This window comes from Bacillus sp. BC05(2025) (assembly GCF_056725905.1).
Genome location: NZ_JBWYRA010000017.1, coordinates 1 through 55,914, shown reverse-complemented (window position 1 = coordinate 55,914; position 55,914 = coordinate 1). Strand labels below are relative to the sequence as shown.

Below are 55,914 nucleotides of genomic sequence, written 5' to 3'. Positions count from 1 at the left end.
CAGCAAGAAAAAATGGCGAGAGAATTAATTGTACAGAATTCAAGTATTGAGCTTGAAGACAAAGTTTATCGCTCTTATGGCATACTAGCAAACAGTCGGTTAATTCAATCTGCGGAAGCGGCCAATTGCTTATCAGATGTACGACTTGGTATTGATTTAGGATATATAAAAGGTGTGTCGAGAAATATTTTGACTGAACTAATGGTTCTTACACAACCAGGCATTTTACAACAATATGCAGGAGGGCCTTTAGGACCAGAAGAAAGAGATTATCGAAGATCAACCTTAATCCGTGAGCGATTACGTATTGAAAAAAACTAAGCGCAAGTAGGAGGCGATTTCTATGATGTTTGGAAGATTTACAGAAAGAGCACAGAAAGTATTAGCTTTATCTCAAGAGGAAGCAATTCGCATTGGGCATAATAATATTGGAACAGAACATATTTTACTTGGGCTTGTACGCGAAGGCGAAGGAATTGCAGCAAAAGCGTTAATTGCTCTTGGATTAAGCCCAGAGAAAGTTCAAAAAGAGGTAGAAGCGTTAATTGGGCGCGGAACAGAAGCTTCTCAAACTGTACATTATACACCACGTGCTAAAAAGGTTATTGAGTTGTCTATGGATGAAGCTCGCAAATTAGGTCATTCTTACGTTGGAACAGAACATATCTTACTTGGTTTAATCCGCGAGGGTGAAGGTGTAGCAGCACGTGTTTTAAATAATTTAGGTGTTAGTCTAAATAAGGCAAGACAACAAGTATTGCAACTTCTTGGAAGTAATGAAGCAAGTTCAGGTCACCAAGGTGGTTCTTCAACAAATGCAAATACACCAACACTTGATAGCTTAGCACGTGATTTAACAGTTGTTGCACGTGAAAATCGTTTAGACCCTGTTATCGGACGTGGTAAAGAAATTCAACGTGTAATTGAAGTTTTAAGCCGTAGAACAAAAAACAACCCTGTATTAATTGGGGAGCCTGGTGTAGGTAAAACAGCAATTGCAGAAGGGTTAGCGCAACAAATCGTAAATAATGAAGTTCCTGAAACTTTAAGAGATAAGCGTGTTATGACACTAGATATGGGTACAGTGGTAGCTGGAACGAAATATCGTGGTGAATTTGAAGATCGTTTGAAGAAAGTAATGGATGAAATCCGCCAAGCAGGAAATATCATTCTATTTATTGATGAACTTCATACATTAATTGGTGCAGGTGGAGCAGAAGGTGCCATTGACGCATCGAACATTTTAAAACCATCTTTAGCTCGCGGGGAGTTACAATGTATTGGGGCGACAACGTTAGATGAATATCGCAAATATATTGAAAAAGACGCGGCTTTAGAGAGACGTTTCCAACCAATTCACGTTGATGAACCAAGCTTAGATGAATCAACTCAAATCTTGAAAGGTTTACGTGATCGTTATGAGGCACATCACCGCGTATCTATTACAGATGATGCCATTGATGCAGCTGTAAAGCTTTCAGACCGTTATATTACAGATCGTTTCTTACCAGATAAAGCGATTGATTTAATTGATGAAGCTGCTTCAAAGGTTCGCTTACGCTCGTATACAACACCACCAAATTTAAAAGAGCTGGAAGTGAAGCTTGAGGAAATTAGAAAAGAAAAAGATGCAGCTGTACAAAGTCAAGAATTTGAAAAAGCTGCGTCGTTACGTGATATGGAACAACGCTTACGTGAGAAGTTAGAGGATACGAAGCGTCAATGGAAAGAGCAACAAGGAAAAGAAAACTCAGAAGTGACAGTAGAAGATATTGCAAATGTCGTTTCTACGTGGACTCGTATCCCGGTTTCTAAACTTGCACAAACAGAGACTGACAAATTATTAAACTTAGAATCCATTCTTCATGATCGTGTTATTGGTCAAGATGAAGCGGTAGTAGCTGTAGCGAAAGCTGTTCGTCGTGCTAGAGCAGGATTGAAAGATCCGAAACGTCCAATTGGTTCATTTATTTTCTTAGGACCAACAGGTGTAGGTAAAACGGAGTTAGCAAGAGCGTTAGCAGAATCTATGTTCGGTGATGAGGATGCAATGATCCGCATCGATATGTCGGAGTACATGGAGAAGCATTCTACTTCTCGTTTAGTTGGTTCTCCTCCAGGGTATGTTGGATATGAAGAAGGTGGACAGTTAACAGAGAAAGTTCGCCGTAAGCCATATTCAGTAGTCTTATTAGATGAAGTAGAGAAAGCTCATCCTGATGTGTTTAACATTCTACTACAAGTATTAGAAGATGGTCGCTTAACAGATTCTAAAGGGCGTACAGTTGATTTCCGTAATACAATTGTTATTATGACATCTAACGTTGGTGCAGAGGCGTTAAAACGTAATAAACATCTTGGTTTTAACGTCCAAGATGAGAGCCGTGATTATTCAGATATGAAAGGTAAAGTAATGGATGAATTGAAAAAGGCATTTCGTCCAGAATTCTTAAACCGTATTGATGAAATTATCGTGTTCCATATGCTTGAGAAAAAACATATTCAAGAGATTGTAACACTTATGGTAAATCAGTTAGTGAACCGCTTGAAAGAGCAAGAAATTGAATTGCATTTAACAGAAGGAGCGATTTCAGCTATTGCTGATAAAGGATTTGACCGAGAGTACGGTGCTCGCCCACTTCGTAGAGCAATTCAGAAACATGTAGAAGATAGACTATCGGAAGAACTTTTAAAAGGTGCTATTGAGAAAGGACAAAAAGTTATCTTTGATGTTGAAGGAGAATCATTTGTCATTCATAGTGCTGAAAAGGTAAAATAAGTATAGACAAACTAAGAGGGCTACGAGATAGCCCTCTTTCTTGTACGAGAAGGATAAACTGTTTATAGATGAAAGTGAAGTGAAATATAAAACGATATGGCTAAAAAGAAAACAAAATTCACATGTCAAGAGTGTGGGTATCAGTCACCGAAATATATGGGAAAATGTCCTGGATGTGGTCAATGGAATACGCTTGTTGAAGAGATGGAACCGGTTGTATCATCAAGGCGCCTTAATTATGCCAATGCAATTCAATCGGAAGTAACAAAACCAAGACGCCTAACAGAAGTAGAAACAAAGTCTGAGGCGCGTATTGAAACGAAATTTCAAGAATTTAATCGTGTACTTGGTGGCGGGATTGTAGATGGTTCCTTAGTACTTATTGGTGGAGACCCTGGGATTGGAAAATCAACGTTACTATTACAAATATCATCGCAATTAGCAGATTCTTCATATGATGTACTATATATATCGGGTGAAGAATCAGCAAAACAGATTAAACTGCGCGCGGATCGTTTACATGTAAATGGTAGTAATCTATTTGTTGTATCAGAGACGGATTTACAGCGAATTGCAGCACACATTGAAGAAGTGAATCCAGCCTTTGTTGTTATTGATTCCATCCAAACGATACATTTACCTGAGGTAACGTCAGCACCGGGAAGTGTGGCACAAGTACGTGAATGTACAGCGGAATTAATGAAACTTGCAAAAACGAAAGGGATCCCTATTTTTATCGTTGGGCATGTGACAAAAGAGGGCGCAATCGCAGGACCTCGTATGTTAGAACATATGGTCGATGCAGTTCTTTACTTTGAAGGAGACCGTCATCATACATATCGTATTTTGCGAGCTGTGAAGAATCGTTTTGGTTCTACAAATGAAATGGGTATTTTTGAAATGAAGGAACTTGGTCTTGCGGAAGTCTTAAACCCTTCTGAAATTTTCCTTGAGGAAAGACCAGTTGGGGTTGCAGGATCGACAGTGGTTGCCTCAATGGAAGGAACACGACCAGTTTTAGTAGAAATACAAGCATTAATCTCCCCTACTAGTTTTGGAAACCCTCGAAGAATGGCAACGGGAATTGACCATAACCGTGTATCGCTTATTATGGCAGTGTTAGAAAAAAGAACAGGTTTATTATTGCAAAATCAAGACGCATATTTAAAAGTAGCAGGCGGTTTGAAGTTAGATGAACCGGCAATTGATTTAGCTGTGGCTTTAAGTATAGCTTCAAGTTTTAGAGATAAATCTACGGCACCGACCGATGCAGTAATAGGAGAAGTAGGATTAACTGGAGAAATAAGAAGGGTATCAAGAATTGAACAACGTGTACAAGAAGCAGCTAAATTAGGATTTCAACGCGCTATTATTCCTAGGAAAAATTTAGGAGGATGGACAATTCCAGATGGGATTGAGGTAGTAGGTGTATCCAATTTAGGAGAAGCGCTTCGTTTGACATTAGGAGGCTAGGCTATGGAAGAAAACAAGCAACGTGTCAAAAGTATGATTAATATTTTACAACTTGTGGCCCCGGGAACACCACTGCGCGAAGGGATAGATAATGTACTTCGCGCACAAACAGGGGGATTAATTGTTCTTGGATATAATGAACAAATTAAAAGTATTGTTGATGGCGGGTTTCATATTAATTGTGCATTCTCTCCCGCTAGTTTATACGAATTAGCAAAAATGGATGGAGCACTTATTTTAAATGAAACTGGAAGTAAAATTTTGATTGCGAACGCACAGTTAGTTCCAGAGTCATCTATTGACTCTATTGAGACTGGTATGCGCCATCGAACGGCGGAGCGTGTAGCAAAGCAGACAGGTAGCCTCGTAGTGGCTATTTCACAAAGACGTAACGTAATTACGCTATATCAAGGGAATTTACGTTATACACTAAAAGATATAGGTGTTATTTTAACAAAGGCAAACCAAGCTATTCAAACGTTAGAAAAATATAAGGCTGTATGGAATGATGGGATTACGAATTTGGGTATTCTAGAATTTGAAGAGGTCGTTACAATGTCCGAAGTAGTTCATGTTTTACATAGTGTTGAAATGGTACTACGTATTAAAAATGAAATATTGAGCTATATTCATGAACTGGGGACAGAAGGTAGGTTAATTCGTTTACAACTTACGGAACTACTAGCCGATTTAGAAGCAGAGGCAGCACTATTAATTAAAGATTACTATCAAGAAAAAACGCAAGATCATCATCAAATATTGAAAAAGTTACAAGAACTTGCGAATGCACAACTTCTAGAGGATAGCGATTTAGTTAAATTGCTCGGATACCCAGGACAAACAAGTTTAGAAGAAAGTGTGACACCGAGAGGATATCGAATCACTAGCAAAATTTCACGTGTTCCACCACTTATCATTGAAAATTTAATTAATCGATTTAAAACCTTACAAGGTGTTTGTCGGGCGACTATTAATGAATTAGATGATGTAGAAGGAATTGGGGAAGTCAGGGCGAAGAAAATACGAGAAGGCCTAAAAAGAATTCAAGAGCATCTCTATATGAGTAGACACAATTAAGAATATTACATTGATTCCATAATATAACGACACTAGAACATTTTTGGTATATGATATGATATATTGGTAAATAAAACTATTTATAAAAAAACACGTCCGCTTTTGCATTCGGCGTTTTGATTAGCGAAACAATGGTTAATAATGAGTAGGAGGTGGTTGGATGTTAAAACGGATTGTACAGCTCTTCTTTTTAGTAATCGGGGGAGCGTTAGGGATTTACTTAATCCCAAAAGTTATTAATGTATTAGACATCGGTGCCGTTCCTTTATTGGAAGGATCGTATGTTCGTGCAATTATTGGTGCAATTATTTTATTTTTAACAACATTTTGGCTTGTAGATTATATTGTTCAACTTATTAAGCATATTGAAGAGGCTCTTGTAAAAGCGCCTGTAGCAGATGTTTTATTTGGTACATTAGGTTTAATCTCGGGGCTTATTGTTGCGTACTTAATTTTAATACCAATTCGTGAATTTACAATTCCAGTTATTAGTACGGTGTTGCAAGTGTTCTTTACTCTTTTACTAGGATATTTAGGATTCCAAGTAGGGTTTAAAAAGAGGAATGAATTGTTAGGATTATTTACATTACCACAACGTGGGAAGAAGAAAAATAATAATAGTGAGAATGAAGAACCAGAAAATGAGGCAGAAGAATCTTTAGCACATTGGAAAATTCTTGATACGAGTGTAATTATCGATGGACGTATTGCTGATATTTGCCAAACAAAGTTCTTAGAAGGAACAATTGTCATTCCACAATTCGTGTTAGAAGAACTTCAGCACATTGCCGATTCTTCCGATGCTTTAAAGCGTAATCGTGGTCGCAGAGGATTAGACATTTTAAATCGTATTCAAAAAGAGATGCCGATTCCGGTAGAGATTTATGAAGGCGATTTCGAGGATATTCAAGAAGTGGATAGCAAACTTGTAAAGTTGGCAAAAATCACTGGTGGAACGGTAGTGACGAATGATTTCAACTTAAACAAAGTTTCTGAATTACAAGGGGTAACGGTGTTAAACATTAACGATTTAGCTAATGCAATTAAACCTGTTGTACTCCCAGGTGAAGAACTAAGTGTTTATGTTGTAAAAGATGGAAAAGAACAAAATCAAGGTGTTGCATATTTAGATGACGGTACGATGATTGTAGTAGAAGACGGTAGAGAATATGTAGGCTCACAACTCGATGTACTCGTTACGAGTGTGTTACAAACATCGGCGGGTCGTATGATTTTCGCCAAACGTAAGTTATTAGAAAAAGCATTATAAGTAGAGGATTATTAATATGTATACATTAATTATTCCAGCAGCTGGTCAAGGAAAGCGGATGGGCGCTGGCAAAAATAAGTTATTTTTACTTATTAATGAAGTACCGATTATTGTGCATACGTTACGTGCTTTTGAAAAGGATCAGGCGTGTAAAAATATTATTATGGCAATTAATGAAGAAGAGCGCCCGTATTTTGAAGAGTTAATGCAGAAGTATCCGATTGAAAAGCCAGTACAATTTATTCAAGGTGGAGCTGAAAGACAAGATAGTGTGTATAACGCGATTCAGCATACGAGTGGTGTTGAGTATGTTCTTGTACATGATGGGGCACGCCCGTTCATAACGAATAAAGTGATTCAAGATGTATTAACTGCAGCAGAAAAATATGGAGCTTCCATTTGTGCGGTGCCAGTAAAAGATACCGTTAAGAAAGTAGAGCAGGGTGTCGTTGTCGAAACGGTAGAGAGATCTCAGCTTAAAGCTGTACAAACACCGCAAGGGTTCTCTGTTTCTCTTTTATTAGAAGCTCATAGAAGCGCGAAGCAGAGTTGTTTCCTTGGTACAGATGATGCAAGTCTCATAGAACGTATCGGGAAGCAAGTAGGTGTAGTAGAGGGGAGTTACTATAATATTAAAGTAACGACTCCAGAGGATTTACTAATTGCTGAAAGTTTTCTTCACGTTCAAAAGAAATGATAGCAATGATTATAGCAAAGAAAAGCTCGGCAACGGCCGGGCTTTTCTTTATAAGGATAGCGATATAATATAGAATCATAAAGCCCAGTAGTTTAGCTTGAGGAGGATGTAAAAAATGTTTCGAATTGGACAAGGTTTTGATGTGCATGAATTCGCGGAAGGTAGACCGTTAATTATTGGTGGAATTACAATTCCCCATGAGAAAGGATTAATCGGTCATTCGGATGCAGATGTATTGTTACATACAATTGCGGACGCATGCTTAGGTGCAATTGCAGCAGGAGATATCGGAAAACATTTCCCTGATACAGACCCTGCCTTTAAAGATGCTGATTCAGCTGTATTACTGCAAAAGGTTTGGGAATTTGTGCGTGAACAAGGTTATGAGTTAGAGAATTTAGATTGTACAATTATTGCTCAAAAGCCAAAAATGGCACCACATATTGAAAGTATGCGTAAACGCATTAGCGAGTTATTAGAAACGTCTATTGATAATATTAATGTAAAGGCAACAACAACGGAAAAATTAGGATTTACAGGTAGAGAAGAAGGAATTGCTTCTCAAGCAGTTGTTTTATTGCAGAAAAAATAATGGTTTTTAATTCGTAAGATGGATAATCACATTTTTTTGGTGTACAATTATAGAATGTGTTGACATTAAGAATGGAAGGTGTACCAATTATGGAAAAGCAAGTGAGAGTGCGCTATGCGCCAAGTCCAACAGGACACTTACATATCGGAAATGCGCGTACGGCATTATTTAATTATTTATTTGCTCGTCATCAAGATGGTAAGTTTATTATTCGTATTGAAGATACTGATGTAAAACGTAATGTTGCAGGTGGAGAAGAAAGCCAATTAAAATACTTGAAATGGCTCGGTATGGACTGGGATGAAGGTGTTGATGTTGGTGGTGAATTTGGACCATATCGTCAAACAGAGCGTTTAGATATTTATAAAAAGTTATATGAAGATTTATTAGAGCGTGGTCTAGCTTACAAATGTTATATGACAGAAGAAGAGTTAGAGGCAGAACGTGAAGGGCAAATCGCTCGTGGTGAAACACCTCGTTACGCAGGTAACCACCGTGATTTAACTGAAGCACAAGTGAAAGAATTTGAAGCTGAGGGACGTATTCCAAGTATTCGTTTCCGTGTACCAGCTGACCGTGATTACACATTTAAAGATATCGTAAAAGATGAAGTTGCATTCCATTCAAATGATTTCGGTGATTTCGTTATCGTGAAAAAAGATGGAATTCCAACTTATAACTTTGCGGTAGCAGTAGATGATCACTTAATGGAAATTACACACGTACTTCGTGGTGATGACCATATTTCAAACACACCAAAACAAATGATGATTTATGAAGCTTTCGGTTGGGATATCCCACAATTCGGTCACATGACTTTAATTGTAAATGAAAGCCGTAAAAAATTAAGTAAGCGTGATGAATCTATTATTCAATTTATTGAGCAATATAAAGAGCTTGGATATCTTCCAGAAGCAATCTTTAACTTTATTGCATTACTAGGTTGGTCGCCAGTGGGAGAAGAAGAAATCTTCTCTCAAGAAGAGTTTATCAAAATGTTCGATGCAGCTCGTTTATCAAAATCACCTGCATTATTTGATTCTCAAAAACTAAAATGGATGAACAACCAATATATGAAAAAGCAAGATTTAGATACGGTAGTAGAATTAAGCTTACCGCATCTAGTGAAAGCTGGACGTATAGGTGAAACTTTAAGTGAACAAGAACAAGCTTGGATTCGTGATGTAATTGCGTTATATCATGAACAAATGAGCTTTGGAGCTGAAATTGTAGAGCTTTCTGAAATGTTCTTCAAAGATCATGTTGATTATGAAGAAGAAGGACAAGAAGTATTAAAAGGTGAACAAGTACCAGAAGTACTTCGTGCATTTGCTGGTCAAGTAGAAGCACTAGAAGCGATGGAACCAGCAGCAATTAAGGCGGCTATTAAAGCAGTTCAAAAGGAAACAGGTCATAAAGGTAAAAACTTATTTATGCCAATCCGTGTTGCAACTACTGGTCAAACACATGGCCCAGAACTTCCGAATGCTATTGCACTTCTTGGAAAAGAAAAAGTTTTAAATCGTCTACAAAAAGTAATTGGTTAACATTTTCTAGGTTTAGAAATATAATAAGTATACTTAAAACCTAATAAGGAAAAGCGACGAGAAGGAGAAGTAGAAAATCAGGCTTTTTACAGAGAGAACCACCTTTAGGCTGGAAGTGGTTTATAAGCGGATTTTTGAAATGCCCCTTCGAGTCTTCTGCTGAACAGCAAATTGTTTTGTAAAGTAAGCAGAAGCGGTTTACACCGTTATCAAAGATGAGTTTGAGGCTTATTTAGCCTAAACAGAGTGGAACCGCGCTTATAAGGCGTCTCTGTCAATATGACAGAGGCGTCTTTTTTTATACCGTAAAACTGGGTGTGAGTATAAGTTTTATTCGCGTGTATAAAGATTTAGGGAGATAAGTAGGGAGTTAGTTCACTCGAAAAAGCAGCCCATAAAGGGGAGGGAACGTCGATGTTTAAGAGGCTTCGGGAAGATATTGAAGTCGTTTTTGAACAGGATCCAGCGGCAAGAAGTTACTTCGAAGTCATTTTGACTTACTCTGGATTACATGCAGTTTGGGCCCATCGAATTGCACATGCTTTTTATAAAAAGAATTTCTTCTTTATGGCACGTTGGATCTCACAAGTTAGTCGTTTCTTTACTGGCATTGAGATTCATCCAGGAGCAACAATTGGTCGTCGTTTTTTCATAGACCATGGAATGGGGGTTGTAATTGGAGAAACGTGTGAAATTGGTGATAATGTAACAATCTATCAAGGGGTTACATTAGGTGGTACGGGTAAAGAAAAGGGAAAGAGGCACCCTACAATTCAGGATAATGTATTAATTGCAACGGGTGCTAAAGTACTAGGATCCATTACAGTTGGAGAGAATTCTAAAATTGGAGCAGGTTCTGTCGTATTAAAAGAAGTCCCTGCACATTCTACAGTTGTAGGTATACCTGGCCGAGTCGTTATTCAAAATGGAGTAAAGATTGGTCAAGAATTAAATCATTCTGACCTTCCGGATCCAATTTTTGATAAATTAAAGGTTATGGAAGTAGAACTTGATAAATTAAAAAAACAACTTGAAGTAAAGGTAGAAAGGGAGGATAAAAATGACTATTCACATTTATAATACGTTAACACGTCAAAAGGAAGAGTTTACTCCATTAGAAGAAAATAAGGTAAAGATGTATGTATGCGGACCTACAGTTTATAACTACATTCATATTGGGAATGCAAGACCACCTATGGTATTTGATACGGTACGCCGTTATTTAGAATATAAAGGGTATGATGTGCAGTACGTATCTAACTTTACTGACGTAGATGATAAATTAATTAAAGCGGCAAATGAATTAGGTGAAGATGTGCCAACAATTGCTGACCGTTTCGTTGAAGCGTATTTTGAAGATGTAACGGCGCTAGGTTGCAAGCATGCAACAGTGCATCCACGTGTAACGGAAAATATGGATATCATTATTGAATTTATTCAAGAACTTGTGAATAAAGGATATGCATATGAATCAGAAGGAGATGTGTACTTTAGAACGAAGGAATTCGAAGGATATGGTAAATTATCTCATCAACCAATCGCAGACTTACGTCACGGTGCGCGCATTGAAGTAGGAGAGAAGAAACAAGATCCACTTGATTTCGCTTTATGGAAAGCCGCGAAAGAAGGAGAAATCTTCTGGGAGAGCCCTTGGGGGCAAGGTCGTCCAGGTTGGCATATCGAATGCTCGGCAATGGCGCGTAAATACTTAGGGGACACAATTGATATTCATGCTGGCGGTCAGGACTTGGCATTTCCTCATCATGAGAATGAAATCGCGCAATCTGAGGCGTTAACAGGAAAAACATTTGCACGTTATTGGATGCACAATGGATATATTAATATTAATAATGAGAAGATGTCTAAGTCACTTGGGAACTTCATTTTAGTTCACGATATCATTAAGCAATATGATCCACAGTTAATTAGATTCTTTATGCTATCAGTACATTACCGTCACCCAATTAATTTCAGTGAAGAGTTATTACAAAGCACAAATAACGGACTGGAAAGAATTAAAACGGCATACGGTAACTTAAAACACCGTATGGAAAGTAGTACAGATTTAACAGATCATAATGAGAAATGGTTAGCTGAACTGGAGAAATTCCAGGCTGCATTTGAAGAAGCGATGGATGATGACTTCAATACTGCTAATGCAATCACTGAATTATATAATGTAGCCAATCATGCAAATCAATATTTACTGGAAGAACATACGTCTACAGTGGTAATTGAAGCATACGTAAAACAACTTGAAATATTATTTGATATTTTAGGATTGGAATTAGCACAAGAAGAGTTACTTGATGAAGAAATTGAGGCACTTATTCAAAAACGTATTGAAGCTCGTAAAAATCGTGATTTTGCATTGTCAGATCAAATTCGCGATGATTTAAAAGAACGTAACATTATTTTAGAAGATACCGCTCAAGGTACAAGATGGAAAAGAGGATAAGAATGATTGATGCAAAGCAATTAAACAGCTTAGCGTTAGCATATATGGGTGATGCGGTATATGAACAATATATCCGCTATCACCTACTTCAAAAAGGGAAAGTTCGTCCTAATCAATTACATCGATTAGGGACAAGCTTTGTTTCGGCAAAGGCACAGGCGAAAGTTGTTTATCATTTATTAGAGACAGCATTTTTAACTGAGGAAGAAGAAGCGGTATTAAGAAGAGGACGCAATGCCAATTCGGGTACTGTTCCGAAAAATACGGATGTACAAACATATCGACATAGTACAGCCTTTGAAGCGCTTATTGGCTATCATCACTTATTAAATAATCGTGAAAGATTAGACGAAATTGTATATAAGGCAATTGCTGTTTTAGAAGAAAAGGAAGGGGGCACATCATCATGAGTAGTGAATATATTATCGGACGTAACCCTGTAATTGAAGCGTTACGCTCAGGAAGAGATATTAATAAAATTTGGATCGCAGAAGGTGCTGCCAAAGGACAAGTACAAATTGTACTAGCACTAGCGAAAGAAAATAAGATTATTTTACAACATGCACCAAAAAAGAAATTAGATCAATTAGTTGAGGGGAACCATCAAGGTGTAATTGCTCAAGTGGCTGCATATCAATATGCTGAGCTAGAAGACCTATTCAAAGTAGCAGAGAAGCGTAATGAAGATCCGTTCTTCTTAATTTTAGATGAAATTGAAGACCCACATAACCTAGGTTCTATTATGCGTACTGCGGATGCGACAGGAGCTCATGGCATTATTATTCCAAAAAGAAGAGCTGTAGGACTTACAGCATCAGTCGCGAAGGCATCTACTGGGGCAATTGAATATATTCCAGTTGCGCGCGTAACGAATTTATCTCGTACAATCGATGAATTAAAAGAACGTGGACTTTGGATTGCTGGTACAGATGCAAAAGGGAAAACGGATTACCGTAATTTAGATGGTAAAATGCCAATTGGATTAGTAATTGGAAGTGAAGGAAAAGGTATGAGTCGTATTATTGGTGAAAAATGTGATTTCTTAATTACTTTACCGATGGTTGGTAAAGTTACATCCTTAAATGCTTCAGTAGCCGCGAGTCTGTTAATGTATGAGGTATATCGTAAACGTAACGAAATTGGTAAATAAAAAATGAACGATATTTTAATCGTTGACGGTTACAACATTATTGGAGCTTGGGGAGACTTGAAGAAACTACGGGATGTAGATTTGCAATCATCAAGAGATGCGCTGATTGATAAGATGGCGGATTATCAAGGTTACACAGGTACAAGGGTAATGATAGTCTTTGATGCTTATACAGTCCACGGTATTGAAAAAAAGATGAAACAATCGCGTGTGGAAGTTATATTCACAAGGAAGAATCAAACTGCAGATGAAAAGATAGAGCAACTTGCGATTGAGCTTAGAAATATAAATACGCAAATATATGTTGCGACTTCTGATTATACGGAACAATGGGTTATATTTGCACAAGGTGCTCTTCGGAAATCTGCACGTGAATTAGAGTTGGAAGTACAAGCGATGGAGCAACAAGTAAGAAGGCGTACACAAGACACAAAAGAAAAACAACCCGCCATGCGAAAGATATTTAGTAAAGATATTACAGAAAAGTTAGAAAAATTAAGAAGAGGAGAGCGTTGAAGCATTGACGCTCTTTATCTTTTTACTGTATAATATTTCTAAATAAATAGCGGTCGGAGGGATCAAGGTGGAAGCAGGCTTCGTAAGTGTAGGCGACGTTACATTTCGTGATTTAGAAGATGAGGCAATCGTTGAGTTAGTTCGAAAAGGTAATACTGACGCTCTAGAATATTTGATTCACAAATATAAGAACTTTGTTCGCGCGAAATCGAGATCTTATTTCTTAGTGGGTGCCGATCGAGAAGATATTGTTCAAGAAGGTATGATTGGATTGTTTAAAGCGATTCGTGATTATAAAGAGGACAAGCTGTCTTCATTCAAAGCATTTGCTGAACTGTGTATCACTCGACAAATTATTACCGCTATTAAAACAGCAACCAGGCAAAAGCATATTCCGTTAAATTCATATGTGTCTTTAGATAAACCGATTTATGATGAGGAATCGGATCGGACATTATTAGATGTTATTTCGGAAGCGAAGGTAACTGATCCTGAAGAAATGATTATAAGTCAGGAAGAATATACAGACATAGAATCTAAAATATCTGAATTATTAAGCGATTTAGAAAGAAAAGTGCTTTCTTTATATCTGGATGGTCGTTCTTATCAGGAGATTTCGGAACAGTTAAATAGACATGTGAAATCTATTGATAACGCTTTACAGAGAGTGAAGCGAAAATTGGAACGATATATGGAAATGAGAGAGAGTACCACTTTAAATTCATAACAAGTACTACAGGTGTAAAAAATCACCTGTTTTCTTTTTGTAGAGAGTACAAAAGGCATGACATTGACATTGTCTTTTGTTGTATGATACATTTTTAGGGACATAATGTTACAAGGTTGGTGTAACTAATGAGGAAAAAAGTTGTACTCTCATGTGAAGAGTGTAAAAATCGAAACTACTCTACGATGAAAGATACGAGCTCAGTAGAGCGACTTGAAATAAAGAAATTCTGTAAAACATGCAATCAGCATACAGTTCACAAGGAAACAAAATAAATAATTGAAATAATACACTGGAGGTCCCGTAGATGCGTTTAACGAACTTTTTCGGCGATGTAGGTCGCGAAATGAAAAAAGTAAGTTGGCCTAAAAAAGATGAATTACTCCGTTCAACAGCGACTGTTATCGCTACAGTTGTCTTCTTTGCGATTTTCTTCGCAGTGGTTGATATGGGCATTTCTTCTTTAATTCGGTTAATTCTTGGTTAATTCTTGAATAAGAAGCACTTATCCATGATATAATGTTATTTATAAGAACTGTGTAAAAGCCCGGTGAACGGGTTTTTTCATTTGCGCAAAAAAATGTACGTCAGGGAGGGAAGGACGCTCGTCCTAAATGAATGGAAAAAAGTTGGTATGTTGTCCATACTTATTCTGGATATGAAAATAAAGTAAAAGCAAACCTAGAGAAACGTGTAGAATCAATGGGTATGCAAGATAAAATTTTCCGTGTTGTTGTCCCGGAAGAAGTAGAAGTAGAAATGAAAAACGGTAAAGAAAAATTAATGAAAAGAAAAGTGTTCCCAGGTTATGTATTAGTAGAATTAATCATGACTGATGACTCTTGGTATGTTGTACGTAACACGCCGGGTGTAACTGGGTTCGTTGGTTCTTCTGGTTCTGGATCTAAACCATCACCTCTATTAGAAGAGGAAGTTGTTACCATTATGAAACATATGGGAATGGACAACGAAGTGGTTGATTTCGACTTTGAACTTCATGAGACAGTACGTGTAAATGAGGGACCATTTGCAGATTATACAGGTGCTATCGAAGAAATTGATGTGGAGAAGAAAAAGGTTAGCGTGCTTGTGGACATGTTTGGTCGCGAGACTCCAGTTGAGCTTGACTTCCATCAAATTGAAAAATTATAAAATGAAACTTGAAATGAATTGTAAAAAGTGATAATATCTTTTAAGTCAGTACGTCTTCGTTATCGGAGACGTTTTTTGAAAGATTTTATCCTTACAGATAAAATATGACGTGGGAGGGCAAATCACTGTCCAATTGACCACATCACGGACTTAAGGAGGTGTGTCTCGTGGCTAAAAAGGTAATTAAAATGGTAAAACTTCAAATTCCTGCAGGTAAAGCTAACCCAGCTCCACCAGTTGGTCCAGCATTAGGACAAGCAGGTGTTAACATCATGGGCTTCTGTAAAGAGTTTAACGCTCGTACAGCAGATCAAGCTGGTCTTATCATCCCTGTTGAAATTACGGTATTTGAGGACCGTTCATTCACTTTCATTACTAAAACTCCTCCTGCTGCTGTTCTTCTTAAGAAAGTAGCTGGTATTGAGTCTGGTTCTGGTGAACCAAACCGTAATAAAGTGGCAACTGTTAAGCGTGATAAAGTACGCGAAATCGCTGAAACTAAAATGCCTGACCTTAACGCTGCTAGCGTAGAAGCTGCAATGCGTATGGTTGAAGGTACTGCACGCAGTATGGGCATCGTTATCGAAGACTAATTCGATTTGTTTTTTAAAAAAGGTTGCGGGTCTGGAATTCCAATTCGCAACCTTTATTATCGTAAATGATTATCGTTTTTAAATAAATGGATGGCGCGCATCCTCAGGTTATACCTGAAAATAAGCGTAAACGTGGGAGGTTATTCCGCTAAAACCACATTCGAGGAGGAAATAAAAATGGCTAAAAGAGGTAAAAAGTACGTAGAAGCTGCAAAGCTTGTTGATCGTGCAGCTGCTTACTCTGCAACAGAAGCAGTAGAATTAGTAAAGAAAACAAACACAGCTAAATTTGATGCAACTGTAGAAGCTGCATTCCGTTTAGGTGTTGACCCTAAGAAAGCTGACCAACAAATCCGTGGTGCAGTTGTTCTTCCACACGGTACTGGTAAAGTACAACGTGTATTAGTATTCGCTAAAGGTGAAAAAGCTAAAGAAGCTGAAGCTGCTGGAGCTGACTTCGTAGGCGATGCAGATTACATCGGTAAAATCCAACAAGGTTGGTTCGACTTCGATGTAGTAGTAGCAACTCCTGACATGATGGGTGAAGTTGGTAAACTTGGTCGCGTATTAGGACCTAAAGGTTTAATGCCAAACCCTAAAACTGGAACAGTTACTTTCGATGTAACTAAAGCTGTTAACGAAATCAAAGCAGGTAAAGTTGAATACCGCGTTGATAAAGCTGGTAACATCCACGTTCCAATCGGTAAAGTATCTTTCGAAGATGCTAAATTAGTAGAAAACTTCAGAACAATTGCTGACACTTTACAAAAAGTTAAGCCAGCTGCTGCAAAAGGTACTTACATGAAGAACGTAACAGTTGCTTCTACAATGGGACCTGGCGTACGTGTAGACGTTTCTACATTAGCGTAAATTTTGGAAGTTGACTTCATAAAGAAGTTTTTATATAATCATTTATGTTGTGAATTTAATTAGTGTACCGTAGACAGTAGGTGTCAATAGACTTAATTTCCTACCTAGGTGTTAATATACGAAGCGGAATTTTTTTCTGTGACTATATGCCTCCATGTCTACAAGTTGGGCATGGAGGTTTTTAGTGCACTTTCGGTACATCTTCTATATAATCTACAGGAGGTGTAATAACATGAGCAAAGTAATCGAAACTAAACAACAAGTTGTAACTGAAATCGCGGACAAACTTCGCGCTAGTAAATCTACAATCGTTGTTGACTACCGTGGTTTAACAGTTTCTGAGGCAACAGAATTACGTAAGCAATTACGTGAAGCTGGCGTTGAGTTCAAAGTTTACAAAAACTCTCTAACTCGTCGTGCTGCAGAGTCTGCTGAAATGGCTGAGTTAAATGAATTCTTAACAGGACCAAACGCAATCGCGTTCAGTAACGAGGATGTAGTTGCTCCTGCGAAAGTATTAAACGACTTCGCTAAAGATCATGAAGCTTTAGAAATTAAAGCGGGCGTAATCGAAGGTAAACTTGTAACACTTGATGAGGTTAAAGCAATCGCTACTCTTCCATCACGTGAAGGCTTACTTTCTATGCTTCTTAGCGTTCTTCAAGCTCCAATCCGTAACCTTGCACTTGCTACTAAAGCAGTTGCAGACCAAAAGGAAGAGCAAGGCGCTTAATTTTTTAAAAGATAATTACGTATTATCGATAAAACAATACAAACCTATTTAAGGGAGGATATTTACAATGACTAAAGAACAAATCATTGAAGCAGTTAAATCTATGACTGTATTAGAACTTAACGACTTAGTAAAAGCTATCGAGGAAGAATTCGGCGTAACTGCTGCTGCTCCTGTAGCTGTTGCTGGTGGCGCTGGAGAAGCTGCTGCTGAGAAAACTGAATTTGATGTGGAACTAACTAGCGCTGGTGCACAAAAAATCAAAGTTATCAAAGTTGTTCGTGAAATCACTGGTCTTGGCTTAAAAGAAGCTAAAGAATTAGTTGACAACACTCCAAAAGTAATCAAAGAAGCTGCTGCTAAAGAAGAAGCTGAAGAAATCAAAGCTAAACTTGAAGAAGTTGGCGCTGCTGTAGAAGTTAAGTAATTAACTTTTGATGCTTTAAAAAAAGCTCGCTCTCATGCGAGCTTTTTTTTTAACTGTAAAGAAAAGAGGTGGCCATATGGCAGACCATTATTTTTCTAACGACCCTTCTAGTAAAAGTGATCGTAAGCGATGGGAATTTACCCTTCGTGGATCTCAATTTACTTTCTTATCTGACCGTGGGGTGTTCTCGAAAAACGAAGTGGACTTTGGTTCTCGTCTTTTAATTGAAGCGTTTCAAGTGCCAGATATTAAAGGTGATATATTAGACGTAGGTTGTGGATATGGACCAATTGGTTTATCGTTGGCGAAAGAGTTTCAAGACCGTAAAGTTCACATGGTGGATGTGAATGAAAGGGCACTTGAGCTTGCGAAAGAAAATGCCGCTAACAACAGAATTGGAAATGTGCACATTTTTCAAAGTAGCGTCTATGAAAATGTAGATGGTATGTATGCTGCTATTCTATCTAATCCTCCGATTCGTGCAGGTAAAGATATCGTGCATGAGATTTTAGAAAAAGCTGTAGAGCATTTAGTTCCAGGTGGAGAGTTGTGGATTGTTATTCAAAAGAAGCAAGGCGCACCATCTGCGCTAAAAAAACTAGAAGAAGTATTTTCTGAAGTCGAAGTTGTAGAAAAGAAAAAAGGATATTATATCATAAAATCAAAAAAACGTTGACGGTTATTTTTGGCTATGTTAACATTATACAATGCCAATATATGATTTTCTGCGTTGAGAAAGATGTATATTTTTGTTTCTCTTGGAAAAGATAGTAAAATCAGCAGATTATGAAACAGAATGATGGTTTTCTTATAGAAGCCATTTTTCTTTTTTGAGCAGGTAGAAAGACTCAACGTATTTATCTTTAAGAGAAAAAAGACTACGCTAGATAGCAGTAGTTGTATTTATTTGTGATTTTGCACAAATTTTTTTGTGCATTTATAATACTCATGATTTGAGGGGTGAAGCAGTTGACAGGTCAACTAGTTCAATACGGACGCCACCGCCAACGAAGAAGTTATGCCCGTATTAGTGAAGTATTAGAGTTACCAAATCTTATCGAAATTCAAACCTCTTCTTATCAGTGGTTTCTTGATGAGGGTTTGCGAGAAATGTTCCAAGACATTTCTCCGATTGAAGACTTTACGGGAAATCTATCGCTTGAATTTATCGACTACAGCTTGGGTGAACCTAAATACTCTGTAGACGAATGCAAAGAGCGTGATGTGACGTATGCAGCACCACTTCGTGTAAAAGTGCGTCTAATCAACAAGGAAACTGGTGAAGTAAAAGAACAAGATGTGTTCATGGGAGATTTCCCACTCATGACAGAGACTGGAACATTCGTAATTAACGGTGCAGAACGTGTTATCGTTTCCCAGTTAGTTCGCTCTCCAAGCGTATACTATAGTGGCAAAGTGGATAAAAACGGAAAACGTGGTTTTACTGCTACTGTAATTCCAAACCGCGGAGCTTGGTTAGAGTATGAGACAGATGCTAAGGATGTTGTATATGTGCGTATTGACCGTACGCGTAAACTTCCTGTAACTGTTTTGTTACGCGCATTAGGGTTTGGCTCTGATCAAGAAATCACCGAGCTTTTAGGTGATAACGAATACTTAAGCAACACATTAGAAAAAGACAACACAGATAGCACAGAAAAAGCATTGCTTGAAATTTATGAGCGTCTACGTCCTGGTGAACCACCAACAGTAGAAAACGCTAAGAGCTTACTTGTGTCTCGTTTCTTCGATCCAAAGCGCTACGATTTAGCAAATGTAGGTCGCTACAAGATCAACAAGAAGTTACACATTAAAAACAGATTGTTTAATCAACGTTTAGCTGAAACATTAGTGGATCCAGAAACTGGTGAAATTTTAGCGGCAGAAGGAACAATCTTAGATCGTCGTACACTTGATCGCATTTTACCTTACTTAGAGAAAAACATTGGATTCAAAACAGCGAAACCAATGGGTGGAGTGGTAGAAGGCGATGTTGAGCTGCAATCTATTAAGATTTATGCTCCTGAGTCGGAAGGCGAACGCGTAATTAATGTAATTGGTAATGCAAATATTACTCGCGATGTAAAACACATCACACCAGGTGATATCCTTGCTTCTATCAGTTACTTCTTCAACCTACTATACAAAGTAGGGGATACAGATGATATCGACCATTTAGGAAACCGTCGTCTGCGTTCTGTTGGAGAACTATTACAAAATCAATTCCGTATCGGTCTTTCTCGTATGGAACGTGTTGTTCGTGAGAGAATGTCGATCCAAGATACAAATGCAATTACACCACAGGCGCTAATTAACATTCGTCCTGTTATTGCATCTATTAAAGAGTTCTTCGGAAGTTCTCAGTTATCTCAGTTCATGGACCAAACAAACCCATTAGCAGAGTTAACTCACAAACGAAGACTATCTGCATTAGGACCGGGTGGTTTAACGCGTGAGCGCGCAGGCTTTGAAGTGCGTGACGTTCACTACTCTCACTATGGTCGTATGTGTCCAATTGAAACACCAGAGGGACCAAACATCGGTTTGATTAACTCATTATCTTCGTTCGCGAAAGTAAATGAGTTTGGTTTCATTGAAACACCATACCGTCGTGTTGACCCAGAAACTGGTCTTGTAACAGGGCATGTTGATTATTTAACAGCAGATGAAGAAGATAATTATGTTGTAGCCCAAGCGAACATGAAGTTATCTGAAGAAGGAGAATTCCTTGATGAAGATATCGTAGCTCGTTTCCGTGGTGAAAACATTGTCACAAATAAAGAACGCATCGACTACATGGATGTATCACCAAAACAAGTAGTGTCGGCAGCGACAGCTTGTATTCCGTTCTTAGAAAACGATGACTCTAACCGCGCACTTATGGGAGCGAACATGCAACGTCAGGCGGTTCCGTTAATGAATCCGGAATCTCCGATTGTAGGTACAGGTATGGAGTACGTATCAGCAAAAGACTCAGGTGCTGCAGTAATCTGTAAACACCCTGGTATTGTTGAGCGCGTAGAAGCACGTGAAGTTTGGGTACGTCGCTATGTAGAAGTTGACGGTCAAACAGTAAAAGGCGATTTAGATCGCTACAAAATGCAAAAATTCATTCGTTCTAACCAAGGAACTTGTTACAACCAACGTCCAATCGTAAGTGTTGGAAATGAAGTTGTAAAAGGTGAAATCCTTGCGGATGGTCCTTCTATGGAATTAGGTGAACTAGCACTTGGACGTAACGTGCTTGTTGGCTTCATGACTTGGGACGGTTATAACTACGAGGATGCGATCATCATGAGTGAGCGCCTTGTAAAAGATGATGTGTACACTTCTATTCATATTGAAGAATATGAGTCAGAAGCTCGTGATACGAAGCTTGGACCAGAAGAAATTACACGTGACATTCCAAACGTTGGGGAAGATGCATTACGTAACCTTGACGAGCGCGGTATCATTCGCGTTGGTGCGGAAGTAAAAGATGGAGATTTACTTGTTGGTAAAGTAACACCTAAAGGTGTAACAGAATTAACAGCTGAAGAACGTCTATTACATGCAATCTTTGGAGAAAAAGCACGTGAAGTACGTGATACATCACTACGTGTACCACACGGTGGTGGCGGTATTATCTTAGACGTAAAAGTATTCAACCGCGAAGATGGCGATGAATTGCCACCAGGCGTGAATCAACTTGTACGTGCATATATCGTTCAAAAACGTAAAATTTCTGAAGGTGACAAGATGGCCGGACGTCACGGTAACAAAGGTGTTATCTCTCGTATTTTACCAGAAGAAGATATGCCTTACTTACCAGACGGTACGCCAATCGATATCATGTTAAACCCATTAGGGGTACCATCTCGTATGAATATCGGTCAGGTATTAGAGCTTCATCTTGGTATGGCAGCAAGATACCTTGGCATTCACATTGCAACACCAGTATTCGATGGTGCTCGTGAGGAAGATGTTTGGGGCACAATTGAAGAAGCTGGTATGGCAAATGACGCGAAAACAATCCTGTATGACGGACGTACTGGTGAACCATTCGATAACCGCGTATCTGTTGGTGTCATGTATATGATCAAACTTGCGCACATGGTTGACGATAAACTTCATGCTCGTTCTACTGGACCATACTCACTTGTAACGCAGCAGCCTCTTGGAGGTAAAGCTCAGTTCGGTGGACAGCGTTTCGGTGAGATGGAGGTTTGGGCACTTGAAGCTTACGGTGCTGCTTATACTCTTCAAGAAATCTTAACAGTGAAGTCTGATGATGTTGTTGGACGTGTTAAGACGTATGAAGCAATTGTTAAAGGCGAAAATGTTCCAGAACCAGGCGTTCCTGAATCATTCAAAGTATTGATTAAAGAGCTGCAAAGTTTAGGTATGGACGTTAAAATGATGTCTAGCGACGATACAGAAATTGAAATGCGTGATACGGAAGATGACGATGATCATCAATCAGCAGATAAATTGAATGTCGAAGTTGAGACAACTAAGGAATAATTGGGATAACCTGTAGACTAAAAGGGAGGTAGGCCCCTTGATAGATGTAAATAACTTTGAATATATGAAGATTGGACTTGCTTCACCTGACAAGATTCGTTCTTGGTCATACGGTGAAGTTAAGAAACCAGAAACAATTAACTATCGTACGTTAAAGCCTGAAAAAGATGGCTTGTTCTGTGAGCGTATTTTCGGACCACAAAAGGACTGGGAATGTCATTGCGGAAAATACAAACGTGTACGTTATAAAGGTGTAGTTTGTGATCGATGTGGCGTTGAAGTAACGCGTGCGAAAGTACGTCGTGAACGTATGGGTCATATCGAATTAGCTGCTCCTGTATCTCATATTTGGTATTTCAAAGGTATCCCGAGCCGCATGGGACTTGTCTTAGACATGTCCCCTCGCGCGCTTGAAGAAGTAATTTATTTCGCTTCTTATGTTGTAACAGAAAGTGGAGATACACCACTTGATAAGAAGCAATTACTTTCTGAAAAAGAATACCGTGCATATCGTGATCGATATGGTAGCACATTCCAAGCTGCTATGGGTGCAGAAGCGATTAAAAAGCTATTGCAAGACATCGATTTAGATAAAGAAGTAGACTTCTTAAAAGAAGAATTAAAAACAGCACAAGGACAACGCCGTACTCGTGCTATTAAACGTCTAGAAGTATTAGAAGCATTCCGTAACTCTGGAAATGAGCCATCTTGGATGATCTTAGATGTTCTACCAGTAATTCCACCAGAACTACGCCCAATGGTACAGTTAGATGGTGGACGTTTTGCTACTTCTGACTTAAACGACTTATACCGTCGTGTAATTAACCGTAATAACCGTTTAAAACGTCTATTGGACTTAGGTGCACCAAGCATTATCGTTCAAAACGAAAAACGTATGTTACAAGAAGCTGTAGACGCATTAATCGATAATGGTCGTCGTGGCCGTCCAGTTACTGGACCAGGTAACCGTCCATTAAAATCACTATCTCACATGCTTAAAGGTAAACAAGGACGTTTCCGTCAAAACTTATTAGGTAAACGTGTTGACTACTCTGGACGTTCTGTAATCGTTGTAGGACCGAACTTAAAGATGTATCAATGTGGATTACCGAAAGAGATGGCGCTTGAACTGTTCAAACCTTTCGTAATGAAAGAGTTAGTTGAAAAAGGATTAGCACACAACATTAAGAGTGCGAAACGTAAAATCGAGCGTGTACAACCTGAAGTTTGGGACGTTTTAGAATCTGTGATTAAAGAACATCCAGTACTTCTAAACCGCGCACCAACACTTCACCGTCTTGGTATTCAGGCGTTTGAACCTACATTAGTAGAAGGTCGCGCAATCCGTCTTCACCCACTTGTATGTACTGCATACAACGCGGACTTTGACGGTGACCAAATGGCCGTTCACGTACCTTTATCATCAGAAGCACAAGCAGAAGCTCGTCTTCTTATGTTAGCGGCACAAAACATCTTGAACCCGAAAGACGGTAAACCAGTTGTTACTCCATCTCAGGATATGGTATTAGGTAACTACTACTTAACACTTGAGCGTGAAGGCGCAATCGGTGAAGGTATGGTCTTCAAAGATGCGAACGAAGCATTACTTGCATACCAAAATGGATATGTACATCTTCATACACGTGTTGCAGTAGCTGCAAGTGCAGTAAACAACGCAACATTTACTGAAGAGCAAAAGAGTATGCTTCTATTAACAACAGTTGGTAAATTAATATTCAACGAAATCTTACCAGAGTCGTTCCCTTATATTAATGAACCAACAAATTCAAACCTTGAAAAAGAAACACCAGCGAAATATTTCGTTGAAAAAGGTGCGAACATTAAAGAAATTATTGCTAGTCGCGAAGAAGTGGCGCCATTTAGCAAGAAAATCCTTGGTAACATCATTGCGGAAGTGTTTAAACGTTTCAAAATTACAGAAACGTCTCGCATGCTTGACCGTATGAAAAACTTAGGATTCAAATACTCTACAAAAGCTGGTATTACAGTTGGGGTATCTGACATTCTTGTATTAGGCGAAAAAGATGAAATTCTCCACGAAGCACAAGCAAAAGTAGATAATGTAATTAAACAATTCCGTCGCGGTTTAATCACGGAAGAAGAACGTTACGATCGCGTTATCTCTATTTGGAGTAATGCAAAAGATGTTATCCAAGGAAAACTGATGAAGTCCTTGAATAAACGCAACCCAATCTTCATGATGAGTGATTCCGGTGCCCGTGGTAACGCATCGAACTTTACTCAGCTTGCAGGTATGCGTGGTCTGATGGCCAATCCATCTGGTCGTATCATCGAACTTCCGATCAAATCAAGTTTCCGTGAAGGTTTAACAGTACTTGAGTACTTCATCTCTACGCATGGTGCGCGTAAAGGTCTTGCCGATACAGCACTTAAAACTGCCGATTCTGGTTACTTAACACGTCGTCTTGTTGACGTTGCACAAGATGTAATCGTTCGTGAAGATGATTGTGGAACAGATCGTGGTTTATTAATTGGTGCGATTAAAGAGGGTAATGAAGTTATTGAGTCATTATATGATCGTCTTGTTGGACGTTTTGCAAGAAAAACTGTAAAACATCCTGAAACAGGTGAAGTATTAGTTGCTGAAAATCAATTAATTACTGAAGATATCGCTCATATCGTTGAGAATTCGGGTGTTGAAACTGTAAACATTCGTTCAGCGTTCACGTGTAACACTCGCCATGGTGTATGTAAGAAGTGTTACGGTCGTAACTTAGCAACTGGAACAGACGTAGAAGTAGGGGAAGCGGTAGGTATTATCGCAGCTCAATCTATCGGTGAGCCAGGTACACAGTTAACGATGCGTACGTTCCATACAGGTGGGGTTGCCGGAGACGATATCACTCAAGGTTTACCTCGTATCCAAGAGATCTTCGAAGCTCGTAATCCGAAAGGTCAGGCAGTTATCAGTGAAATCGACGGTGTTATCGCAGCGATCAACGATGTTAAAGATCGCCAAGAAGTAGTTGTACAGGGTGAAGTTGAAGCTCGTACGTATGCTATTCCTTATGGTGCTCGTCTGAAAGTAATTCCAGGACAGCAAATTAGCCACGGTAAAGAGTTAACAGAAGGTTCTATTGATCCGAAAGAATTACTAAAAGTAACGGACATTACGGCAGTTCAAGAATACTTATTACGTGAAGTTCAAAAAGTATACCGTATGCAAGGGGTAGAAATTGGTGACAAGCACGTAGAAGTAATGGTACGCCAAATGTTACGTAAAGTTCGCGTAAGTGATGCAGGTGAAACAGATGTATTACCAGGAACGTTACTAGATATCCATCAGTTTACTGATGCGAATGCGAAGGTGTTACTGCAAGGTAAACAACCAGCAACAGCTAGACCTGTTCTACTTGGTATTACAAAAGCTTCACTTGAAACAGATTCATTCCTATCTGCAGCATCGTTCCAAGAAACAACTCGTGTCTTAACTGATGCAGCGATTAAGGGTAAACGTGATGAGCTTCTAGGATTGAAAGAAAATGTTATTATCGGTAAACTTGTTCCTGCTGGAACAGGTATGAATCGTTATCGCAAAGTGGATCTTGTTAAAACAACACAAGATGACATGAATGTAGAAAACGATGAAGTTTATGTGGAACAGTAAAATTTTCCGTCGTAAATTTTGTATAAAAACAGTTAATCCTAGTTGACATTGTATGAGTCAAAATGTTACTATAAGCAAGGTTGCTCCTGAACGATGCTTTGGAGGATATTTATATGTCTTATCAAAAAGTGTCAAATGCTGAAAATGTGGTCGTTGGTCATAAACGCACATTGGAAGCAATCAAAAATGGTATAGTTAAAGAAGTTGTCATTGCAGAAGATGCTGATATGCGGTTAACCCATGTTATTATTCGTACTGCATTGCAACATAACATACCCATAACAAAAGTTGAATCAGTTCGTAAACTTGGAAAAGTTGCGGGGATTCAAGTAGGAGCTTCAGCAATAGGAATAATAAGTTAAAACTGTTTTTGTGAGGAGAGAGCATTTGCTCTCCCTTGCAAAAACTTTGTTTTCAACTAATAATGAACCACCTGGATATGTGGTCATACAAACATGCGAAGGGAGGATAATCAAATGCCTACTATTAACCAATTAGTGAGAAATGGTCGTACTGATAAAGTATGGAAATCTAAATCACCTGCGTTAAACAAAGGTTTTAACTCTTTAAAGAAAAAATCAACTGATATCTCTGCACCTCAAAAACGTGGTGTATGTACTCGTGTTGGTACAATGACTCCAAAGAAACCTAACTCAGCGTTACGTAAATATGCTCGTGTTCGTTTAACAAATGGTATTGAGGTAACAGCATACATCCCAGGTATCGGTCACAACTTACAAGAGCACAGCGTAGTATTAATTCGCGGTGGTCGTGTAAAAGACTTACCAGGGGTACGTTACCACATCGTTCGTGGTGCGCTTGATACAGCTGGTGTTGACAAGCGTATGCAAGGCCGTTCTAAATACGGTACTAAAAAGCCAAAAGCGGCTAAGAAATAATAACTTTTTAATGAAAGGAGGAACTCAATATGCCTCGTAAAGGACCTGTTGCAAAACGTGACGTGTTACCAGATCCAATGTACAATTCGAAACTAGTAACACGCCTTATCAACAAAATGATGGTTGACGGTAAAAAAGGTAAATCTCAAACAATTCTTTATAATGCGTTCGATATCGTAAGCGAACGTACTGGTAAAGAGCCAATGGAAGTATTCGAGCAAGCTCTTAAGAACATTATGCCTGTTCTTGAAGTACGCGCTCGTCGTGTTGGTGGTGCTAACTACCAAGTTCCAGTTGAGGTTCGTCCAGAACGCCGTACAACTTTAGGTCTTCGTTGGTTAGTAAACTACGCTCGTCTTCGTGGTGAAAAAACTATGGAAGAGCGTCTTGCTAACGAAATCTTAGATGCAGCTAACAACGCTGGTGCATCTGTTAAGAAACGTGAAGACACTCATAAAATGGCAGAAGCTAACAAAGCATTTGCTCATTACCGTTGGTAGGATTCAACGTAAAATAAATGTAAGCATAAACCGCTTTATTTGTCGCTTATGGAAGTGTGGAGAGGGAGAATGCCTCTCCCTTTCGTTGGGCGCTCGTTTTACATAATGAGGGTACTGGACATACTGACATGTGTAACAATATAAAGTGGCTTTTTTGCTACTTAAAATAAAAAATCCAATCCATATATGGAAGGAGCAAGACACCAAATGGCAAGAGAGTTCTCTTTAGAAAACACTCGTAATATTGGTATCATGGCTCACATCGATGCTGGTAAAACAACAGCTACTGAGCGTATTCTGTACTACACAGGACGTATTCACAAAATCGGTGAAACTCACGAAGGTGCATCTCAGATGGACTGGATGGAGCAAGAGCAAGAGCGTGGTATCACAATTACTTCTGCTGCAACTACAGCACAATGGAAAGGTCACCGTGTAAACATCATTGACACTCCAGGTCACGTAGATTTCACAGTAGAAGTAGAACGTTCTTTACGCGTACTTGATGGCGCAGTAGCAGTACTTGATGCACAATCTGGTGTAGAACCACAAACAGAAACTGTTTGGCGTCAGGCTACTACTTACGGCGTACCTCGTATCGTATTCGTTAACAAAATGGATAAAATCGGTGCAGATTTCTTATACTCTGTAGGAACAATCCACGATCGTTTACAAGCAAACGCACACCCAATTCAGTTACCAATCGGTGCTGAAGATGAGTTCAATGGTATCATTGACCTTGTTGAAGAATGTGCTTACATGTACGGTAACGATTTAGGAACAGACATTCAACGTGTTGAAATTCCTGAAGAGCACAAAGAACTAGCTGAAGAATACCGTGGAAAACTTATTGAAGCGGTAGCTGAGCTTGATGAAGAAATGATGATGAAGTACCTAGAAGGTGAAGAAATCACTGTAGAAGAGCTTAAAGCTGGTATCCGTAAGGCTACAACTTCTGTAGAATTCTTCCCAGTAATCTGTGGTTCTGCATTCAAAAACAAAGGTGTTCAAATTCTGTTAGACGCAGTTATCGACTACCTACCATCTCCATTAGATGTACCTGCAATCAAAGGTACTCTTCCGGATACAGATGAAGAAGTAGAACGTAAGTCTAGCGATGAAGAGCCTTTCGCAGCTCTAGCATTCAAAATCATGACTGACCCTTATGTTGGTAAGTTAACATTCTTCCGTGTGTACTCTGGTGTGTTAAACTCTGGATCATACGTGAAAAACTCAACTAAAGGTAAGCGTGAGCGTGTAGGTCGTATCCTACAAATGCACGCTAACAGCCGTGAAGAGATTTCAACAGTTTACGCTGGTGATATCGCTGCTGCTGTAGGTCTAAAAGATACTACTACTGGTGATACTCTTTGTGACGAGAAGAGCCTTGTTATCCTTGAGTCTATGGAATTCCCAGAGCCAGTTATCTCTGTAGCTATCGAACCAAAATCAAAAGCTGACCAAGATAAAATGGGTACAGCATTATCTAAGCTTTCTGAAGAAGATCCAACATTCCGTGCTCACACTGACCAAGAAACTGGCCAAACAATCATCGCTGGTATGGGTGAACTTCACCTTGATATCATCGTTGACCGTATGCGCCGTGAATTCAAAGTTGAAGCAAACGTTGGTGCTCCTCAGGTAGCATACCGTGAGACTTTCCGCGCTGCTGCGAAAGTTGAAGGTAAGTTCGCTCGTCAATCTGGTGGACGTGGACAATTCGGTCACGTTTGGATTGAGTTTGAACCTAACGAAGAAGGTAAAGGATTCGAATTCGAAAACAAGATCGTCGGTGGTGTTGTTCCACGTGAATACATCCCAGCTGTAGGCGCAGGTCTTGAAGATGCACTTAAAAATGGTGTACTTGCTGGATATCCAGTAGTAGACATTAAAGCTGCATTAGTTGACGGATCTTACCATGATGTCGATTCATCTGAGATGGCGTTCAAAATCGCTGCATCTATGGCACTTAAAGCTGCGGTTTCTAAATGTAACCCAGTAATTCTTGAGCCAATGATGAAAGTTGAAGTTGTAATTCCTGAAGAGTACATGGGTGACATTATGGGTGACGTAACATCTCGTCGTGGACGTGTAGAAGGTATGGAAGCTCGCGGTAACGCTCAAGTTGTTCGCGCTATGGTTCCACTTTCTGAAATGTTCGGTTATGCAACGTCATTACGTTCTAACACTCAAGGACGCGGAACATTCTCTATGGTGTTTGACCACTATGAAGAAGTACCAAAGTCTGTTTCTGAAGAAATTATCAAAAAAAATAAAGGTGAATAATTGATTTTTATCGATTCTTCACGTATAACTACTTATGTAAGCTTAGAAAGTGGGACGCAAGTTTCACTTTCTAGCCTAAATATAAAATAACCTATATAAACTAAGGAGGAATTTAGAATGGCTAAAGCTAAATTCGAACGTTCTAAACCCCATGTTAACATTGGTACAATCGGCCACGTTGACCATGGTAAAACTACATTAACTGCTGCGATCACTACAGTACTTGCAAAAGCTGGTGGTGCTGAAGCACGCGGATACGATCAAATCGATGCTGCTCCAGAAGAAAGAGAGCGCGGTATCACAATCTCAACTGCACACGTTGAGTACGAAACTGAAACTCGTCACTATGCACACGTTGACTGCCCAGGTCACGCTGACTATGTTAAAAACATGATCACTGGTGCTGCTCAAATGGACGGCGGTATCTTAGTAGTATCTGCTGCTGATGGCCCAATGCCTCAAACTCGTGAGCACATCCTTCTTTCTCGTCAAGTAGGTGTACCTTACATCGTTGTATTCTTAAACAAATGCGACATGGTAGACGACGAAGAATTATTAGAATTAGTAGAAATGGAAGTTCGCGACCTATTATCTGAATACGGATTCCCAGGCGACGACATTCCTGTAATCAAAGGTTCTGCTCTTAAAGCTCTTCAAGGAGAAGCTGATTGGGAAGCAAAAATCATTGAATTAATGGCTGAAGTTGATGCTTACATCCCAACTCCAGAACGTGAAACTGACAAACCATTCTTAATGCCTGTAGAGGACGTATTCTCTATCACAGGTCGTGGTACAGTTGCTACTGGTCGTGTTGAGCGCGGTATCGTTAAAGTTGGTGACGTAGTAGAAATCATCGGTCTTGCTGAAGAAAATGCTTCTACAACTGTAACTGGTGTAGAGATGTTCCGTAAGCTTCTTGACCAAGCTCAAGCTGGAGACAACATCGGTGCTTTACTTCGTGGGGTTGCTCGTGAAGACATCCAACGTGGACAAGTACTTGCAAAAAGCGGTTCTGTAAAAGCTCACGCTAAATTCAAAGCTGAAGTTTTCGTATTATCTAAAGAAGAAGGTGGACGTCACACTCCATTCTTCGCTAACTACCGTCCTCAGTTCTACTTCCGTACAACTGACGTAACTGGTATCATCCAATTACCAGAAGGTACTGAAATGGTAATGCCTGGTGACAACATCGAAATGACTATCGAACTTATCGCTCCAATCGCTATCGAAGAGGGAACTAAATTCTCTATTCGTGAAGGTGGACGTACAGTAGGTTACGGTGTAGTTGCTACTATCGTTGAGTAATCTTAACTGATATAAAAAAACCCCGAGGGATTTTCCCTTGGGGTTTTTGTTTGCGTTTCTATAATGAATGAAATCATATTTTTATGTTTTGACGAGTTTCTTCTATAGTATATATAAAGTAATAAGAAAAACCCAGAAACTGTAAAATGAATTCTGGTAGATGAAAACTTGAAATTCTTTAAAGTGCCATGTATAATAGCAAAAGTAGAGAAAAGCAGATGCAAACAAAAAGATGCTTGCATCTAGACGAATAACATTGTATAATAGACAATGTTGGTCTTTGACTGCGATGAAGTGGAAGGTTGCTGACACACCCGGCCGCTTTGCCATGGCATGGTGTGGGGAAATTTCCATGGAGAAGGTCTATTTTAGAAATAGGCGAACGAAGGAGGGAAAATAATGGCAAAAGAAAAAATTCGTATCCGTTTAAAAGCTTACGATCACCGTATTCTTGATCAGTCTGCTGAGAAAATTGTAGAAACAGCTAAGCGTTCTGGGGCAACAGTTTCTGGTCCGATCCCATTACCAACTGAAAAAACTGTTTACACAATTCTTCGTGCTGTTCATAAGTACAAAGATTCTCGTGAGCAATTCGAAATGCGCACGCACAAACGTCTAATCGACATCGTGAGTCCTACTCCACAAACAGTAGATTCATTAATGCGTTTAGACTTACCATCTGGTGTAGATATCGAAATCAAACTATAATTTATATAACTTAAAAATGTAGGAGGTGTAACTCATGACCAAAGGAATCTTAGGAAGAAAGATCGGTATGACTCAAGTATTTGCTGAGAATGGTGAGTTAATCCCAGTAACAGTTATCGCTGCTAATCCAAACGTTGTTCTTCAAAAGAAAACAACTGAAACTGATGGCTACAACGCAATCCAGTTAGGATTTGAAGATAAACGTGAAAAGTTAACTAACAAACCTGAACAAGGCCACACTGCTAAAGCATCTACAACTCCTAAGCGCTTCATTCGCGAAATCCGCGATGCAGACGTGGACGGATTAGAGGTTGGTCAAGAGGTAAAAGTTGACGTATTCGCTACAGGTGAAATCGTTGATGTAACAGGAATTTCTAAAGGTAAAGGTTTCCAAGGTGTTATCAAACGCCACGGACAATCTCGCGGACCTATGTCTCATGGTTCTCGCTATCACCGTCGTCCAGGTTCAATGGGCCCAGTTGCTCCGAACCGTGTATTCAAAGGCAAAAAACTTGCTGGACGTATGGGTGGAGACCAAGTTACTATCCAAAACTTAGAAATCGTTCAAGTTGACACTGAGCGCAACTTATTATTAGTAAAAGGTAACGTTCCAGGTGCTAAGAAATCTCTTGTAGTTGTTCAAGGCGCTGTGAAGGTTAGCAAATAATTCACAATAGGAAGGAGGAATTCCAATGCCAAAAGTTACTGTATATAACCAAACTGGTTCACAGGTTGGTGAAATCGAATTAGCTGAAGCTATTTTCGGTATCGAACCAAATGAAGCTGTACTTTTCGAAGCTGTAATGATGCAACGTGCATCTTTACGTCAAGGTACACACAAAGTAAAAACTCGCTCTGAAGTTCGCGGTGGTGGTCGTAAACCATGGCGTCAAAAAGGAACTGGACGTGCTCGTCAAGGGTCTATCCGCTCTCCTCAATGGCGTGGTGGTGGTACGGTATTCGGACCTACACCAAGAAGCTATGCGTACAAACTTCCTAAGAAAGTTCGTCGTTTAGCAATCAAATCTGCATTAGCTACTAAAGTAGTTGAGAACAACATTGTAGTTCTTGAAGACCTAGTGTTAAATGCACCAAAAACAAAAGACATGCTAGCAGTACTTAAAGGATTAACTGTTGAGAAGAAAGCTCTTATCGTAACTGCTGATGCAAACGAATCTGTAGAGTTATCTGCTCGCAATATCCCTGGAGTAACAGTAATCACTGCTGATGGCGTAAACGTTTTAGACGTGCTTCATCATGATAAGCTAATCATGACAAAAGCGGCAGTGGAAAAAGTAGAGGAGGTGCTTGCATAATGAGAGATCCTCGTGATATCATTAAGCGCCCAGTTATCACTGAACGTTCTATGGAAATGATGGCTGAAAAAAAATACACGTTCGATGTGGACGTTAAATCTAATAAAACAGAAGTTAAAGATGCTCTTGAAGCGATCTTTGGTGTTAAAGTAGAAAAAGTGAACATCATGAACTACAAGCCGAAAGCAAAACGCGTTGGTCGTCACGCTGGTTTTACTAGCCGTCGTCGTAAAGCAATCGTTAAGCTAACTGCTGACAGCAAAGAAATCGAAATCTTCCAAGGCGTTTAATTCTTACTAAAGAAGGAGGGAAATTGAGATGGGAATTAAAAAGTATAATCCAACTACTAACGGTCGTCGTAATATGACTACGAATGATTTCGCTGAAATCACGACTGACAGACCCGAAAAGTCATTACTTGCTCCTTTAAGCAAGAAGGCTGGTCGTAATAACCAAGGTAAAATTACTGTACGTCATCAAGGTGGCGGACATAAGCGTCAATACCGTATCATCGACTTTAAGCGTAACAAAGATGGAATTCCAGGACGCGTTGCTACGATCGAATACGATCCAAACCGCTCTGCGAATATCGCATTAATTAACTACGTTGACGGTGAAAAACGTTACATTCTTGCTCCTAAGAACTTAGAAGTAGGTATGGAAATTATGTCTGGCCCAGAAGCTGACATTAAAATCGGTAACGCATTACCATTAATCAACATTCCAGTAGGTACTGTTGTTCATAACATCGAGCTTAAGCCTGGTCGTGGCGGACAATTAGTTCGTTCTGCTGGTACATCTGCTCAAGTACTTGGTAAAGAAGGTAAATACGTACTTGTACGTTTAACTTCTGGTGAAGTACGTCTTGTATTATCTGCTTGTCGCGCTTCAATCGGTCAAGTAGGTAACGAACAACACGAACTTATCAAAATCGGTAAAGCAGGTCGCTCTCGCTGGTTAGGTAAACGCCCAACAGTTCGTGGTTCTGTAATGAACCCTGTTGATCACCCACACGGTGGTGGTGAAGGACGTTCTCCAATCGGACGTAAGTCTCCAATGTCTCCATGGGGTAAACCAACTCTTGGATTCAAGACTCGTAAGAAAAACAAAGCGTCTGACAAATTCATCGTTCGTCGTCGCAAAAAATAATGGGATTGTAGTACGGTTCATTTCTAGAACCGTACGCCAATCACGAAGGGAGGCACCAAAATGGCTCGTAGCTTAAAAAAAGGACCATTTGTCGATGATCATTTAATGAGCAAAATGGAAAAATTAGTTGCATCTGAGCAAAAACAAGTTGTTAAAACTTGGTCTCGCCGTTCAACAATCTTCCCTCAGTTCATCGGACACACAATCGCTGTATATGACGGTCGTAAACACGTACCTGTGTACATCACTGAGGACATGGTTGGCCACAAGTTAGGTGAATTCGCACCAACTCGTACGTATAAAGGTCATGATGCTGACGATAAGAAAACTAGAAGATAATGAGAGGAGGCACTTCAATGCAAGCTAAAGCAGTAGCGAGAACAGTTCGTATTGCTCCTCGTAAAGTTCGTTTAGTTGTAGACTTAATCCGAGGTAAGCAAGTGGGTGAAGCGATTGCTATCCTTAACCACACACCAAAAACTGCTTCTCCAGTTGTAGAAAAAGTTTTAAAATCTGCAATCGCAAATGCAGAGCACAATTATGAAATGGACATTAACAACCTAGTTGTTGAGAAAGTTTTCGTTGACGAAGGTCCTACGTTAAAACGTTTCCGTCCACGTGCAATGGGTCGTGCAAGCCAAATTAACAAACGCACAAGCCACATCACAGTTGTGGTATCAGAAAAGAAGGAGGGATAATCGATGGGTCAAAAGGTTAATCCAATTGGTCTTCGTGTCGGCGTTATCCGTGACTGGGAATCTCGTTGGTTCGCTGAGAAAGATTACGCTACATTATTACATGAAGACATCAAAATCCGTGAGTACATTAATGTACGCTTAAAAGATTCTGCTGTTGCTAAAGTAGAAATCGAACGTGCAGCAAATCGTGTAAATGTTACAATTCACACTGCAAAACCTGGTATGGTAATTGGTAAAGGTGGTACTGAAGTTGAAGCACTTCGTAAAGCTCTTAACCAATTAACAGGCAAGCGTGTACACATCAACATTTTAGAAGTTAAGAGAGCTGATCTTAACGCTAAATTAGTAGGCGAAAACATCGCTCGTCAATTAGAAAACCGTGTATCATTCCGTCGTGCACAAAAGCAAGTTATTCAACGTGCTATGCGTGCAGGTGCTAAAGGTATTAAAACACAGGTTTCTGGTCGTCTTGGCGGAGCTGATATCGCTCGTGCAGAATCTTACAGTGAAGGAACTGTTCCACTTCATACACTTCGCGCTGATATTGACTATGCAGCAGTTGAAGCTGATACAACATACGGTAAATTAGGCGTAAAAGTATGGATCTACCGTGGAGAAGTCCTTCCTACAAAAAAGAAAGCTTCTGAGGAAGGAGGAAAATAATATGTTAATGCCAAAACGCGTAAAATATCGTAGAGAGCATCGTGGTAAAATGCGTGGTCGTGCTAAAGGTGGAACTGAAGTTGCTTTCGGTGAATTCGGTTTACAAGCACAAGCTGCTTCATGGATTACAAACCGTCAAATCGAAGCTGCTCGTCGTGCAATGACTCGTTACATGAAACGTGGCGGTAAAGTATGGATTAAAATTTTCCCTTCTAAACCTTACACTGCAAAACCTCTAGAAGTACGTATGGGTTCCGGTAAAGGGGCACCAGAAGGCTGGGTAGCAGTAGTAAAACCTGGGAAAATTATGTTCGAAATCGCGGGTGTATCTGAAGAGGTAGCACGCGAAGCATTACGTCTTGCAGCTCACAAGTTACCTGTGAAATGTAAATTCGTAAAACGTGAAGAAAATGGTGGTGAATCTAATGAAAACTAATGATATTCGTGAATTAACCACTGCCGAAATCGAAACAAAAGTTAAAGCTTTAAAGGAAGAGTTGTTTAATCTTCGCTTCCAACTTGCTACAGGACAATTAGAGAATCCAACTCGCATTCGTGAAGTGCGTAAAGCAATTGCTCGTATGAAAACTGTAGTTCGTGAAAGAGAGATCGGAATTAATCGATAAATTGAGGGGAGGTTTGCATAGTGAGCGAACGTAACCAACGCAAAGTTTATACTGGTCGTGTTGTGTCTGACAAAATGGACAAAACGATTACAGTTTTAGTTGAAACTTACAAAACTCATTCCTTGTACGGAAAACGTGTTAAGTATTCTAAGAAGTACAAAGCCCATGATGAGCAAAACCAAGCGAAACTTGGCGATATCGTTAAAATCATGGAAACTCGCCCGCTTTCTGCTACTAAGCGTTTCCGTTTAGTTGAAATCGTTGAAGAAGCGGTTATTATCTAAATAGACGAATCGGAATTTTTAGTCCGAAGGGAGGTTTCATAACATGATCCAACAAGAATCTCGTTTGAAAGTTGCTGACAACTCTGGTGCACGTGAACTTTTAACAATTAAAGTATTAGGCGGCTCTGGTCGTAAATATGCTAACATTGGTGACATTATCGTTGCTACGGTAAAACAAGCAACACCAGGTGGCGTTGTTAAAAAAGGTGACGTTGTTAAAGCAGTAGTAGTACGTACGAAGAGCGGAGCTCGTCGTCCGGACGGTTCTTACATCAAATTTGATGAAAACGCAGCGGTTATCATTAAAGACGATAAGAGCCCACGTGGTACTCGTATCTTCGGACCAGTAGCTCGTGAATTACGTGATAGCAACTTCATGAAGATCGTTTCTTTAGCTCCAGAAGTTCTATAATTTAAGGTATTGCCTTGCTAAGGAGGTGCAGAATTAAGATGCATGTAAAAAAAGGTGATAAAGTACAGGTAATCACTGGTAAAGACAAAGGAAAACAAGGCGTTATCCTTGTGGCTTTCCCAAAGCAAAACCGTGTTATCGTTGAGGGTGTCAATATCGTTAAGAAGCACTCTAAGCCATCTCAATTAAATCCACAAGGTGGAATTATTACTAAAGAAGCACCTATTCACGTTTCTAACGTTATGATTTTAGATCCGAAAACAGGTGAACCTACTCGTGTAGGCTTCAAAGTAGAAGATGGTAAAAAAGTTCGTATTGCAAAAAAATCTGGTGAATTATTAGATAAATAATTTTCTTAAGAAAGGAGGTCACTTCATTGAATCGCCTTAAAGAGAAGTTCCAAAAGGAAATTACTCCTGCTCTAATGAGCAAGTTTAACTATAAATCTGTAATGCAGGTACCAAAAATCGAAAAGATCGTAATCAACACTGGTGTTGGTGACGCGGTATCTAACTCAAAAGCTTTAGACAACGCAGTAGAAGAATTAACACAAATCGCAGGTCAAAAACCTGTTGTAACTCGTGCTAAAAAATCAATCGCTGGTTTCCGTCTTCGTGAAGGTATGCCAATCGGTGCGAAAGTAACTTTACGCGGCGAGCAAATGTATGAGTTCTTCGACAAATTAGTATCAGTTTCTTTACCACGTGTACGTGATTTCCGTGGTGTTTCTAAGAAATCATTCGATGGTCGTGGAAACTACACATTAGGTGTTAAAGAGCAACTTATTTTCCCTGAGATTGATTATGATAAAGTAAGCAAAGTCCGCGGTATGGACATCGTAATCGTTACTACAGCGAAAACTGATGAAGAAGCTCGTGAACTGTTAACACAATTCGGTATGCCATTCCAAAAATAATGGAAGCCAACGCTAAGTAGAGGAGGCGAAAACGTGGCTAAAAAATCTATGATAGCGAAACAAAAGCGTACTCCTAAGTTTAAAGTACAAGAGTATACACGTTGCGAACGCTGCGGTCGTCCGCATTCTGTATACCGCAAATTTAAACTTTGCCGTATTTGTTTCCGTGAACTTGCATATAAAGGTCAAATTCCTGGTGTTAAAAAAGCTAGTTGGTAAAACCCACAAATGGGAAGGAGGTAAAACACATGGTGATGACAGATCCAATTGCAGACATGCTTACTCGCATCCGTAATGCGAACATGGTACGTCATGAGAAATTAGAGGTTCCTGCTTCTAAAATCAAAAAAGAGATCGCTGAACTTTTAAAACGTGAAGGTTTCATTCGTGATGTAGAATACATCGAGGATAACAAACAAGGTATCCTTCGTATTTTCCTGAAATATGGTGCAAACAATGAACGTGTAATCACTGGATTAAAACGTATCAGTAAACCTGGCTTACGCGTTTACGCTAAAGCTGACGAAGTACCACGTGTACTTAACGGATTAGGTATCGCTCTTGTTTCTACATCTAAGGGAGTAATGACAGACAAAGACGCTCGTCAATTACAAACTGGTGGAGAAGTAGTAGCATACGTTTGGTAATATATATTTAAAACGAACGGAGGTGTGACCACATGTCTCGTATTGGTAAAAAGATTCTTGAAATCCCTGCAGGTGTTACTATTACAGTTGCAGAAGACAATACTGTAACAGTAAAAGGCCCTAAAGGTGAATTAACTCGTACTTTCAATGCTGATATGCTTATCAAAATTGAAGAGAATACATTAACAGTTGAGCGTCCATCTGAACAGAAGGAACACCGTGCATTACACGGTACAACTCGTGCTTTAATCGGAAACATGGTTGAAGGTGTAACTGAAGGTTTCGCACGCGGACTTGAATTAGTCGGTGTTGGTTACCGTGCTCAAAAACAAGGTGATAAACTTGTATTAAGCGTAGGTTATTCTCATCCAGTAGAAATGACTCCGGAAGCAGGTCTTGAAGTTGAAGTACCTGCACCAACAAAGATCGTAATCAAAGGTATCGACAAGCAACGTGTTGGCGAATTCGCTGCTAACATCCGCGCTGTACGTGCTCCTGAGCCTTACAAAGGTAAAGGTATTCGTTACGAAGGCGAAGTTGTTCGTCGTAAAGAAGGTAAAACTGCTAAGTAAACCCGTTAGGTGAGAGAAAGGAGTGACAAGAATGATCACTAAAGCTGATAAAAATGCGACTCGTAAGAAAAGACATGCGCGTGTACGTGCTAAACTTACTGGTACTGCAGAACGTCCACGTTTAAACGTGTTCCGTTCTAACCAACATATTTACGCTCAAGTTATTGATGATGTAAATGGTGTAACGTTAGTAAGTGCATCTACTCTTGATAAAGACCTTGCTCTTAACGGTACTAGCAATATTGAAGCTGCTACGAAAGTTGGAGAATCAGTTGCTAAGCGTGCTGTAGAGAAAGGCGTTAAAGAAGTAGTATTTGATCGCGGTGGTTACTTATACCATGGCCGTGTTAAAGCTCTAGCTGAAGCTGCTCGTGAGGCTGGATTACAATTTTAATGGTCAAAGGAGGGAAAATTGATGCATCGCATTGACCCAAGTAAATTAGAACTTGAAGAACGTGTAGTTACGATAAATCGTGTCGCGAAAGTTGTTAAGGGTGGTCGTCGTTTCCGCTTTGCTGCACTAGTTGTAGTTGGCGATAAAAACGGTCATGTTGGATTCGGTACTGGTAAAGCACAAGAGGTACCAGACGCAATCCGCAAAGCTATCGAAGACGCTAAGAAAAACTTAATCGCTGTACCATTAGTTGGTACAACAATTCCACACACTATCAACGGTCATTTTGGCGCTGGTGAAGTATTCTTAAAGCCTGCTGCTGAGGGTACTGGTGTTATTGCAGGTGGACCTGTTCGTGCGGTCCTTGAATTAGCTGGTGTACAAGATATTCTTTCGAAATCTCTTGGTTCTAACACACCAATCAACATGATTCGCGCTACTGTGAACGGATTAAGCGAACTTAAGCGCGCTGAAGATGTTGCAAAATTACGCGGTAAATCTGTAGAAGAGCTACTAGGTTAAGGAGGGAAAACAAATGGCGAAAAAGTTAGAAATTACCCTCACTCGTAGTGTAATTGGTCGTCCACAAGATCAACGTGCGACGGTAGAAGCTTTAGGTCTTAAAAAGTTGAATTCAACTGTAGTTAAGGAAGAAACTCCTGCTATTCTTGGTATGATCAACAAAGTTTCTCACCTTGTAACTGTAAAAGAAGCTTAAGGATAACTCATTAATATAAGGAGGTGCCTGGGAATGAAACTTCATGAATTAAAACCTGCAGAAGGTTCTCGTAAAGTACGTAACCGTGTCGGTCGTGGTATCGGTTCTGGTAACGGTAAAACTGCTGGTAAAGGTCATAAAGGACAAAACGCACGTTCTGGCGGCGGTGTTCGTCTTGGCTTCGAAGGTGGTCAAACTCCATTATTCCGTCGTTTACCAAAACGCGGCTTCACAAACATTAACCGTAAAGAGTTTGCTATTGTAAACTTATCAACGTTAAATCGTTTTGAAGATGGTACAGAAGTAACACCTGAATTATTGCTGGAAACTGGCGTTATCAGCAAGTTAAACGACGGTGTTAAAATTCTTGCAAGCGGCGCAGTAGAGAAAAAACTAACTGTTAAAGCGCACAAGTTCTCTTCAAGTGCTAAAGAAGCAATTGAAGCAGCTGGCGGATCAGTTGAGGTGATCTAATGTTTCGTACAATCTCCAACTTTATGCGCGTTGCTGAGATAAGACGTAAAATATTATTCACTTTAGCGATGTTAATCGTATTCAGGATTGGCACGTTTATCCCCGTGCCATTTACAAATGGAGACGTACTGAAGGCACAAGATCAATTAAATGCTTTAGGTATTCTAAATACATTTGGCGGTGGAGCTTTGAAAAACTTCTCCATCTTTGCGATGGGAATCATGCCGTATATTACAGCATCCATCATCGTGCAATTATTGCAGATGGATGTTGTTCCTAAATTTTCGGAATGGTCGAAGCAAGGTGAAATGGGCCGTCGTAAATTAACGCAATTCACGCGTTATTTTACAATTGTTCTTGCGTTTATTCAGGGGTTTGGTATGTCAATCGGTTTTAACGGTATGGTAGGTGGACAATTAATTTTGAATCCTGGTTGGAGCACTTATTTATACATTGCTACGGTACTGACTGCTGGTACTGCATTTTTAATGTGGTTAGGCGAACAGATTACAGCTAAAGGTGTAGGTAATGGTATTTCCATCCTTATCTTTGGTGGTATTGCCGCAGCGATCCCAAGTGTTATATCTCAAGTGTATCAGCAACAGTTTCAAAATATCGGAGATCAATTGTTCATGAGTATCGTTAAAGTTGCATTGATCTTACTAGCTGTGCTAGCAGTTATTGTGGGTGTTATTTTCATTCAACAGGCTGTTAGAAAGATCCCAATTCAATATGCGAAGCGTGTAACAGGAGGAAATGGTGGTTATGCTGGAGCACAAAACACACATTTACCGCTTAAGGTAAATAGTGCTGGTGTTATTCCAGTAATTTTTGCTGTTTCATTCTTAATTACGCCTCCGACTATTGCACAGTTCTTCCCGAAACATGATGTATCGCAGTGGATTATTGCTAACTTTAACTATTCTCACCCAGTGGGAATGATCATATATGTTGCGCTCATTGTAGCCTTCACATATTTCTATGCGTTTGTTCAGGTTAATCCAGAACAAATGTCAGAGAATCTAAACAAGCAAGGTGGATATGTTCCAGGTATTCGTCCGGGTAAGAATACGGAACAATATCTAACAAAAATCTTGTATCGTTTGACCTTTGTAGGATCAATTTTCCTAGCAGCGATTGCAATCTTACCAGTTATCTTTACGAAGCTGGGAAATCTTCCTCCATCTGCACAGATCGGTGGAACGAGTATGTTAATCGTTGTCGGCGTTGCTTTAGAAACAATGAAGCAGCTAGAAAGCCAACTGGTAAAACGCCATTACAAAGGGTTTATCAAGCAGTGAGTAAGTGGGAAGTATTGTCTTCCCTACATGCTCATGTACTCTGAGGGGGAACAAGGATGAACTTAATTTTAATGGGGCTTCCTGGTGCTGGTAAAGGTACACAAGCCGAACAGATTGTTGCCAAGTATAACATCCCTCACATCTCAACAGGAGATATGTTCCGTGCAGCTATGAAGGCTGAAACTGAAATGGGTTTACAAGCAAAATCTTTTATTGATAAAGGTGCACTTGTTCCAGATGAAGTTACAATCGGAATTGTTCGTGAACGTTTAAGTCAAGAAGACTGCGTAAAAGGCTTCTTACTAGATGGTTTCCCACGAACTGTTGCACAAGCATCAGCTCTTGAAGAGATTATGAAAGATCTTGGCAAAAAAATCGACTATGTTTTAAACATTAATGTGGATTCAGGGTTGTTATTAAAACGTCTTACAGGCCGTCGCATTTGTAAAGAGTGCGGTGCGACTTACCACTTAGAATTCAATGCGCCAGCAAAAGTTGACGTGTGTGATAAATGTGGTGGCGAATTATATCAACGCTCTGATGACAATGAAGAAACTGTAGCAAATCGCTTAGATGTAAATATTAAGCAAACAAAACCTTTGCTTGATTTCTACGAGGAGCTTGGTTACTTACAAAGCATTAATGGTGAGCAAGATATCAATAAAGTATTTGCTGATATCGATGTTCTCATCGGAGGCTTAGCGTAATGATAATCTGCAAAACTCCTCGCGAGATAGAAATCATGCGAGAAGCTGGCAGGATCGTTGCTTTAACTCATCAGGAGTTAAAACAGCACATTACTCCAGGAATTACAACGAAAGAGCTCGATCAAATAGCGGAAAAGACGATTCAAAAATATGGTGCTACGCCATCTTTTAAAGGATACAACGGATTTCCGGGGAGCATATGTGCTTCTGTAAATGAAGAGCTTGTACACGGAATTCCAGGGAAGCGCAAGCTCAAAGAGGGCGATATCATCAGTATCGATATTGGTGCGAAATACAATGGGTACCATGGAGATTCTGCATGGACGTATCCAGTTGGAAACATTTCTGAATCTGTTCAAAAGCTACTTGATGTCACAGAAAAATCGTTGTATCTTGGTCTAGAACAAGTAAAACCAGGCGAGAGATTATCAAATATCTCACATGCGGTTCAAACCCATGCTGAAGAGAATGGATTCTCGATCGTTAGGGAGTATGTTGGTCACGGAATCGGGCAAGACTTACATGAGGACCCTCAAATCCCGCACTATGGTCCACCAAATAGAGGCCCTAGATTAAAGCCGGGAATGGTCATCTGTGTTGAGCCGATGGTGAATCAAGGAAGACGATATGTAAAAACACTATCTGATGACTGGACAGTGGTAACGGTAGATGGTAAATGGTGTGCCCATTTTGAGCACACGATTGCTCTTACAGAAGCAGGATACGAAATCCTTACCACTTTATAAGTAGCTGGCTCTCCGGGATTTCAGAGCAGTGTAAAATGTTACTGATTTGAAGAAGGGAGAACTATTGAATGGCTAAAGATGATGTAATTGAAGTCGAAGGTACCGTTCTTGAAACGTTGCCAAATGCTATGTTCAAAGTAGAATTAGAGAATGGGCATGTCGTATTGGCTCACGTTTCTGGTAAAATCCGTATGAACTTCATTCGTATTTTACCAGGAGACAAAGTTACGGTAGAATTATCTCCGTACGATTTAAATCGTGGTCGTATTACGTACCGTTTTAAATAATATAGCACTCCGTAATCTTTAAGGAGGTTCGAGACATGAAAGTAAGACCGTCAGTTAAACCAATCTGCGAAAAATGTAAAGTTATTCGTAGACGTGGAAAAGTAATGGTTATTTGTGAAAACCCTAAACATAAACAAAAACAAGGTTAATCAGAAGGAGGTGCATTCGTAATGGCACGTATCGCAGGTGTAGATATTCCTCGAGACAAACGCGTTGTTATTTCTTTAACTTACGTATTCGGCATTGGTCGCACAACTGCTGAAAAAATTCTTGCTGAAGCAGGTATTTCTGAAGAAACACGAGTTCGTGATTTAACGGAAGACGAATTAGGACGTATCCGTGATATCATCGATCGTATTAAAGTTGAGGGAGACCTTCGTCGTGAAGTATCTCTTAACATTAAACGTCTAATGGAGATCGGTTCTTACCGTGGTCTTCGTCACCGTCGTGGTTTACCAGTTCGTGGTCAAAACTCTAAAAACAATGCTCGTACACGTAAAGGTCCACGTCGTACAGTAGCAAATAAAAAGAAATAATAAGTAAAGGAGGTTGAACTAACAATGGCACGTAAAACAAACACTCGTAAAAAACGTGTGAAAAAGAATATTGAAGCTGGTATAGCTCATATTCGTTCTACTTTCAACAACACAATCGTAACTCTTACAGATACTCACGGTAACGCACTTTCTTGGTCTAGTGCTGGTGCACTTGGTTTCCGTGGATCTCGTAAATCTACTCCATTCGCTGCGCAAATGGCTGCTGAAACTGCTGCTAAAGCTGCAATGGAGCACGGTTTAAAAACTTTAGAGGTTACTGTTAAAGGTCCTGGTGCTGGTCGTGAAGCTGCAATTCGTGCTCTTCAAGCTGCAGGTCTAGAAGTAACAGCAATTAGAGATGTTACTCCAGTTCCTCATAATGGATGTCGTCCACCAAAACGTCGTCGTGTGTAATTTTTCTGTATAGAATTTTCCCTTTTGTCTATAATGGATATGATGCATTATCGAGAAATTTCGTACAGAAACATCGCTTGTTGTGCACAATCGGGAACTGCCTAAGGGGGACTTTCGGTTAGACAGGGGTTATACCTTTGTTTAACCGGGGTTTCGACGTTTTGAAGGAGGGTTTAGTTAATGATTGAAATCGAAAAGCCGAAAATCGAAACGGTTGAACTTAACGAAGATGCTAAATATGGTAAATTCGTAATTGAACCGCTTGAGCGTGGATATGGTACTACTTTGGGTAACTCCTTACGTCGTATTCTTTTATCCTCACTCCCTGGTGCCGCTGTTACTGCTATCCAAATCGATGGCGTATTACATGAATTTTCAACAGTTGAGGGCGTAGTAGAAGACGTTACGACGATCATCTTAAACTTGAAAAAGTTAGCTCTTAAAATCTACTCTGAAGAAGAGAAGACGTTGGAAATTGATGTGCAGGGCGAAGGTATTGTCACAGCTGCTGATATTACTCACGATAGTGATGTAGAAATCTTAAATCCAGATTTACACATTGCAACGTTAGCAAAAGATGCGCATTTCCGCGTGCGTTTAACTGCAAAGCGTGGCCGTGGGTATACGCCAGCTGATGCAAATAAAAGCGAAGATCAACCAATAGGAGTAATTCCTATTGATTCTATTTATACTCCAGTATCACGTGTGACTTACCAAGTGGAAAAGACACGTGTCGGACAAGTGGCTAATTATGATAAGCTTACGCTTGATGTATGGACGGATGGAAGCATCGGGCCAAAAGAAGCTATCTCTTTAGGTGCCAAAATCTTAACTGAGCATTTAAATATCTTTGTTGGTTTAACTGATGAAGCACAAAATGCTGAGATTATGGTCGAGAAGGAAGAAGATCAAAAAGAGAAAGTTCTTGAGATGACTATCGAAGAACTAGACCTTTCTGTTCGTTCTTATAATTGCCTAAAACGTGCAGGAATTAATACTGTACAAGAGCTTGCGAACAAAACAGAAGAAGATATGATGAAAGTTCGTAACTTAGGACGTAAATCCTTAGAAGAAGTTAAACATAAACTTGAGGAATTAGGTTTAGGTTTACGTAAAGACGACTGAGGATTTAAACCCATCAACAAAGGAGGGAACTACGAATGGCATACAGAAAATTAGGCCGTACAAGTGCGCAACGTAAAGCTATGTTACGTGACTTAGCTACTGATTTAATTATCAACGAGCGCATCCAAACGACAGAAACTCGTGCAAAAGAACTTCGTTCTGTAGTGGAAAAAATGATCACTTTAGGTAAACGCGGAGATCTTCATGCTCGTCGTCAAGCAGCAGCTTTCATTCGCAATGAAGTAGCTAACGCTGAGACTGGTCAAGATGCACTTCAAAAATTATTCGCTGATGTAGCTCCACGCTATGCTGAGCGCCAAGGCGGATACACTCGTATTGCAAAAATTGGTCCACGTCGCGGAGACGCAGCACCAATGGTAATTATCGAGTTAGTATAATGATAATTAAAAGGGCAGGACAGTTCTTTTCAAGAAACTGGTCATGGCCCTTTTTTTTAAATATAAAAATAGGCTTACTTGACGAAGGAAAGGGTGCCTTGTATTGAAAAAAGAGAAACTTCGGACAGAAAATATATCATTTCAATATCCTGGGGCAGCCACTTATGCGTTAAAAGATGTTTCGTTTTCCTTATATGAAGGAGAATGGGTATCTGTTATTGGACAAAACGGTTCAGGGAAGTCTACACTTGCAAAATTATTGAATGGTTTGTTTTTGCCAGAAGCAGGAACTATTACAGTAAATGATACAATGGTTTTATCAGAGGAAACGGTATGGGATGTTCGAAAACAAATTGGGATGGTATTTCAAAATCCAGATAATCAATTTGTTGGAACGACAGTGCAAGATGACGTTGTCTTTGGCTTAGAGAATATCGGAATGCCAAGAGAGAAAATGGTAGAAAGATTAGATCAGGCCTTGCGACTCGTCCGTATGGAAGAGTTTCTTAATGATGAGCCTCATTCGTTATCTGGTGGGCAAAAGCAGCGAGTGGCAATAGCAGGCGTTTTGGCACTTCAGCCATCTATTTTAATATTAGATGAAGCAACGTCAATGCTAGATCCCCAAGGGAGACGTGAAGTAGTAGAAACGGTTAGGCAACTCGTTAATCAAAAAGGTATTACTGTTTTATCAATTACGCACGATTTAGAAGAAGCGGCACAATCAGACCGTGTCATTATTTTAAATAAGGGAGAGATATTAGAGGAAGGAACTCCAGAACAAATTTTCAAGTCCTCTCATATGCTCCAAGAAATTGGATTAGATGTACCATTCTCAGTGAAAATAGCAGAATTATTAAAAAGAAATGAAATTCTCTTGCAAAATACGCATCTTACAATGGAAAGCTTGGTGAACGAACTTTGGAGATTACATTCCAAAAAGTAGAACATCGTTATCAATATAAAACTCCATTTGAAAGACGCGCACTTTATGATGTAGACGTGTCGTTTCCAAGTGGGGGCTATTATGCCATTATCGGTCATACTGGTTCAGGTAAGTCGACGATGATTCAACATTTAAATGGTTTATTGCAGCCGACAAATGGCACAGTTCAAATTGGTGAACATTTCATTTCGGCAGGAAAGAAAGAAAAAAAGCTAAAGCCACTACGTAAAAAGGTAGGGGTTGTCTTTCAGTTCCCAGAACATCAGTTGTTTGAAGAGACTGTAGAGAAAGATATTTGTTTCGGTCCTACTAATTTCGGAGTATCTGTAGAAGAAGCGAAGCAAAAGGCAAGAGAGGCAATTGAACTTGTAGGGTTAGAACCAGAACTGTTAGCACGTTCACCATTTGAGTTAAGTGGTGGACAAATGAGGCGTGTTGCGATAGCAGGCGTATTAGCTATGGAACCCGAAGTGCTTGTATTAGATGAACCTACAGCAGGACTAGATCCAAAAGGGCAGAATGAACTTATGGAGATGTTTTATAAGCTACATAAGGAGAAAGGTCTTACAGTTATCCTTGTAACGCATAATATGGAGGATGCTGCTAAATATGCCGAACAGATTGTAGTCATGCATAAAGGAACGGTCTTTTTGCAAGGAAGTGCAGAGGAAGTATTTTCACATGCTGATGAATTAGAGAAAATTGGCGTGGACCTTCCTATGTCTTTAAAGTATAAACGTGCAATTGAAGAGAAGTTTGGCATTTCAATCCCAAAGGCTACCTTATCTTTAGAGGATCTTACTCATGAAGTTGTGCAGGTGTTACGAAAAGGTGGTCATGAATCATGCAGCAGTTGATTATTGGAAGGTATATTCCAGGGAATTCTCTTATTCATCAACTTGATCCACGTACGAAGCTGCTGATTGTCTTTTTATATGTATTTGTTGTTTTCTTAGCAAATAATGCGATTTCATATGGATTTTTATTTTTATATGCACTCATTGCTTTATTTTTTGCAAAAGTGCCGATTCGTTATGTACTTTCGGGCTTAAAACCAATTCTATGGATTTTTCTTTTTACATTTTTCCTGCATATTTTTACAAATAAAGAAGGGGAAGTACTATTCCAGCTTGGTTGGTTTTCGATACATGAAAAAGGATTAGAGCAAGGGATATACATTTCTATACGATTCTTCGTTATTATTTTAATGACGACATTATTAACGTTAACGACGACACCTATTGAGATTACAGATGGTTTGGAGACGTTATTAAAGCCTTTGAAGCGTATAAAAGTTCCTGTTCATGAAATCGCATTAATGATGTCAATTTCTCTTCGTTTTATCCCGACATTGATGGATGAAACGAGTAAAATAATGAAGGCACAAGCGTCACGTGGTATTGATTTTGCTGGGGGACCGATAAAAGATAGGATGAAAGCTATTATTTCACTACTCGTCCCTCTATTTATCAGTGCTTTTAAGCGCGCAGAGGACTTAGCAATTGCTATGGAAGCTCGTGGGTATCAAAGTGGCGAAGGACGTACTAAATTTAGGCAACTACGCTGGAAAACAAGTGATACAGTAACGATAATAAGCTTACTTTGTTTAGCTTGTATTTTGGCATGGGTGCGATCGTAATGGGGAATAGAGAAATGGATAGAATAAAATGTACGGTTGCATATGATGGCATGCATTTTTGTGGTTATCAAATTCAGCCGCAACATCGTACTGTTCAACAAGAAATAGAGAAAGCTTTACAGAAATTGCATAAAGGAGAACTTGTTCGTGTGCAAGCATCTGGCAGAACGGATTCTACTGTTCATGCTAAAGGACAAGTGATACACTTTGATACACCGTTGTCTCTTGAAGAGTGGCAATGGAGTAATGCATTAAACACAATGCTACCAGATGATATTGTTATTAGACAGGTAGAGAAAAAAACAGAAGAATTTCATGCGCGTTACGGTGTCGAGAGAAAAGAATATCGTTATCGTGTATTATTATCAAAGACTGCGGATGTATTCCGTAGAAATTACGTATATCAATATCCATATCCGCTTGAAATAAATGCTATAAGAAAAGCGATCCCTTATTTTATTGGAACGCATGATTTCACTTCTTTTTGTTCGGCAAAAACTGACAAAAAAGATAAAGTGAGAACAATTTATGAAATTGAGCTAATTGAGCAAGACGATGAATTAATTTTTCGTTTTGTAGGTAATGGATTTTTATATAATATGGTCAGAATTATTGTTGGTACGTTACTGAGCGTAGGGCAAGGAAAGCTTGATCCAGACAGCATTCCAGAGATTCTAGCGAAACAAAATCGTCAGTTTGCTGGAAAGATGGCTCCTGGTCATGGGCTTTACTTATGGCAGGTAAACTATAACAACTAATCCTGGTGTAACATTTGCTTGACATTAGAAACTCAAAAGTATATCATAACATATGGTATTGTTTCTAAAACCACGATTAGCCCCGGAAGGAAATCGTGTTTAAGATAAACAATAGATTTTTTCTATGGAAAAGATAACGAGGAGGGAAACACATGCGTACGACTTTTATGGCAAAAGCTAACGAAGTTGAGCGTAAATGGTATGTGGTTGATGCTGAAGGTCAAACTTTAGGTCGCCTTGCTAGTGAAGTAGCATCCATTTTACGTGGTAAAAACAAACCTACATTTACACCACACGTTGACACGGGTGATCATGTAATTATTATTAACGCTGAGAAAATTCATTTAACAGGTAATAAATTAAACGATAAAATTTACTACCGTCACACTAACCACCCAGGTGGACTTAAACAAAGAACAGCTCTTGAAATGCGTACAAACTACCCTGTACAAATGTTAGAGCTTGCAATTAAAGGCATGCTTCCAAAAGGACGCTTAGGCCGTCAAGTTTCTAAGAAACTAAACGTGTATGCTGGAGCAGAGCATCCACACCAAGCACAAAAACCAGAAGTTTACGAACTTCGCGGATAATCAATTAAAGGAGGGCTTACTTTGGCACAGGTTCAATACTATGGCACTGGACGTCGTAAGAGTTCAGTAGCGCGCGTACGCCTAGTTCCAGGCGAAGGACGCGTTATCATTAACGGTCGTGATTTTGAAAACTATATCCCATTTGCTGCATTACGTGAAGTAGTGAAACAACCTCTAGTTGCAACAGAAACTTTAGGTAACTACGATGTACTTGTAAACGTAAATGGTGGTGGATACACTGGTCAAGCTGGTGCTATTCGTCACGGTATTTCTCGCGCTTTATTAAAAGCTGATCCAGAATACCGTCTAACACTAAAACGTGCAGGTCTATTAACTCGTGACGCACGTATGAAAGAGCGTAAAAAATACGGTCTTAAAGGCGCACGTCGTGCACCTCAGTTCTCAAAACGTTAATTTTTGCGAACTACAAACCCCAACCATTTTGGTTGGGGTTTTTTTATGTTTCATTCCTCTTTTGGAATTTTTGTAGTTTGGAATATTTTAGTGCTATCTTCTCGCGTATGCTTCTTCTTTAGAAGTTTAGACTAATACGTATTAGGGAGGTTTATAAGTACTATGAATGTCATTGTCAGCTTACAAGAAAAACAAAAAGAAAAGCAGTTGAAATATGAACGGAAGATGCTACGGGAATTATCATTAAAAACATTACGTTCAAATATTAGAGATGCCTTTCAAATGCAGGAACTCCATCGACAGTATGAAGATTACTGTATTGAATTAGGAATAGAATCGTATTTATTAGGAGCGAGATATAGTAAGTTTGGTTATTACGGTGAATCATTTTTTGATGTGAAATATAGAGCCTTAGAAGAAGAGCAACAATTAACGGAAACACTATTTCAATTTTTGGCTAGCATGACTATGCGGGAAATTAAGTTACAAGATGAGGAATTGCTTTTTCAATCTTGCCAGCAGTTTATCGGTTTATGGTGGCAGGAAGGGTATGAAAAAGGTGAAAGAAGATATCGATTAAAGCTTCATTAAGACAAGCATAAACTTTCCTCTTGTCCCATATAAGTAATTAGAGGGACTAGCTGGAGGAGGAAAGGTATGAAGAGAATTCGAATTATCTCTTTTGCACTCGCTGCGGTTGTTTTGTTTTTTTTAGTTAAACAAGAGTTTCAAATTACAAAATCGTGGCGAGCTTGGAATTTACCCTTATCAGGGAAAGTAATTGTATTAGATGCTGGGCATGGTGGACCAGATGGAGGGGCTGTTGGTGGAAAGGATATTGTAGAAAAGGATATTACGCTTGAGATTACAAAGAAGGTACAAGATTATTTACAAGAGCAAGGTGCGCTAGTTATTTTAACGCGTGATGGAGATTATGATTTAGCTCAGAAAGATACAAAATCATATAGTAGACGTAAAGCAGAGGATTTAAAAAAGCGTGTAGAGATTATTAATAAACCTGATGTAGACTTTTTTGCGAGTATTCATTTAAACGCTTTAACTAGTAGTGGATCGAAAGGCGCACAAACGTTCTATTACCGTTCTTCGATTGAAAATGAACGTGCTGCGAAATTTATACAAGCAGAATTGAGAACGAGTTTAGAGAATACGAATCGTTCTGCTAAAACAATTTCTCATGTGTATTTATTGAAGTATGCGAAAACACCAGGCGCTTTAATTGAAGCTGGCTTTTTATCGAATGTGAATGAAAGGTATATGTTAAATTCGGAGAAATATCAGCAAAAGGTAGCGGCTGCAGTATATCGTGGTATATTACGTTATTTCACGGAAAAAGGAAATCCTCCAGAATAAGGAGGATTTTTTTGCGTTTCTCTCGTTAACGAAGTTTTCCGAAAATATGTTATACTGGAAATGTAAACGCATTTATTTTGAAAATAAAGAGAGATACATTAAATTAACATTACGTTATTTTTCATACAGGGGGCTGGGCTAATTATGGTAACGAAAGAGCAAGTAGTGGAAGCGTTAGAAGGGATTGTAGATCCATTTTTACATAAAACGTTAAAAGAAACAGGGGCAATTAAAGAGGTAACGGTTAAGCCTGAAAAGGAACATGTAAGTGTGAAAATTGCAATCGTAAAAACCGGTACAGCGGAACAAATGCAATTGCAATCTGGAATTGTAAAGTTAGTAAAAGAACTAGGAGCAACAACAGTAGGGCTTCGCTTTACAGAATTTACAGAAGCGGAATTAGCTCAGTTTGCACCAGAACAGGAAGATGAGCAAACTGAATCTTTATTGTCACCAAATTCAAAAACGACATTTTTAGCAGTGGCGAGTGGAAAAGGTGGAGTTGGGAAATCGACAGTTTCTGTTAACCTTGCTATTGCTTTAGCTCGTCTAGGGAAAAAGGTTGGTATCATTGATGCCGATATTTATGGTTTTAGCGTACCGGATATGATGGGGATAGAAAAACGTCCTGTTGTAAGAGGAGATAGAATCATTCCAGTGGAACGTCTAGGTGTAAAGGTAATCTCAATGGGGTTCTTTGTAGAAGATAATGCACCAGTTATTTGGAGAGGGCCTATGCTTGGGAAAATGTTAAATCATTTCTTCACAGAAGTAGAGTGGGGAGATTTAGACTATTTAGTTTTAGATTTACCACCGGGTACAGGTGATGTTGCACTAGATTTACATTCAATGTTGCCGGCTTGTAAAGAAATTATTGTCACAACGCCGCATCCAACAGCGGCATTTGTAGCAGCGCGTGCTGGAGCTATGGCTTTACGCACAGAACATAGTATTCTTGGCGTTGTTGAAAATATGGCGTATTTTGAAAGTAAAACAACTGGTGAAAAAGAATATGTGTTTGGTAGAGGTGGAGGAGATAAATTAGCTGCAGAACTTCAAACGGAAGTACTTGGCCGAATTCCACTTCAACAACCTGATTGGAATAAAGAAGACTTTGCACCGTCGGTATATGAAGATACACATACGACAGGTCTTATTTATCGCACGATAGCTGAGACAGTGATTGATAAAACAGCTGTTGCGCAAAAATAAAATAATAATGAGTGGACGATACGCATATTGTTCACTCATTATTATCGTTATTATTTTTATTGCTGTTCCTTTTTATCGCCTTGAGAACCACCTTCACCGCCTGCTTCTTTTTTATCAGAACCACTTTTTTCAGCCTTTTGTACACCTTTACTAATAATATCAATCATCTTAGCTTGGAAGAGTGGGCTTTCGGCAGTTTCTGTTAGTACTTGTTGTAAATATTGGCGGTATTCTTTGCTCTTCATCGTTTGTAGCATCATTTTTTCTACTTCAGGGTTTTTCATAATTTCTATAACGCCTGCTTGGTATTCAGGGTCTTTTAGTAAAGTTTTCATTAAGGCTGTTTGTTCTTTTCCCATACTTTTAGCGAATTTCGATGAGAACTCAGGGTCTTTAAAGAGCTTTTCCCAGAATTGTTGCCCTTTGTCGGATACCATTGCATCTTCAATCGTTTTCTTTACTACTGTTTCATCTAGTATGAGTGCTTGTTTCATTTTTTCATCAGTTAACACATCTTGAATGGCTTTCTTACCTTGATCAGTTTTTAAAATATCAACAATCATTTTCTTTGTTTGATCATAATCAAGTTCAGACTTTGCTTCTTTTTCTTGTGCACATGCTACAAGTACAAAGAATAAAAAAGAAGAAGTCAAAACGAGCAGCATCCGTTTCATAAGTTGGAACTCCTTTCAACACAGTTCTCTCTTTTTAATATAAATATCTTTAAGGAATTTATACATGAACATGGCTAGCTTTTTGAAATTGTCATTGATACAATTTGATTAGAAATATAAGGATAATGGGGGATGTGTTGTGAATAGCCGCAAGTGGGTACGACTATTTTTTACGACGTTGTTTCTTGGTGGGATTAGTACGGTCATTATTGGATTTGTTTTAGAGTGGGACAAGTACGCTAAAATTTTTCAAAATTTCGACGGTAAGGAGATTTTAGCAGTTTCCTTTTGGTTGATGGGCGTAGGGTTTATTTTTAGTGTTATAAGTCAAATGGGGTTCTTTGCCTATTTAACAATCCATCGTTTTGGATTAGGGATGTTCAGGTCACCTTCTTTATGGAATATAGTCCAGCTCTTCTTCATTGCATTCGTTTTATTTGATTTCGTGTATTTAAGATCTGTGTTGATTGCAAATGGGGAAGTTTCATTAGGAAATAACATACTTGTTGCTGGTGTGTTATTTGTGTTTGGTGCCATTGTTGCTTATATAAAAAGTAAAGAAACGAACAAAAAGGCATTCGTGCCCGCTTTGTTCTTTATGGTGGTTGTAACAATTCTTGAGTGGGTACCAGCTCTTCGAATTAATGATACAGATTGGTTATATTTAATGGTGATACCACTTTTATTATGTAATGCATATCAGTTACTTATATTACATCGTTTAATTGGAAAGACGAGTAAGTCGGCCTAATTAAGAGAGCTTTTACGTAGAGTAGTTGTACAAATGGAAAGAGCTCTATTACCTGAATGAAAGGTAGTAGAGCTTTTTATGTTTGAAGAATTATTGCACATCTTCACTTTTCGTACTTGTGTTGGAAATAAGTTGTGATACGGATATTTGCTCATATCCGTCACTCTTTAATTTTTGCAGAAGCAGTGGTAAAGCTTTATTTGTTTGGAGGGCAGAATCGGATGCGTGTAATAAGACGATATCTCCACCTTTTAAATTATTAGAGACCGTGGAAACGATATTGTTTACACCAGGGTTTTTCCAGTCGTTTGAGTTATTACTCCAATGAACGACGGTGTATCCGAGCGATTCTGCTATTTTAAGTGTTGCTTTGTTAAAATCTCCACTAGGTGGACGCAATAATTTGATTTGTTTCACACCGAGTTTTGTAAACACATCTTGTGCTCGTAAAAGATCTCTTCGTATTTCGTTTGTCTCTAGAGAAGTGTAGGACGTGTAATTATAACCCATACTACCGATTTCATGTCCATCTTTTATGATACGCTCGACAACATCAGGATGTCTTTCTGCCCATGCAGCAGAAAGGAAGAAAGTTGCATTCTTAATATCTCTTTCTTTAAGTGTATCAAGGATTGGAATTGCTTTTTTGTCTCCCCAACTAATATCAAACGTAAATGCAACTTGTTTTTTAGAGGTATCGCCTTTGTAAATGACTTTAGGTCCTGTAGCGGTTGAAAAAGCAGACTCGTGTGAATATGTTTTCAAAAAGAGTAGCCATGCTGTAAATAAGGAAAGTATCACTATTAAGCTAATGTGTTTAAAGTTTCTTTTACTCGTAATAAAAAAGAAAAACATAATATTACGCCCCTTTGTCCAATCCTTTTCAGTTACATATATGCTGTAAATATAAAAAAGAGAACAAGGGATTAATATCGTAAGTAGTGGATATAATGGATGATAGGAAAAATGAGCGGAACATTTATTGCTCTTTAAGAAATGATTGAGGTGATGATTTGCTTGGGTTTATGTTAACAAAAGAAGAGAAAAAAGAAATGGAATACATATTGAAAAGAGAGTTAGAAGAACTTTTATTTGATTTTGAAGATGAACGTATTCATGATGTTGTAAAAAAGGCGATGGAAGAAAGGTATAAAATCATTTTTTGTTTGTTTCGAAGAGTCGCTAATGCAGAGGAATGTATTCGTTATGTAAGAAAAAGAACTTTTTATTAAAAAGTGTTGACGTCCATAGATATTATATGATAA

Annotated in this window: 72 protein-coding genes and 2 other annotated features (1 of these 74 only partly in view); of the genes, 70 read left to right on the top strand and 2 right to left on the bottom strand. The window is 39.1% G+C overall.

Features of this window, described 5'->3' with window-relative positions; all coding sequences use genetic code 11:
• From mcsB to ACZ76X_RS27565, 68 genes are all read left to right on the top strand, one after another.
• Nucleotides 1-321 carry the end of a protein-arginine kinase McsB gene (gene mcsB, locus ACZ76X_RS27900; RefSeq protein WP_078418159.1) on the top strand. It extends 744 nt beyond the left edge of the window, so the window shows 321 of its 1,065 coding nt (coding positions 745-1,065); its start codon lies off the left edge, out of view; its stop codon occupies nt 319-321.
• Between the two features lie 22 nt (nt 322-343).
• Nucleotides 344-2,779, top strand: coding sequence for an ATP-dependent protease ATP-binding subunit ClpC (clpC, locus tag ACZ76X_RS27895; RefSeq protein ID WP_000971179.1), 2,436 nt, complete (start codon nt 344-346; stop codon nt 2,777-2,779).
• Nucleotides 2,780-2,875: 96 nt separating this feature from the next.
• The gene (radA, locus tag ACZ76X_RS27890) at nt 2,876-4,252 is read left to right on the top strand and encodes a DNA repair protein RadA (RefSeq protein WP_001085207.1); all 1,377 of its coding nucleotides are present in this window, start codon (nt 2,876-2,878) and stop codon (nt 4,250-4,252) included.
• 3 nt (nt 4,253-4,255) lie between these two features.
• Nucleotides 4,256-5,329: a DNA integrity scanning diadenylate cyclase DisA gene (gene disA, locus ACZ76X_RS27885; protein ID WP_078418158.1), complete on the top strand. Its 1,074-nt coding sequence runs from the start codon at nt 4,256-4,258 to the stop codon at nt 5,327-5,329.
• A gap of 160 nt (nt 5,330-5,489) precedes the next feature.
• Nucleotides 5,490-6,599 (top strand): PIN/TRAM domain-containing protein, encoded by a 1,110-nt coding sequence (locus tag ACZ76X_RS27880; protein WP_098669548.1) that lies wholly within the window; start codon nt 5,490-5,492, stop codon nt 6,597-6,599.
• 16 nt (nt 6,600-6,615) lie between these two features.
• A complete protein-coding gene (ispD, locus tag ACZ76X_RS27875) occupies nt 6,616-7,296 on the top strand; it encodes a 2-C-methyl-D-erythritol 4-phosphate cytidylyltransferase (RefSeq protein ID WP_479852349.1) in 681 nt (226 codons plus the stop codon).
• A gap of 115 nt (nt 7,297-7,411) precedes the next feature.
• A complete protein-coding gene (ispF, locus tag ACZ76X_RS27870) occupies nt 7,412-7,888 on the top strand; it encodes a 2-C-methyl-D-erythritol 2,4-cyclodiphosphate synthase (protein WP_479852348.1) in 477 nt (158 codons plus the stop codon).
• Nucleotides 7,889-7,977: 89 nt separating this feature from the next.
• Nucleotides 7,978-9,435, top strand: coding sequence for a glutamate--tRNA ligase (gltX, locus tag ACZ76X_RS27865; protein ID WP_000415154.1), 1,458 nt, complete (start codon nt 7,978-7,980; stop codon nt 9,433-9,435).
• A 47-nt stretch (nt 9,436-9,482) separates the two neighbouring features.
• Nucleotides 9,483-9,711: a binding site (T-box leader), on the top strand.
• Nucleotides 9,712-9,849: 138 nt separating this feature from the next.
• A complete protein-coding gene (gene cysE, locus ACZ76X_RS27860; RefSeq protein WP_098669546.1) occupies nt 9,850-10,515 on the top strand; it encodes a serine O-acetyltransferase in 666 nt (221 codons plus the stop codon).
• Complete coding sequence (gene cysS / locus ACZ76X_RS27855; protein WP_098669545.1) at nt 10,496-11,893, top strand: cysteine--tRNA ligase; 1,398 nt, start codon at nt 10,496-10,498, stop codon at nt 11,891-11,893. The genes cysE and cysS overlap by 20 nt, the downstream gene beginning before the upstream one ends.
• A gap of 2 nt (nt 11,894-11,895) precedes the next feature.
• Entirely contained in the window at nt 11,896-12,303 is a 408-nt protein-coding gene (locus ACZ76X_RS27850; protein WP_000564261.1) for a Mini-ribonuclease 3, read from the top strand.
• Entirely contained in the window at nt 12,300-13,043 is a 744-nt protein-coding gene (rlmB, locus tag ACZ76X_RS27845; protein ID WP_000093759.1) for a 23S rRNA (guanosine(2251)-2'-O)-methyltransferase RlmB, read from the top strand. The genes ACZ76X_RS27850 and rlmB overlap by 4 nt, the downstream gene beginning before the upstream one ends.
• A gap of 3 nt (nt 13,044-13,046) precedes the next feature.
• Nucleotides 13,047-13,559, top strand: coding sequence for an NYN domain-containing protein (locus ACZ76X_RS27840; protein ID WP_098669544.1), 513 nt, complete (start codon nt 13,047-13,049; stop codon nt 13,557-13,559).
• Nucleotides 13,560-13,626: 67 nt separating this feature from the next.
• Nucleotides 13,627-14,286, top strand: coding sequence for an RNA polymerase factor sigma-70 (locus ACZ76X_RS27835; RefSeq protein ID WP_000387198.1), 660 nt, complete (start codon nt 13,627-13,629; stop codon nt 14,284-14,286).
• Nucleotides 14,287-14,414: 128 nt separating this feature from the next.
• On the top strand, nt 14,415-14,561 hold the full coding sequence (gene rpmG, locus ACZ76X_RS27830; protein ID WP_002070160.1) for a 50S ribosomal protein L33: 147 nt from the start codon (nt 14,415-14,417) through the stop codon (nt 14,559-14,561).
• A 32-nt stretch (nt 14,562-14,593) separates the two neighbouring features.
• Nucleotides 14,594-14,773 (top strand): preprotein translocase subunit SecE, encoded by a 180-nt coding sequence (gene secE, locus ACZ76X_RS27825; protein WP_001241321.1) that lies wholly within the window; start codon nt 14,594-14,596, stop codon nt 14,771-14,773.
• 131 nt (nt 14,774-14,904) lie between these two features.
• Nucleotides 14,905-15,438 carry a transcription termination/antitermination protein NusG gene (gene nusG / locus ACZ76X_RS27820; protein ID WP_000415794.1) on the top strand — a complete coding sequence of 178 codons (534 nt, stop codon included), beginning with the start codon at nt 14,905-14,907 and terminating at the stop codon, nt 15,436-15,438.
• Nucleotides 15,439-15,605: 167 nt separating this feature from the next.
• Nucleotides 15,606-16,031 (top strand): 50S ribosomal protein L11, encoded by a 426-nt coding sequence (rplK, locus tag ACZ76X_RS27815; protein ID WP_001085872.1) that lies wholly within the window; start codon nt 15,606-15,608, stop codon nt 16,029-16,031.
• A 177-nt stretch (nt 16,032-16,208) separates the two neighbouring features.
• Nucleotides 16,209-16,901 carry a 50S ribosomal protein L1 gene (gene rplA / locus ACZ76X_RS27810; RefSeq protein ID WP_002020168.1) on the top strand — a complete coding sequence of 231 codons (693 nt, stop codon included), beginning with the start codon at nt 16,209-16,211 and terminating at the stop codon, nt 16,899-16,901.
• Between the two features lie 49 nt (nt 16,902-16,950).
• Nucleotides 16,951-17,094: a sequence feature (ribosomal protein L10 leader region), on the top strand.
• Between the two features lie 39 nt (nt 17,095-17,133).
• Entirely contained in the window at nt 17,134-17,634 is a 501-nt protein-coding gene (gene rplJ / locus ACZ76X_RS27805) for a 50S ribosomal protein L10 (protein WP_000048716.1), read from the top strand.
• 67 nt (nt 17,635-17,701) lie between these two features.
• Nucleotides 17,702-18,061: a 50S ribosomal protein L7/L12 gene (gene rplL / locus ACZ76X_RS27800; RefSeq protein WP_000159736.1), complete on the top strand. Its 360-nt coding sequence runs from the start codon at nt 17,702-17,704 to the stop codon at nt 18,059-18,061.
• Nucleotides 18,062-18,137: 76 nt separating this feature from the next.
• Nucleotides 18,138-18,737, top strand: a complete 600-nt coding sequence (locus ACZ76X_RS27795) for a class I SAM-dependent methyltransferase (protein WP_000763282.1) — start codon at nt 18,138-18,140, stop codon at nt 18,735-18,737.
• Nucleotides 18,738-19,030: 293 nt separating this feature from the next.
• Nucleotides 19,031-22,564, top strand: coding sequence for a DNA-directed RNA polymerase subunit beta (gene rpoB / locus ACZ76X_RS27790; RefSeq protein ID WP_000147554.1), 3,534 nt, complete (start codon nt 19,031-19,033; stop codon nt 22,562-22,564).
• A 37-nt stretch (nt 22,565-22,601) separates the two neighbouring features.
• Nucleotides 22,602-26,213 (top strand): DNA-directed RNA polymerase subunit beta', encoded by a 3,612-nt coding sequence (rpoC, locus tag ACZ76X_RS27785; RefSeq protein WP_048526366.1) that lies wholly within the window; start codon nt 22,602-22,604, stop codon nt 26,211-26,213.
• 113 nt (nt 26,214-26,326) lie between these two features.
• The gene (locus ACZ76X_RS27780; protein WP_000121830.1) at nt 26,327-26,575 is read left to right on the top strand and encodes a 50S ribosomal protein L7ae-like protein; all 249 of its coding nucleotides are present in this window, start codon (nt 26,327-26,329) and stop codon (nt 26,573-26,575) included.
• Between the two features lie 114 nt (nt 26,576-26,689).
• Nucleotides 26,690-27,112 (top strand): 30S ribosomal protein S12, encoded by a 423-nt coding sequence (gene rpsL / locus ACZ76X_RS27775; protein WP_001142340.1) that lies wholly within the window; start codon nt 26,690-26,692, stop codon nt 27,110-27,112.
• A 29-nt stretch (nt 27,113-27,141) separates the two neighbouring features.
• Nucleotides 27,142-27,612: a 30S ribosomal protein S7 gene (gene rpsG, locus ACZ76X_RS27770; RefSeq protein WP_001137493.1), complete on the top strand. Its 471-nt coding sequence runs from the start codon at nt 27,142-27,144 to the stop codon at nt 27,610-27,612.
• A gap of 207 nt (nt 27,613-27,819) precedes the next feature.
• Nucleotides 27,820-29,898: an elongation factor G gene (gene fusA, locus ACZ76X_RS27765; RefSeq protein WP_087951331.1), complete on the top strand. Its 2,079-nt coding sequence runs from the start codon at nt 27,820-27,822 to the stop codon at nt 29,896-29,898.
• A 117-nt stretch (nt 29,899-30,015) separates the two neighbouring features.
• Nucleotides 30,016-31,203, top strand: a complete 1,188-nt coding sequence (gene tuf, locus ACZ76X_RS27760; RefSeq protein WP_001029614.1) for an elongation factor Tu — start codon at nt 30,016-30,018, stop codon at nt 31,201-31,203.
• A 399-nt stretch (nt 31,204-31,602) separates the two neighbouring features.
• Nucleotides 31,603-31,911: a 30S ribosomal protein S10 gene (gene rpsJ, locus ACZ76X_RS27755; RefSeq protein WP_001040596.1), complete on the top strand. Its 309-nt coding sequence runs from the start codon at nt 31,603-31,605 to the stop codon at nt 31,909-31,911.
• 34 nt (nt 31,912-31,945) lie between these two features.
• Nucleotides 31,946-32,578 carry a 50S ribosomal protein L3 gene (gene rplC / locus ACZ76X_RS27750; protein WP_000160207.1) on the top strand — a complete coding sequence of 211 codons (633 nt, stop codon included), beginning with the start codon at nt 31,946-31,948 and terminating at the stop codon, nt 32,576-32,578.
• 25 nt (nt 32,579-32,603) lie between these two features.
• Nucleotides 32,604-33,227 (top strand): 50S ribosomal protein L4, encoded by a 624-nt coding sequence (gene rplD / locus ACZ76X_RS27745; RefSeq protein ID WP_001127258.1) that lies wholly within the window; start codon nt 32,604-32,606, stop codon nt 33,225-33,227.
• Complete coding sequence (gene rplW, locus ACZ76X_RS27740; protein ID WP_001205558.1) at nt 33,227-33,517, top strand: 50S ribosomal protein L23; 291 nt, start codon at nt 33,227-33,229, stop codon at nt 33,515-33,517. The genes rplD and rplW overlap by 1 nt, the downstream gene beginning before the upstream one ends.
• A 28-nt stretch (nt 33,518-33,545) precedes the next feature.
• On the top strand, nt 33,546-34,376 hold the full coding sequence (rplB, locus tag ACZ76X_RS27735) for a 50S ribosomal protein L2 (RefSeq protein WP_098669542.1): 831 nt from the start codon (nt 33,546-33,548) through the stop codon (nt 34,374-34,376).
• A 60-nt stretch (nt 34,377-34,436) separates the two neighbouring features.
• Nucleotides 34,437-34,715, top strand: coding sequence for a 30S ribosomal protein S19 (gene rpsS, locus ACZ76X_RS27730; protein ID WP_098669541.1), 279 nt, complete (start codon nt 34,437-34,439; stop codon nt 34,713-34,715).
• 17 nt (nt 34,716-34,732) lie between these two features.
• Nucleotides 34,733-35,074 (top strand): 50S ribosomal protein L22, encoded by a 342-nt coding sequence (gene rplV, locus ACZ76X_RS27725; RefSeq protein ID WP_001148024.1) that lies wholly within the window; start codon nt 34,733-34,735, stop codon nt 35,072-35,074.
• A gap of 3 nt (nt 35,075-35,077) precedes the next feature.
• Nucleotides 35,078-35,737, top strand: a complete 660-nt coding sequence (rpsC, locus tag ACZ76X_RS27720) for a 30S ribosomal protein S3 (protein WP_000529956.1) — start codon at nt 35,078-35,080, stop codon at nt 35,735-35,737.
• A gap of 1 nt (nt 35,738) precedes the next feature.
• Entirely contained in the window at nt 35,739-36,173 is a 435-nt protein-coding gene (gene rplP / locus ACZ76X_RS27715) for a 50S ribosomal protein L16 (RefSeq protein ID WP_000928971.1), read from the top strand.
• Nucleotides 36,163-36,363: a 50S ribosomal protein L29 gene (rpmC, locus tag ACZ76X_RS27710; RefSeq protein WP_000855718.1), complete on the top strand. Its 201-nt coding sequence runs from the start codon at nt 36,163-36,165 to the stop codon at nt 36,361-36,363. The genes rplP and rpmC overlap by 11 nt, the downstream gene beginning before the upstream one ends.
• Before the next feature lie 20 nt (nt 36,364-36,383).
• Nucleotides 36,384-36,647 (top strand): 30S ribosomal protein S17, encoded by a 264-nt coding sequence (gene rpsQ / locus ACZ76X_RS27705; protein ID WP_000004106.1) that lies wholly within the window; start codon nt 36,384-36,386, stop codon nt 36,645-36,647.
• A 43-nt stretch (nt 36,648-36,690) separates the two neighbouring features.
• Nucleotides 36,691-37,059: a 50S ribosomal protein L14 gene (gene rplN, locus ACZ76X_RS27700; RefSeq protein WP_000615912.1), complete on the top strand. Its 369-nt coding sequence runs from the start codon at nt 36,691-36,693 to the stop codon at nt 37,057-37,059.
• 38 nt (nt 37,060-37,097) lie between these two features.
• Entirely contained in the window at nt 37,098-37,409 is a 312-nt protein-coding gene (gene rplX / locus ACZ76X_RS27695; RefSeq protein WP_000558200.1) for a 50S ribosomal protein L24, read from the top strand.
• Between the two features lie 26 nt (nt 37,410-37,435).
• Nucleotides 37,436-37,975, top strand: a complete 540-nt coding sequence (rplE, locus tag ACZ76X_RS27690; RefSeq protein WP_098669540.1) for a 50S ribosomal protein L5 — start codon at nt 37,436-37,438, stop codon at nt 37,973-37,975.
• 33 nt (nt 37,976-38,008) lie between these two features.
• The gene (gene rpsN, locus ACZ76X_RS27685; protein ID WP_001085700.1) at nt 38,009-38,194 is read left to right on the top strand and encodes a 30S ribosomal protein S14; all 186 of its coding nucleotides are present in this window, start codon (nt 38,009-38,011) and stop codon (nt 38,192-38,194) included.
• A gap of 29 nt (nt 38,195-38,223) precedes the next feature.
• On the top strand, nt 38,224-38,622 hold the full coding sequence (gene rpsH, locus ACZ76X_RS27680; RefSeq protein WP_000245511.1) for a 30S ribosomal protein S8: 399 nt from the start codon (nt 38,224-38,226) through the stop codon (nt 38,620-38,622).
• A 32-nt stretch (nt 38,623-38,654) separates the two neighbouring features.
• On the top strand, nt 38,655-39,194 hold the full coding sequence (gene rplF, locus ACZ76X_RS27675; RefSeq protein ID WP_000086558.1) for a 50S ribosomal protein L6: 540 nt from the start codon (nt 38,655-38,657) through the stop codon (nt 39,192-39,194).
• Nucleotides 39,195-39,225: 31 nt separating this feature from the next.
• Entirely contained in the window at nt 39,226-39,588 is a 363-nt protein-coding gene (gene rplR, locus ACZ76X_RS27670; RefSeq protein ID WP_000628816.1) for a 50S ribosomal protein L18, read from the top strand.
• Nucleotides 39,589-39,609: 21 nt separating this feature from the next.
• A complete protein-coding gene (gene rpsE / locus ACZ76X_RS27665) occupies nt 39,610-40,110 on the top strand; it encodes a 30S ribosomal protein S5 (RefSeq protein WP_000554646.1) in 501 nt (166 codons plus the stop codon).
• A gap of 13 nt (nt 40,111-40,123) precedes the next feature.
• Nucleotides 40,124-40,306, top strand: coding sequence for a 50S ribosomal protein L30 (gene rpmD, locus ACZ76X_RS27660; protein ID WP_001085234.1), 183 nt, complete (start codon nt 40,124-40,126; stop codon nt 40,304-40,306).
• Between the two features lie 33 nt (nt 40,307-40,339).
• On the top strand, nt 40,340-40,780 hold the full coding sequence (rplO, locus tag ACZ76X_RS27655) for a 50S ribosomal protein L15 (RefSeq protein WP_000766080.1): 441 nt from the start codon (nt 40,340-40,342) through the stop codon (nt 40,778-40,780).
• Nucleotides 40,780-42,081: a preprotein translocase subunit SecY gene (gene secY, locus ACZ76X_RS27650; RefSeq protein ID WP_000490117.1), complete on the top strand. Its 1,302-nt coding sequence runs from the start codon at nt 40,780-40,782 to the stop codon at nt 42,079-42,081. The genes rplO and secY overlap by 1 nt, the downstream gene beginning before the upstream one ends.
• Before the next feature lie 56 nt (nt 42,082-42,137).
• On the top strand, nt 42,138-42,788 hold the full coding sequence (locus tag ACZ76X_RS27645) for an adenylate kinase (RefSeq protein ID WP_098669539.1): 651 nt from the start codon (nt 42,138-42,140) through the stop codon (nt 42,786-42,788).
• Nucleotides 42,788-43,534 (top strand): type I methionyl aminopeptidase, encoded by a 747-nt coding sequence (gene map, locus ACZ76X_RS27640; protein WP_000582539.1) that lies wholly within the window; start codon nt 42,788-42,790, stop codon nt 43,532-43,534. Before ACZ76X_RS27645 ends, map begins: the two co-directional genes overlap by 1 nt.
• A 68-nt stretch (nt 43,535-43,602) precedes the next feature.
• Complete coding sequence (gene infA / locus ACZ76X_RS27635; RefSeq protein WP_001029884.1) at nt 43,603-43,821, top strand: translation initiation factor IF-1; 219 nt, start codon at nt 43,603-43,605, stop codon at nt 43,819-43,821.
• A gap of 35 nt (nt 43,822-43,856) precedes the next feature.
• Nucleotides 43,857-43,970: a 50S ribosomal protein L36 gene (rpmJ, locus tag ACZ76X_RS27630; protein ID WP_000868344.1), complete on the top strand. Its 114-nt coding sequence runs from the start codon at nt 43,857-43,859 to the stop codon at nt 43,968-43,970.
• A 21-nt stretch (nt 43,971-43,991) separates the two neighbouring features.
• Nucleotides 43,992-44,357 (top strand): 30S ribosomal protein S13, encoded by a 366-nt coding sequence (rpsM, locus tag ACZ76X_RS27625; RefSeq protein WP_000090788.1) that lies wholly within the window; start codon nt 43,992-43,994, stop codon nt 44,355-44,357.
• 24 nt (nt 44,358-44,381) lie between these two features.
• Nucleotides 44,382-44,771, top strand: a complete 390-nt coding sequence (gene rpsK / locus ACZ76X_RS27620) for a 30S ribosomal protein S11 (protein ID WP_000101798.1) — start codon at nt 44,382-44,384, stop codon at nt 44,769-44,771.
• A 180-nt stretch (nt 44,772-44,951) separates the two neighbouring features.
• Entirely contained in the window at nt 44,952-45,896 is a 945-nt protein-coding gene (locus tag ACZ76X_RS27615) for a DNA-directed RNA polymerase subunit alpha (RefSeq protein ID WP_000569643.1), read from the top strand.
• A gap of 35 nt (nt 45,897-45,931) precedes the next feature.
• Nucleotides 45,932-46,294, top strand: coding sequence for a 50S ribosomal protein L17 (gene rplQ / locus ACZ76X_RS27610; protein ID WP_000331490.1), 363 nt, complete (start codon nt 45,932-45,934; stop codon nt 46,292-46,294).
• A 103-nt stretch (nt 46,295-46,397) separates the two neighbouring features.
• Nucleotides 46,398-47,240, top strand: a complete 843-nt coding sequence (locus ACZ76X_RS27605) for an energy-coupling factor ABC transporter ATP-binding protein (protein WP_479852347.1) — start codon at nt 46,398-46,400, stop codon at nt 47,238-47,240.
• The gene (locus ACZ76X_RS27600) at nt 47,216-48,097 is read left to right on the top strand and encodes an energy-coupling factor ABC transporter ATP-binding protein (protein WP_098669537.1); all 882 of its coding nucleotides are present in this window, start codon (nt 47,216-47,218) and stop codon (nt 48,095-48,097) included. The genes ACZ76X_RS27605 and ACZ76X_RS27600 overlap by 25 nt, the downstream gene beginning before the upstream one ends.
• Nucleotides 48,085-48,879 carry an energy-coupling factor transporter transmembrane component T family protein gene (locus ACZ76X_RS27595; RefSeq protein ID WP_098669536.1) on the top strand — a complete coding sequence of 265 codons (795 nt, stop codon included), beginning with the start codon at nt 48,085-48,087 and terminating at the stop codon, nt 48,877-48,879. Before ACZ76X_RS27600 ends, ACZ76X_RS27595 begins: the two co-directional genes overlap by 13 nt.
• Nucleotides 48,880-48,893: 14 nt before the next feature.
• Nucleotides 48,894-49,637 carry a tRNA pseudouridine(38-40) synthase TruA gene (gene truA / locus ACZ76X_RS27590; RefSeq protein ID WP_098669550.1) on the top strand — a complete coding sequence of 248 codons (744 nt, stop codon included), beginning with the start codon at nt 48,894-48,896 and terminating at the stop codon, nt 49,635-49,637.
• 152 nt (nt 49,638-49,789) lie between these two features.
• On the top strand, nt 49,790-50,227 hold the full coding sequence (gene rplM / locus ACZ76X_RS27585; protein ID WP_001260793.1) for a 50S ribosomal protein L13: 438 nt from the start codon (nt 49,790-49,792) through the stop codon (nt 50,225-50,227).
• A 21-nt stretch (nt 50,228-50,248) separates the two neighbouring features.
• Entirely contained in the window at nt 50,249-50,641 is a 393-nt protein-coding gene (gene rpsI / locus ACZ76X_RS27580; RefSeq protein ID WP_000079986.1) for a 30S ribosomal protein S9, read from the top strand.
• Between the two features lie 162 nt (nt 50,642-50,803).
• Nucleotides 50,804-51,232: a DUF2521 family protein gene (locus ACZ76X_RS27575; RefSeq protein WP_479852346.1), complete on the top strand. Its 429-nt coding sequence runs from the start codon at nt 50,804-50,806 to the stop codon at nt 51,230-51,232.
• 66 nt (nt 51,233-51,298) lie between these two features.
• On the top strand, nt 51,299-52,012 hold the full coding sequence (gene cwlD / locus ACZ76X_RS27570) for an N-acetylmuramoyl-L-alanine amidase CwlD (RefSeq protein WP_060629217.1): 714 nt from the start codon (nt 51,299-51,301) through the stop codon (nt 52,010-52,012).
• A gap of 144 nt (nt 52,013-52,156) precedes the next feature.
• On the top strand, nt 52,157-53,224 hold the full coding sequence (locus ACZ76X_RS27565; RefSeq protein ID WP_479852345.1) for an Mrp/NBP35 family ATP-binding protein: 1,068 nt from the start codon (nt 52,157-52,159) through the stop codon (nt 53,222-53,224).
• Nucleotides 53,225-53,280: 56 nt separating this feature from the next.
• Here the strand turns inward: ACZ76X_RS27565 and gerD are convergent, their stop codons facing one another.
• A complete protein-coding gene (gene gerD, locus ACZ76X_RS27560) occupies nt 53,281-53,898 on the bottom strand; it encodes a spore germination protein GerD (protein WP_098669532.1) in 618 nt (205 codons plus the stop codon).
• A gap of 139 nt (nt 53,899-54,037) precedes the next feature.
• On the opposite strand from gerD, the gene kbaA reads away from it, so the two are divergent.
• Nucleotides 54,038-54,649 (top strand): KinB signaling pathway activation protein KbaA, encoded by a 612-nt coding sequence (gene kbaA, locus ACZ76X_RS27555; protein ID WP_479852344.1) that lies wholly within the window; start codon nt 54,038-54,040, stop codon nt 54,647-54,649.
• A 90-nt stretch (nt 54,650-54,739) separates the two neighbouring features.
• Here the strand turns inward: kbaA and pdaB are convergent, their stop codons facing one another.
• Complete coding sequence (gene pdaB / locus ACZ76X_RS27550; RefSeq protein WP_098346203.1) at nt 54,740-55,504, bottom strand: polysaccharide deacetylase family sporulation protein PdaB; 765 nt, start codon at nt 55,502-55,504, stop codon at nt 54,740-54,742.
• Between the two features lie 158 nt (nt 55,505-55,662).
• Here pdaB and ACZ76X_RS27545 point away from each other — a divergent pair, with 158 nt between their 5' ends.
• Nucleotides 55,663-55,881 carry a hypothetical protein gene (locus ACZ76X_RS27545; RefSeq protein ID WP_000900296.1) on the top strand — a complete coding sequence of 73 codons (219 nt, stop codon included), beginning with the start codon at nt 55,663-55,665 and terminating at the stop codon, nt 55,879-55,881.
• Nucleotides 55,882-55,914 lie beyond the last annotated feature (33 nt).

Excerpts from the sequence above, each read along its gene's own strand:
- ACZ76X_RS27850 (WP_000564261.1), top strand. The coding sequence starts at position 11,896 with ATGATTGATGCAAAGCAATTAAACAGCTTAGCGTTAGCATATATGGGT.
- rplN (WP_000615912.1), top strand. The coding sequence starts at position 36,691 with ATGATCCAACAAGAATCTCGTTTGAAAGTTGCTGACAACTCTGGTGCA.
- rplC (WP_000160207.1), top strand. The coding sequence starts at position 31,946 with ATGACCAAAGGAATCTTAGGAAGAAAGATCGGTATGACTCAAGTATTT.
- rplW (WP_001205558.1), top strand. The coding sequence starts at position 33,227 with ATGAGAGATCCTCGTGATATCATTAAGCGCCCAGTTATCACTGAACGT.
- rplM (WP_001260793.1), top strand. The coding sequence starts at position 49,790 with ATGCGTACGACTTTTATGGCAAAAGCTAACGAAGTTGAGCGTAAATGG.
- ACZ76X_RS27595 (WP_098669536.1), top strand. The coding sequence starts at position 48,085 with ATGCAGCAGTTGATTATTGGAAGGTATATTCCAGGGAATTCTCTTATT.
- ACZ76X_RS27575 (WP_479852346.1), top strand. The coding sequence starts at position 50,804 with ATGAATGTCATTGTCAGCTTACAAGAAAAACAAAAAGAAAAGCAGTTG.
- rplL (WP_000159736.1), top strand. The coding sequence starts at position 17,702 with ATGACTAAAGAACAAATCATTGAAGCAGTTAAATCTATGACTGTATTA.
- rplX (WP_000558200.1), top strand. The coding sequence starts at position 37,098 with ATGCATGTAAAAAAAGGTGATAAAGTACAGGTAATCACTGGTAAAGAC.
- ACZ76X_RS27880 (WP_098669548.1), top strand. The coding sequence starts at position 5,490 with ATGTTAAAACGGATTGTACAGCTCTTCTTTTTAGTAATCGGGGGAGCG.
- fusA (WP_087951331.1), top strand. The coding sequence starts at position 27,820 with ATGGCAAGAGAGTTCTCTTTAGAAAACACTCGTAATATTGGTATCATG.
- rpsG (WP_001137493.1), top strand. The coding sequence starts at position 27,142 with ATGCCTCGTAAAGGACCTGTTGCAAAACGTGACGTGTTACCAGATCCA.
- cwlD (WP_060629217.1), top strand. The coding sequence starts at position 51,299 with ATGAAGAGAATTCGAATTATCTCTTTTGCACTCGCTGCGGTTGTTTTG.
- rplJ (WP_000048716.1), top strand. The coding sequence starts at position 17,134 with ATGAGCAAAGTAATCGAAACTAAACAACAAGTTGTAACTGAAATCGCG.
- infA (WP_001029884.1), top strand. The coding sequence starts at position 43,603 with ATGGCTAAAGATGATGTAATTGAAGTCGAAGGTACCGTTCTTGAAACG.
- secE (WP_001241321.1), top strand. The coding sequence starts at position 14,594 with ATGCGTTTAACGAACTTTTTCGGCGATGTAGGTCGCGAAATGAAAAAA.
- rpsL (WP_001142340.1), top strand. The coding sequence starts at position 26,690 with ATGCCTACTATTAACCAATTAGTGAGAAATGGTCGTACTGATAAAGTA.
- rplO (WP_000766080.1), top strand. The coding sequence starts at position 40,340 with ATGAAACTTCATGAATTAAAACCTGCAGAAGGTTCTCGTAAAGTACGT.
- rplF (WP_000086558.1), top strand. The coding sequence starts at position 38,655 with ATGTCTCGTATTGGTAAAAAGATTCTTGAAATCCCTGCAGGTGTTACT.
- rpsK (WP_000101798.1), top strand. The coding sequence starts at position 44,382 with ATGGCACGTAAAACAAACACTCGTAAAAAACGTGTGAAAAAGAATATT.
- rpsH (WP_000245511.1), top strand. The coding sequence starts at position 38,224 with ATGGTGATGACAGATCCAATTGCAGACATGCTTACTCGCATCCGTAAT.
- radA (WP_001085207.1), top strand. The coding sequence starts at position 2,876 with ATGGCTAAAAAGAAAACAAAATTCACATGTCAAGAGTGTGGGTATCAG.
- secY (WP_000490117.1), top strand. The coding sequence starts at position 40,780 with ATGTTTCGTACAATCTCCAACTTTATGCGCGTTGCTGAGATAAGACGT.
- cysE (WP_098669546.1), top strand. The coding sequence starts at position 9,850 with ATGTTTAAGAGGCTTCGGGAAGATATTGAAGTCGTTTTTGAACAGGAT.
- ACZ76X_RS27565 (WP_479852345.1), top strand. The coding sequence starts at position 52,157 with ATGGTAACGAAAGAGCAAGTAGTGGAAGCGTTAGAAGGGATTGTAGAT.
- rpsM (WP_000090788.1), top strand. The coding sequence starts at position 43,992 with ATGGCACGTATCGCAGGTGTAGATATTCCTCGAGACAAACGCGTTGTT.
- ACZ76X_RS27615 (WP_000569643.1), top strand. The coding sequence starts at position 44,952 with ATGATTGAAATCGAAAAGCCGAAAATCGAAACGGTTGAACTTAACGAA.
- rplA (WP_002020168.1), top strand. The coding sequence starts at position 16,209 with ATGGCTAAAAGAGGTAAAAAGTACGTAGAAGCTGCAAAGCTTGTTGAT.
- rplB (WP_098669542.1), top strand. The coding sequence starts at position 33,546 with ATGGGAATTAAAAAGTATAATCCAACTACTAACGGTCGTCGTAATATG.
- ACZ76X_RS27795 (WP_000763282.1), top strand. The coding sequence starts at position 18,138 with ATGGCAGACCATTATTTTTCTAACGACCCTTCTAGTAAAAGTGATCGT.
- gltX (WP_000415154.1), top strand. The coding sequence starts at position 7,978 with ATGGAAAAGCAAGTGAGAGTGCGCTATGCGCCAAGTCCAACAGGACAC.
- pdaB (WP_098346203.1), bottom strand. The coding sequence starts at position 55,504 with ATGTTTTTCTTTTTTATTACGAGTAAAAGAAACTTTAAACACATTAGC.
- truA (WP_098669550.1), top strand. The coding sequence starts at position 48,894 with ATGGATAGAATAAAATGTACGGTTGCATATGATGGCATGCATTTTTGT.
- rpmJ (WP_000868344.1), top strand. The coding sequence starts at position 43,857 with ATGAAAGTAAGACCGTCAGTTAAACCAATCTGCGAAAAATGTAAAGTT.
- rlmB (WP_000093759.1), top strand. The coding sequence starts at position 12,300 with ATGAGTAGTGAATATATTATCGGACGTAACCCTGTAATTGAAGCGTTA.
- rplP (WP_000928971.1), top strand. The coding sequence starts at position 35,739 with ATGTTAATGCCAAAACGCGTAAAATATCGTAGAGAGCATCGTGGTAAA.
- rplD (WP_001127258.1), top strand. The coding sequence starts at position 32,604 with ATGCCAAAAGTTACTGTATATAACCAAACTGGTTCACAGGTTGGTGAA.
- rpsJ (WP_001040596.1), top strand. The coding sequence starts at position 31,603 with ATGGCAAAAGAAAAAATTCGTATCCGTTTAAAAGCTTACGATCACCGT.
- ispD (WP_479852349.1), top strand. The coding sequence starts at position 6,616 with ATGTATACATTAATTATTCCAGCAGCTGGTCAAGGAAAGCGGATGGGC.
- disA (WP_078418158.1), top strand. The coding sequence starts at position 4,256 with ATGGAAGAAAACAAGCAACGTGTCAAAAGTATGATTAATATTTTACAA.
- rplV (WP_001148024.1), top strand. The coding sequence starts at position 34,733 with ATGCAAGCTAAAGCAGTAGCGAGAACAGTTCGTATTGCTCCTCGTAAA.
- rpsE (WP_000554646.1), top strand. The coding sequence starts at position 39,610 with ATGCATCGCATTGACCCAAGTAAATTAGAACTTGAAGAACGTGTAGTT.
- rpsS (WP_098669541.1), top strand. The coding sequence starts at position 34,437 with ATGGCTCGTAGCTTAAAAAAAGGACCATTTGTCGATGATCATTTAATG.
- ACZ76X_RS27780 (WP_000121830.1), top strand. The coding sequence starts at position 26,327 with ATGTCTTATCAAAAAGTGTCAAATGCTGAAAATGTGGTCGTTGGTCAT.
- rpmG (WP_002070160.1), top strand. The coding sequence starts at position 14,415 with ATGAGGAAAAAAGTTGTACTCTCATGTGAAGAGTGTAAAAATCGAAAC.
- rplQ (WP_000331490.1), top strand. The coding sequence starts at position 45,932 with ATGGCATACAGAAAATTAGGCCGTACAAGTGCGCAACGTAAAGCTATG.
- rpmC (WP_000855718.1), top strand. The coding sequence starts at position 36,163 with ATGAAAACTAATGATATTCGTGAATTAACCACTGCCGAAATCGAAACA.
- clpC (WP_000971179.1), top strand. The coding sequence starts at position 344 with ATGATGTTTGGAAGATTTACAGAAAGAGCACAGAAAGTATTAGCTTTA.
- ispF (WP_479852348.1), top strand. The coding sequence starts at position 7,412 with ATGTTTCGAATTGGACAAGGTTTTGATGTGCATGAATTCGCGGAAGGT.
- tuf (WP_001029614.1), top strand. The coding sequence starts at position 30,016 with ATGGCTAAAGCTAAATTCGAACGTTCTAAACCCCATGTTAACATTGGT.
- ACZ76X_RS27645 (WP_098669539.1), top strand. The coding sequence starts at position 42,138 with ATGAACTTAATTTTAATGGGGCTTCCTGGTGCTGGTAAAGGTACACAA.
- rplR (WP_000628816.1), top strand. The coding sequence starts at position 39,226 with ATGATCACTAAAGCTGATAAAAATGCGACTCGTAAGAAAAGACATGCG.
- nusG (WP_000415794.1), top strand. The coding sequence starts at position 14,905 with ATGGAAAAAAGTTGGTATGTTGTCCATACTTATTCTGGATATGAAAAT.
- gerD (WP_098669532.1), bottom strand. The coding sequence starts at position 53,898 with ATGAAACGGATGCTGCTCGTTTTGACTTCTTCTTTTTTATTCTTTGTA.
- rpsC (WP_000529956.1), top strand. The coding sequence starts at position 35,078 with ATGGGTCAAAAGGTTAATCCAATTGGTCTTCGTGTCGGCGTTATCCGT.
- rpmD (WP_001085234.1), top strand. The coding sequence starts at position 40,124 with ATGGCGAAAAAGTTAGAAATTACCCTCACTCGTAGTGTAATTGGTCGT.
- map (WP_000582539.1), top strand. The coding sequence starts at position 42,788 with ATGATAATCTGCAAAACTCCTCGCGAGATAGAAATCATGCGAGAAGCT.
- cysS (WP_098669545.1), top strand. The coding sequence starts at position 10,496 with ATGACTATTCACATTTATAATACGTTAACACGTCAAAAGGAAGAGTTT.
- ACZ76X_RS27840 (WP_098669544.1), top strand. The coding sequence starts at position 13,047 with ATGAACGATATTTTAATCGTTGACGGTTACAACATTATTGGAGCTTGG.